The organism is Alcanivorax sp. MD8A, assembly GCF_002888555.1.
GTDB lineage: Bacteria > Pseudomonadota > Gammaproteobacteria > Pseudomonadales > Alcanivoracaceae > Alcanivorax.
Genome location: NZ_AQOQ01000012.1, coordinates 55,952 through 113,583, shown reverse-complemented (window position 1 = coordinate 113,583; position 57,632 = coordinate 55,952). Strand labels below are relative to the sequence as shown.

Annotated in this window: 48 protein-coding genes and 1 tRNA gene; 26 read left to right on the top strand and 23 right to left on the bottom strand. The window is 59.3% G+C overall.

Annotated elements, in window-relative coordinates; all coding sequences use genetic code 11:
- Window positions 1-28: 28 nt before the first annotated feature.
- Window positions 29-1,951 (bottom strand): sensor histidine kinase, encoded by a 1,923-nt coding sequence (locus A15D_RS08525; protein WP_233192174.1) that lies wholly within the window; start codon window positions 1,949-1,951, stop codon window positions 29-31.
- Between the two features lie 159 nt (window positions 1,952-2,110).
- Here A15D_RS08525 and A15D_RS08520 point away from each other — a divergent pair, with 159 nt between their 5' ends.
- The 5 genes from A15D_RS08520 (at window position 2,111) to A15D_RS08500 (ending at window position 6,859) form a co-directional block, all read left to right on the top strand.
- Entirely contained in the window at window positions 2,111-4,324 is a 2,214-nt protein-coding gene (locus tag A15D_RS08520; RefSeq protein ID WP_102791578.1) for an AsmA family protein, read from the top strand.
- Window positions 4,325-4,413: 89 nt separating this feature from the next.
- Window positions 4,414-5,502, top strand: a complete 1,089-nt coding sequence (gene mutY, locus A15D_RS08515) for an A/G-specific adenine glycosylase (RefSeq protein ID WP_102791588.1) — start codon at window positions 4,414-4,416, stop codon at window positions 5,500-5,502.
- Window positions 5,503-5,535: 33 nt separating this feature from the next.
- Window positions 5,536-5,820, top strand: coding sequence for an oxidative damage protection protein (locus A15D_RS08510; RefSeq protein ID WP_022984765.1), 285 nt, complete (start codon window positions 5,536-5,538; stop codon window positions 5,818-5,820).
- Window positions 5,821-5,873: 53 nt separating this feature from the next.
- Window positions 5,874-5,949 (top strand) — tRNA-Phe (locus A15D_RS08505).
- Window positions 5,950-6,067: 118 nt separating this feature from the next.
- A complete protein-coding gene (locus tag A15D_RS08500; protein WP_102791577.1) occupies window positions 6,068-6,859 on the top strand; it encodes a M48 family metallopeptidase in 792 nt (263 codons plus the stop codon).
- A 75-nt stretch (window positions 6,860-6,934) separates the two neighbouring features.
- Here the strand turns inward: A15D_RS08500 and A15D_RS08495 are convergent, their stop codons facing one another.
- The gene (locus A15D_RS08495) at window positions 6,935-8,464 is read right to left on the bottom strand and encodes an NAD(P)/FAD-dependent oxidoreductase (RefSeq protein ID WP_102791576.1); all 1,530 of its coding nucleotides are present in this window, start codon (window positions 8,462-8,464) and stop codon (window positions 6,935-6,937) included.
- A gap of 149 nt (window positions 8,465-8,613) precedes the next feature.
- Here A15D_RS08495 and A15D_RS08490 point away from each other — a divergent pair, with 149 nt between their 5' ends.
- Entirely contained in the window at window positions 8,614-9,621 is a 1,008-nt protein-coding gene (locus tag A15D_RS08490; protein ID WP_102791575.1) for an AraC family transcriptional regulator, read from the top strand.
- A 147-nt stretch (window positions 9,622-9,768) separates the two neighbouring features.
- On the opposite strand, the gene hldE is transcribed toward A15D_RS08490, so the two are convergent.
- Entirely contained in the window at window positions 9,769-11,202 is a 1,434-nt protein-coding gene (gene hldE / locus A15D_RS08485; RefSeq protein WP_102791574.1) for a bifunctional D-glycero-beta-D-manno-heptose-7-phosphate kinase/D-glycero-beta-D-manno-heptose 1-phosphate adenylyltransferase HldE, read from the bottom strand.
- Between the two features lie 190 nt (window positions 11,203-11,392).
- Here hldE and A15D_RS08480 point away from each other — a divergent pair, with 190 nt between their 5' ends.
- The 4 genes from A15D_RS08480 to A15D_RS08465 are packed head-to-tail and all read left to right on the top strand — an operon-like array spanning window position 11,393 to window position 15,427.
- Entirely contained in the window at window positions 11,393-12,559 is a 1,167-nt protein-coding gene (locus A15D_RS08480) for a hypothetical protein (RefSeq protein WP_102791573.1), read from the top strand.
- A gap of 15 nt (window positions 12,560-12,574) precedes the next feature.
- Window positions 12,575-13,489, top strand: coding sequence for an LpxL/LpxP family Kdo(2)-lipid IV(A) lauroyl/palmitoleoyl acyltransferase (lpxL, locus tag A15D_RS08475; RefSeq protein WP_102791572.1), 915 nt, complete (start codon window positions 12,575-12,577; stop codon window positions 13,487-13,489).
- A complete protein-coding gene (locus A15D_RS08470; RefSeq protein ID WP_102791571.1) occupies window positions 13,489-14,664 on the top strand; it encodes an O-antigen ligase in 1,176 nt (391 codons plus the stop codon). Before lpxL ends, A15D_RS08470 begins: the two co-directional genes overlap by 1 nt.
- Window positions 14,651-15,427, top strand: a complete 777-nt coding sequence (locus A15D_RS08465; protein WP_102791570.1) for a glycosyltransferase family 25 protein — start codon at window positions 14,651-14,653, stop codon at window positions 15,425-15,427. Before A15D_RS08470 ends, A15D_RS08465 begins: the two co-directional genes overlap by 14 nt.
- Here the strand turns inward: A15D_RS08465 and A15D_RS08460 are convergent.
- From A15D_RS08460 to A15D_RS08410, 11 genes are all read right to left on the bottom strand, one after another.
- Window positions 15,424-15,951 carry a DapH/DapD/GlmU-related protein gene (locus A15D_RS08460; RefSeq protein WP_102791569.1) on the bottom strand — a complete coding sequence of 176 codons (528 nt, stop codon included), beginning with the start codon at window positions 15,949-15,951 and terminating at the stop codon, window positions 15,424-15,426. The two genes, A15D_RS08465 and A15D_RS08460, sit on opposite strands and share 4 nt — an antisense overlap.
- A 2-nt stretch (window positions 15,952-15,953) precedes the next feature.
- The gene (locus A15D_RS08455; protein ID WP_158245794.1) at window positions 15,954-16,730 is read right to left on the bottom strand and encodes a sulfotransferase; all 777 of its coding nucleotides are present in this window, start codon (window positions 16,728-16,730) and stop codon (window positions 15,954-15,956) included.
- Window positions 16,727-17,680 carry a glycosyltransferase gene (locus tag A15D_RS08450; RefSeq protein ID WP_102791567.1) on the bottom strand — a complete coding sequence of 318 codons (954 nt, stop codon included), beginning with the start codon at window positions 17,678-17,680 and terminating at the stop codon, window positions 16,727-16,729. The genes A15D_RS08455 and A15D_RS08450 overlap by 4 nt, the downstream gene beginning before the upstream one ends.
- A complete protein-coding gene (locus tag A15D_RS08445) occupies window positions 17,677-19,101 on the bottom strand; it encodes a hypothetical protein (protein WP_102791566.1) in 1,425 nt (474 codons plus the stop codon). The genes A15D_RS08450 and A15D_RS08445 overlap by 4 nt, the downstream gene beginning before the upstream one ends.
- Window positions 19,101-19,946, bottom strand: coding sequence for a lipopolysaccharide core heptose(I) kinase RfaP (gene rfaP, locus A15D_RS08440; RefSeq protein ID WP_102791565.1), 846 nt, complete (start codon window positions 19,944-19,946; stop codon window positions 19,101-19,103). The genes A15D_RS08445 and rfaP overlap by 1 nt, the downstream gene beginning before the upstream one ends.
- Entirely contained in the window at window positions 19,943-21,034 is a 1,092-nt protein-coding gene (locus A15D_RS08435; RefSeq protein ID WP_102791564.1) for a glycosyltransferase family 4 protein, read from the bottom strand. Before A15D_RS08435 ends, rfaP begins: the two co-directional genes overlap by 4 nt.
- Window positions 21,031-22,056: a lipopolysaccharide heptosyltransferase I gene (gene waaC / locus A15D_RS08430; protein WP_102791563.1), complete on the bottom strand. Its 1,026-nt coding sequence runs from the start codon at window positions 22,054-22,056 to the stop codon at window positions 21,031-21,033. The genes A15D_RS08435 and waaC overlap by 4 nt, the downstream gene beginning before the upstream one ends.
- Window positions 22,057-22,067: 11 nt before the next feature.
- Window positions 22,068-23,114 (bottom strand): lipopolysaccharide heptosyltransferase II, encoded by a 1,047-nt coding sequence (waaF, locus tag A15D_RS08425; RefSeq protein ID WP_102791562.1) that lies wholly within the window; start codon window positions 23,112-23,114, stop codon window positions 22,068-22,070.
- 8 nt (window positions 23,115-23,122) lie between these two features.
- Complete coding sequence (locus A15D_RS08420) at window positions 23,123-24,049, bottom strand: branched-chain amino acid transaminase (RefSeq protein ID WP_102791561.1); 927 nt, start codon at window positions 24,047-24,049, stop codon at window positions 23,123-23,125.
- A 34-nt stretch (window positions 24,050-24,083) separates the two neighbouring features.
- Window positions 24,084-26,954 carry a bifunctional [glutamate--ammonia ligase]-adenylyl-L-tyrosine phosphorylase/[glutamate--ammonia-ligase] adenylyltransferase gene (gene glnE / locus A15D_RS08415; protein ID WP_102791560.1) on the bottom strand — a complete coding sequence of 957 codons (2,871 nt, stop codon included), beginning with the start codon at window positions 26,952-26,954 and terminating at the stop codon, window positions 24,084-24,086.
- Window positions 26,955-27,224: 270 nt separating this feature from the next.
- A complete protein-coding gene (locus tag A15D_RS08410) occupies window positions 27,225-28,961 on the bottom strand; it encodes a GspE/PulE family protein (RefSeq protein ID WP_102791587.1) in 1,737 nt (578 codons plus the stop codon).
- A gap of 298 nt (window positions 28,962-29,259) precedes the next feature.
- On the opposite strand from A15D_RS08410, the gene A15D_RS08405 reads away from it, so the two are divergent.
- From A15D_RS08405 to A15D_RS08385, 5 genes are all read left to right on the top strand, one after another.
- The gene (locus A15D_RS08405) at window positions 29,260-29,940 is read left to right on the top strand and encodes a TIGR00153 family protein (RefSeq protein ID WP_102791559.1); all 681 of its coding nucleotides are present in this window, start codon (window positions 29,260-29,262) and stop codon (window positions 29,938-29,940) included.
- 10 nt (window positions 29,941-29,950) lie between these two features.
- Window positions 29,951-31,219, top strand: a complete 1,269-nt coding sequence (locus tag A15D_RS08400) for an inorganic phosphate transporter (RefSeq protein WP_102791558.1) — start codon at window positions 29,951-29,953, stop codon at window positions 31,217-31,219.
- A 346-nt stretch (window positions 31,220-31,565) separates the two neighbouring features.
- Complete coding sequence (gene argA, locus A15D_RS08395; RefSeq protein ID WP_102791557.1) at window positions 31,566-32,885, top strand: amino-acid N-acetyltransferase; 1,320 nt, start codon at window positions 31,566-31,568, stop codon at window positions 32,883-32,885.
- Window positions 32,886-33,348: 463 nt separating this feature from the next.
- Window positions 33,349-33,597: a type II toxin-antitoxin system HicA family toxin gene (locus A15D_RS08390; RefSeq protein WP_102791556.1), complete on the top strand. Its 249-nt coding sequence runs from the start codon at window positions 33,349-33,351 to the stop codon at window positions 33,595-33,597.
- Window positions 33,597-33,971 carry a type II toxin-antitoxin system HicB family antitoxin gene (locus A15D_RS08385; protein ID WP_102791555.1) on the top strand — a complete coding sequence of 125 codons (375 nt, stop codon included), beginning with the start codon at window positions 33,597-33,599 and terminating at the stop codon, window positions 33,969-33,971. The genes A15D_RS08390 and A15D_RS08385 overlap by 1 nt, the downstream gene beginning before the upstream one ends.
- A gap of 278 nt (window positions 33,972-34,249) precedes the next feature.
- Here A15D_RS08385 and A15D_RS08380 read toward each other — a convergent pair whose 3' ends face one another.
- Together A15D_RS08380 and A15D_RS08375 are read right to left on the bottom strand one after the other, a co-directional pair.
- The gene (locus tag A15D_RS08380) at window positions 34,250-35,983 is read right to left on the bottom strand and encodes a choice-of-anchor Q domain-containing protein (protein WP_102791554.1); all 1,734 of its coding nucleotides are present in this window, start codon (window positions 35,981-35,983) and stop codon (window positions 34,250-34,252) included.
- Window positions 35,984-36,505: 522 nt separating this feature from the next.
- Window positions 36,506-37,492: an ankyrin repeat domain-containing protein gene (locus A15D_RS08375; protein ID WP_146026863.1), complete on the bottom strand. Its 987-nt coding sequence runs from the start codon at window positions 37,490-37,492 to the stop codon at window positions 36,506-36,508.
- Window positions 37,493-38,226: 734 nt separating this feature from the next.
- Between A15D_RS08375 and ilvD the strand changes: the two genes are divergently transcribed.
- The 7 genes from ilvD to A15D_RS08340 all read left to right on the top strand — a co-directional run bounded on the left by ilvD (window position 38,227) and on the right by A15D_RS08340 (window position 46,910).
- On the top strand, window positions 38,227-40,074 hold the full coding sequence (gene ilvD / locus A15D_RS08370) for a dihydroxy-acid dehydratase (protein WP_102791552.1): 1,848 nt from the start codon (window positions 38,227-38,229) through the stop codon (window positions 40,072-40,074).
- A 296-nt stretch (window positions 40,075-40,370) separates the two neighbouring features.
- Window positions 40,371-41,693, top strand: a complete 1,323-nt coding sequence (locus tag A15D_RS08365) for a 2-hydroxychromene-2-carboxylate isomerase (RefSeq protein WP_102791551.1) — start codon at window positions 40,371-40,373, stop codon at window positions 41,691-41,693.
- A 108-nt stretch (window positions 41,694-41,801) separates the two neighbouring features.
- The gene (locus A15D_RS08360) at window positions 41,802-42,188 is read left to right on the top strand and encodes an MAPEG family protein (protein WP_102791586.1); all 387 of its coding nucleotides are present in this window, start codon (window positions 41,802-41,804) and stop codon (window positions 42,186-42,188) included.
- 127 nt (window positions 42,189-42,315) lie between these two features.
- A complete protein-coding gene (locus A15D_RS08355) occupies window positions 42,316-43,311 on the top strand; it encodes a 2Fe-2S iron-sulfur cluster-binding protein (RefSeq protein ID WP_102791550.1) in 996 nt (331 codons plus the stop codon).
- Window positions 43,312-43,502: 191 nt separating this feature from the next.
- Window positions 43,503-44,789 (top strand): paraquat-inducible protein A, encoded by a 1,287-nt coding sequence (locus A15D_RS08350; RefSeq protein ID WP_102791585.1) that lies wholly within the window; start codon window positions 43,503-43,505, stop codon window positions 44,787-44,789.
- Window positions 44,773-46,383: an intermembrane transport protein PqiB gene (gene pqiB / locus A15D_RS08345; protein WP_102791549.1), complete on the top strand. Its 1,611-nt coding sequence runs from the start codon at window positions 44,773-44,775 to the stop codon at window positions 46,381-46,383. Before A15D_RS08350 ends, pqiB begins: the two co-directional genes overlap by 17 nt.
- Window positions 46,380-46,910: a membrane integrity-associated transporter subunit PqiC gene (locus A15D_RS08340; protein WP_102791548.1), complete on the top strand. Its 531-nt coding sequence runs from the start codon at window positions 46,380-46,382 to the stop codon at window positions 46,908-46,910. The genes pqiB and A15D_RS08340 overlap by 4 nt, the downstream gene beginning before the upstream one ends.
- 106 nt (window positions 46,911-47,016) lie before the next feature.
- Here the strand turns inward: A15D_RS08340 and A15D_RS08335 are convergent, their stop codons facing one another.
- The 7 genes from A15D_RS08335 to A15D_RS08305 all read right to left on the bottom strand — a co-directional run bounded on the left by A15D_RS08335 (window position 47,017) and on the right by A15D_RS08305 (window position 53,345).
- On the bottom strand, window positions 47,017-48,243 hold the full coding sequence (locus A15D_RS08335) for a heme biosynthesis HemY N-terminal domain-containing protein (protein ID WP_102791547.1): 1,227 nt from the start codon (window positions 48,241-48,243) through the stop codon (window positions 47,017-47,019).
- Entirely contained in the window at window positions 48,240-49,205 is a 966-nt protein-coding gene (locus tag A15D_RS08330) for a uroporphyrinogen-III C-methyltransferase (protein ID WP_102791546.1), read from the bottom strand. Before A15D_RS08330 ends, A15D_RS08335 begins: the two co-directional genes overlap by 4 nt.
- 99 nt (window positions 49,206-49,304) lie before the next feature.
- Window positions 49,305-50,006 carry a uroporphyrinogen-III synthase gene (locus tag A15D_RS08325; RefSeq protein WP_102791545.1) on the bottom strand — a complete coding sequence of 234 codons (702 nt, stop codon included), beginning with the start codon at window positions 50,004-50,006 and terminating at the stop codon, window positions 49,305-49,307.
- A gap of 5 nt (window positions 50,007-50,011) precedes the next feature.
- Entirely contained in the window at window positions 50,012-50,941 is a 930-nt protein-coding gene (hemC, locus tag A15D_RS08320; RefSeq protein WP_102791544.1) for a hydroxymethylbilane synthase, read from the bottom strand.
- 200 nt (window positions 50,942-51,141) lie between these two features.
- Window positions 51,142-51,453 (bottom strand): TRL-like family protein, encoded by a 312-nt coding sequence (locus tag A15D_RS08315; protein WP_102791543.1) that lies wholly within the window; start codon window positions 51,451-51,453, stop codon window positions 51,142-51,144.
- Between the two features lie 98 nt (window positions 51,454-51,551).
- Entirely contained in the window at window positions 51,552-52,292 is a 741-nt protein-coding gene (locus A15D_RS08310; RefSeq protein ID WP_022984727.1) for a LytTR family DNA-binding domain-containing protein, read from the bottom strand.
- 12 nt (window positions 52,293-52,304) lie between these two features.
- The gene (locus A15D_RS08305; RefSeq protein WP_233192172.1) at window positions 52,305-53,345 is read right to left on the bottom strand and encodes a sensor histidine kinase; all 1,041 of its coding nucleotides are present in this window, start codon (window positions 53,343-53,345) and stop codon (window positions 52,305-52,307) included.
- A gap of 141 nt (window positions 53,346-53,486) precedes the next feature.
- Here A15D_RS08305 and argH point away from each other — a divergent pair, with 141 nt between their 5' ends.
- The 4 genes from argH to A15D_RS08285 all read left to right on the top strand — a co-directional run bounded on the left by argH (window position 53,487) and on the right by A15D_RS08285 (window position 57,473).
- Complete coding sequence (gene argH, locus A15D_RS08300) at window positions 53,487-54,890, top strand: argininosuccinate lyase (protein ID WP_102791542.1); 1,404 nt, start codon at window positions 53,487-53,489, stop codon at window positions 54,888-54,890.
- Window positions 54,891-54,972: 82 nt separating this feature from the next.
- The gene (locus A15D_RS08295; protein ID WP_102791541.1) at window positions 54,973-55,131 is read left to right on the top strand and encodes a lipoprotein; all 159 of its coding nucleotides are present in this window, start codon (window positions 54,973-54,975) and stop codon (window positions 55,129-55,131) included.
- A 2-nt stretch (window positions 55,132-55,133) separates the two neighbouring features.
- Window positions 55,134-56,375, top strand: a complete 1,242-nt coding sequence (gene lysA, locus A15D_RS08290; RefSeq protein ID WP_102791540.1) for a diaminopimelate decarboxylase — start codon at window positions 55,134-55,136, stop codon at window positions 56,373-56,375.
- 114 nt (window positions 56,376-56,489) lie between these two features.
- Window positions 56,490-57,473: a Solitary outer membrane autotransporter beta-barrel domain gene (locus tag A15D_RS08285; protein ID WP_022984722.1), complete on the top strand. Its 984-nt coding sequence runs from the start codon at window positions 56,490-56,492 to the stop codon at window positions 57,471-57,473.
- Window positions 57,474-57,632 lie beyond the last annotated feature (159 nt).

Here is a 57,632-nt window from a genome sequence, read left to right as displayed (position 1 = left end):
AGCATGTAAGGCGTTATTCAGAGGCTCCCTAGGCCAGCGGCAATCGCAAGTGCAGGGTAAAGCCCCGACCTGGCCCGGCACTCTCCGCCCACAGCTGCCCGCCCACCTGCTCCACCATGACCCTGGCCATGGCCAGCGACAGCCCGAAGCCCTCTTCGTGGTGGCGCGACCCCATCACAAAGAAGGGCTCAAGAATATGCTCCAGCTGCTCGCTGGTAGCCCCCTTGCCTTCATCACGAATTCGGATATCTGCATGCCCGGCAGGCACATCTACTTCGCTGCTGATATCGATACTGCCCCCCTCTGCACTGAAGCGCAGGGCATTATCCAGGGCCATGGCGAAGACTTCTTTCAGCTCGCTTTCACAGGCACGCACGCGCAGATTGGGTGAGACGCGGTTACGCACCGCCAGCCCGGCACGCTCAATCCGTTCATCCAGATCACGAATCAACGCATCCAGCACCCACATGGGCTGACACGCCCCCATCAGCGGCGGCTGGTTACGATCAGACAGATCAAAATAGCGTAGCGAGGTACCCACAATCCCCGTCAACCGCTTTTGCCCCTTGCGCACCATGGCCCACACATCCGCCTCACTTTCTCCCTGACTGTCCTGGCCCAGGGTATCGGCCGCCCCAATCCAGTTGATCGGGGTATTCAGCTCGTGACTGATGTACTGCAAGAACATGGATTTGTCCTGGTTCATCTGTTCGATATCTGCCAGGTGACGCTCCAGCGTATGTTGCGCCTCCTGCGCCAGCTGCTTGCGCTCATTTTCAAGGAACCGGATCCGGTCTCCCAGCGCCAACGACAGCATGACCACCACCCACAACGCCCCGAAGTGCGGCAGGTAGGGCACCACCACGCTATACGGGATCAGCCCGAGATTACCCAGCGCAAACAGGAAAATGGTGAGGAGAAACACAGACCAGGCCAGCACATACAAACGGGCAACCCGGAACCCCTGGCGCCACACTGTCCAGCCCAGCCAGCTGAACAGCACCACCGTAATCAACGCCACAAAGGTAGACAGGTGATAGGAGTAAGGGGGCTCCAGCACCCACTGCAGCAAAAACGCCACCCCGATGAGAATCTGATAATGCTGCAGCAAGCGTTCATAGCGGGGAAAACGCTGGGCAAGTTGCAGGAACTGCCGGGAATACAGCGACAACGACAGGGCAATCACATAGGTGGCCAGCCAGAAATATTCATTGACCTTGGGCCACTCCGGCCACAGGTACTGCAACCCGAACCCACTGACACAGATATTGAAATAAATGACCCCGCCGAGAAACATGACAAAGTGCAAATGCACGTTGTCTCGCAGCGACAGGTACAGCAGCAGGTTATACACCAGCATGATCACCAGCGAGCCGTAAAACAGCCCCTGCAGGAGCTGCTCCAGATAGGTGAATTCCACCAACCCCTTGGCGCTGTACAGCATGGGCAGCATGTTAAGCGCGCCCTTGCCTCGCACCTTGATGTAGTACTCCGTCATCCCCCCGGCCTCGGTCTCCAGGGCAAAAACGAAGGAACGGTGATTCATCGGGCGCCGTGAGAAGGGGCGGGTATCGCCCACGGCATAGTCACGAAATCCTCCGTGCCCATCCGGCACAAACAGGGTGATGTCATCCAGAATCGGATAGCGCTCCACCAGAAACCAGCTACCCTGCGAGTGTGACGCATCCACGGCAAAGCGCAGCCAAATAGTGCTTTGGGTGAAACCGAAATTCAGTGCATTGCTGTCACTATTGCGGAACCGGCTGGCAAACTGGTTCCGCACCTGATCCAGCGTCCAGTTTCCCTCCGGGTCTTCCAGGATTTGCATCTTCATTCCCAGGGAGACGCGATCCCCGGCGTCCGCCAGCGACACTGGCGAGACCTGAACCCCCCAGGATGCCCGACACAGTAAAACCAGCAATACCAACAATAGTGTGTGGAACTTTCGCAAGCGCCCTTCCCCTAACGTCTCATCGACGGTTGTTTTTCGGCGAGCCGGTAAAATGCCTTGAACATCTCAGTGCCAAGGAGTTTTACAGAGGCGCCGTATAGTCTGTCACTCCCGACTGCTATAATCCGGGTCATCTGGCCAACGCGCAAGGAGAGCTACATGGGACGCCTGCTAAAAATTTTGCTGATCACGGTTTTTGCCATCATCCTGCTATTAGCGATTGCCATTTTTGTGATCACCCAGGTCATTGATCCCAATGAATTCAAACCCGAGATCGAAAAACAGGCCCGCGAACAGGCCAACCTGACCCTGGATATCCAGGGAGATCTCGCCTGGCAGTTCTGGCCTTCGCTCGGCGTCAGCATCGGTCGCACCGAAGCACGCATTGCTGACGAAGACGACCTGTTCGCCGCCCTCAATGACGCCAGCCTCAGCGTGGCCGTGCTCCCCCTGCTCTATGGGCAAGTAGAAATGGATGGCATCAGCATCAGCGGTGTCGAAGTGAACTTGGTCGATAGCCCGGAAGGTGCCAACTGGGAACAAATTGGCCCGCAAACCGAGGCAGAAACCGCCGCTGAAGAAAACCCAGCTGAAGACGACACCAGCAGCGGCAGCATGGATATCCCACTGACCATTCCCAGTGTGGCCGTCACCGATGGCAAGGTCCGCTATCGCAACACCGCCGATGGCACCGACATCGTGGTAGAGCATTTCAATCTGAACGCCCAGGACGTGAACCTGGACGCGCCGTTTCCGCTGCAGATGTCCCTGCGCTATCAGGACCAGAGCGATATGCGCGTGGACCTGAATCTGGACACCGTGCTGGCAGCAGATATCGACAACAGCCACTTTGTTCTTAACCCGATGAAGCTGGACGCCAACATTGCCGGCGCCACCACCATGCCGGTGGAGGTGCATCTGGAGCAGAATCTGGATGTAAACCTCAATGAAGACACCCTCAGCATCAAGGATCTGCTGCTAACCGCCGCGGGCACGCAAACCCGCGGCAATGTGGACGTCAAAGCCCTGACCGGCGATCTCCAGCTCAGCGGCAAGCTCACCACCGAGCCGTTCGATGCCAACAAGGCACTGGAAGCCATTGGCGAAGCGCCCATCGAGACCAGCGATGACAAGGCCCTGAGCAAAGTCGCTCTGGATGCCACCCTTGGCGGCGAGCCCGGCAGCATCATGGTCAGCCCGTTGCAGATCACCCTGGACGACAGCACGCTCAGCGGCAGCGCCGGTCTGGCCAGCCTGGAGAGCGGCAAGATCGTCTTCGATCTGATCCTCGACAAGATTGCGCTGGATGGCTACATGCCGCCGGCCGGCGACACCGAAGAGCCCGTCACCGCTGCCGCCGGCGGCGGCAAGACCGGCGGCACCAACAGCCTCAGCGAGGAAGAGCTGATTCCGGTGGACACCCTGCGTCCGCTGCTGCTGGACGGCAAGCTGGCCATTGGCCAACTCAGCTACGACGGCATCAATGCCAGCGACATGAAATTTGCGGTCACCGCGAAAAACGGTGTCCTCAAACTGACCCAGGCCACCGGCAGCACTCTCGGCGGCAACTTCAGTGCCAACGCCACCCTTGACGCCTCCGGCAGCACCCCGAAACTGTCCGCCAGCAACACGATCCGCACCGTGCAAATCCAGCCCATTGCCCAGATGGCCCTGGAAGACGATCTGGCCAAAGGCATTTTCTCCATGTCAGGCAACTACAGCGCCAGCGGCAACAGCGAGAAAGCACTGATGAACTCCGCCAAGGGCAATATCGACCTGAATCTGACCGATGCCACTGTGCGCGGCCTGAACCTGTACCACACTCTGGTCGGCGGCGTGAACGACATGCTTGGCCAGTTCCAGGGGCTTGCCACCGCGCTCATCCCCGGGCAGGAATCCGGTAAACTGCCCTCCGCCCTGTCAGAAGATACCAAGATCCTTGATCTCGCCTCCAAAGCGCGGCTGGACAAGAATGTCGCCTATCTGGACAGCCTCAACGCGACCCTCAGCAAAGGCGAGATTAGCGGCAACGGCTGGATGAATATCCTCAATCAGGATTTCGATCTGAAGATTGGCATGCAGTCCCCGGAACTCGGCAAATCCAAGTACCTGGAGGGCACCACCTGGCCTCTGCGCTGCGAAGGCAACCTGGCGGGCAGCCCAGCCAAGTGGTGCGGCCCCGACAAGGATGGCTTCAAGGACATCGGCAAACAGGTCGCCGCCAAGGCCACCCAGGACAAGCTGAAGGATAAACTGGGCATTGAAGGCGAAGGCGATACCGCCGAAGAAGTCATCAAGGATGCCGCCCAGAAGAAAGCCAAGGAAGAGGTCAACAAACAACTCCAGGATGGCCTGAAAAAGCTGTTTAAATAAAAGAGGCGGCACACTGCACGCCAAAAACCAAAATCACGTGTAGGGCGGAAATGGGCGAAAGCCCATCCGCCGTTACCATCCAGAACCTGATGCCCATCGAATCTCTTAGCCCAAAACGTTTCAGTCAGGCACTGCTGGCCTGGTACGACCAGCACGGTCGCCAGGACCTGCCCTGGCAGCATCCGCGCACGCCCTACCAGGTGTGGATCTCTGAAATCATGCTGCAGCAGACCCAGGTCGCCACGGTGATCCCGTACTTCGAGCGCTTCATGAAACGCTTCCCGGATGTACAAACCCTGGCCCTGGCCGAGCAGGATGAAGTGCTGCACCTGTGGACCGGGCTGGGCTACTACGCGCGCGCGCGCAATCTGCACAAGTGCGCCAGGCAGCTGCTGGAAAATTATCAGGGAGAGTTCCCCAACACCGTGGACGAAGTGGCCACCCTGCCCGGCATTGGCCGCTCCACCGCCGGTGCCATCCTTGCCCAGAGCCGCGGGGTGCGCGCCGCCATCCTCGATGGCAATGTGAAACGGGTGCTGGCCCGCTATCATGCGGTACCCGGCTGGCCCGGCAAGAAACCGGTAGAAACCCGCCTATGGGAGCTGTCCGAGTATTACACTCCCGATACCCGACTGGCGGATTACACCCAGGCAATCATGGATCTGGGCGCCACCCTGTGCCGTCGAGGCACCCCGGACTGCGGCGCCTGCCCCCTCCAGCGCGGATGCCAGGCCCACGCCAACGGTAATCCGCAGGATTACCCCGGCAAGAAACCGAAAAAAGCCCTGCCCGTCCGCGCCACCATCATGCTCATTCTGCGAGACCCGACAGGACGGGTCTGGCTGGAGCAACGCCCGCAGCAAGGCATCTGGGGCGGGCTCTGGTGTTTCCCCCAGACCGAGACGGAACACCCACTGGCCGAGGCCCTCAACGCCCGCGCCTTTTCCGCGGTAGACGCGCCGCAGCCGCTCGCGTCGTTTCGTCACACCTTCAGCCACTACCACCTGGATATTTCACCACTGGAAGTGACCGTGCAGGCGGCAGGCACCCGCGACACGACGAGCCTCGAAGACGGTCGCTGGGTGAATCCCCAGGCCCCCGGCAAGCTCGGACTGGCCGCACCGGTGAAAAAGCTGCTGGCCACGCTGGACGCACCGCGCCAGCCACGCATGTTATAGTCCCCAACACACTCACACAGCCACGGAGTTGCCATGAGCCGCACGGTACTGTGCCGCAAATACCAGAGCGAACTGGAAGGACTCGATCGCCCCCCCTTCCCCGGCCCGAAGGGGCAGGACATTTTCGATAACGTGTCGAAGAAAGCCTGGCAGGAATGGCTCCACGAGCAGACCATGCTGATCAACGAGAAACACCTGAACGTGATGGACCCACAGGCCAAGACCTTTCTCGACGAACAACGTGATCGTTTTCTGAACAACGAGAGCTACGAAAAAGCCGAGGGTTACACCCCCGTTGCTCACGATGCGAACAAATAAACCCGCATGGCTTGACGCACCCGTCTCCAGCGGCTTTAATACGCGCCCTGATTGCCCGGATAGCTCAGTCGGTAGAGCAGGGGATTGAAAATCCCCGTGTCGGTGGTTCGATTCCGCCTCCGGGCACCATCTTCGAAAAGGCCTCGCTTCGCGAGGCCTTTTTCGTTTCCGCTCCCCGCCCACCGGCTACCCAAGCCCGCCGCGCTACGTTACCGTGAATGTTCGACCCGCAACCTGGCAATGCGCCGTGCAACGACCCTGGCTTCTACTACTCTCGCTTCTGGTTTTATCCGGCTGCGACAACACACCTACCGGCCGTGAACAACTGGCTCTGGTGCCGGACACCCTGATGGCCGACTTTGGCCGGCAAGCCTTCGTGCAAATGCAGCAGCAACTGCCTGCCAGCCAGAATGACAACGCCAACAGCCAGGTTCAGTGTGTCGCTGAGTATCTGATAAGCCGCATCCCGGCACGTTTTCCGGATTCGCCGTTGCCAGACAGCTGGGAGATTGTGGTCTTTGCCGATGCCACCCCTAACGCCTTCGCATTGCCTGGCGGCAAAATCGGCGTCAATGAAGGGCTGCTTCAGGTCGCCAATAACGATGCGCAATTGGCCGCCGTGATCGGCCATGAGATTGCCCATGTTCTGGCACGCCACGGCAACGAGCGCCTGACCCAGGAACTGGGTATCAAGGCTGTCTTGTTTCTGATCGGGCTGTTCAGTGAAGGGGACGCGGATACCGAGAATATCCTGCAGGCATTGGGCGTCGGCGCCTGGCTGGGCATTGCCCTGCCGTTCAGCCGCGCTCACGAAGAAGAAGCCGATGTGATGGGACTGGAGTTAATGGCAAGCGCCGGTTTTGATCCCCGACAAAGCACCCAGCTATGGCGCAACATGGCCGCCGCCAGCGGCGCACAACCGCTGGAGTTTCTGTCTACTCACCCCAATCACGAATCGCGCATTGAAATGCTGGGAGAAAAGATGGACGCCGCGCTTCGGCTTTATCAACAAAGCTCGCCAGTGTCCTGCAACCAGTAAATCCGGGCCTTGCAAGCCAGGCTCCAGCAGTACGAAAACCACCGTTGGAGCCTGGTTCACAAGGCGAACCGGCCACTATACTCTGGCGGCACCCACCGCAGCAGGGTTTTTAACCGCCGGCTGCCAACGGTAATCTTTCATGTTCACATTCCAGGTGCGAGCCATGAACTGGAACGTTGCATGGGGCCACAGGGCCGTATTGCGGCCATCCGCCTGCTGGTACCAGCTGGTGCAACCGCCGTTCTGCCACACGGTGCCTTTCAGCTCGTCCTGCAGCTTGTCGTTGTAGCGATCCTGCACTTCCTGCTTCACATCCAGCCAGGCATCACCTCGGGCATCCAGCTTGCCGATGGCATCCATGATGTACCGCACCTGGCTTTCGATCATGAAGATAATGGAGTTGTGGCCCAGGCCGGTATTCGGCCCCACCAGCTGGAACATGTTCGGGTAACCGCTCACGGTCGTGCCGAGATAGGCTTGGGCCGCGTCTTTCCAGTCGTCCTGCAAACGGCGCCCGGGCAGCCCGGTAATCTCGAAATCCTTCATGTAGATCCGCGGGTCCACCACAAAGCCGGTGCCCAGCACCAGACAATCCGCCTGCTGCTCGGAACCATCGCTGAACACCACGCTGTTCTCACGGATTTCCTTCACCCCTTCAGTCACCAACGCCACGTTATCGCGGTTAAAGGTCGGGTAATAGGCATTGGAGATCAGAATGCGCTTACACCCCAGGGTGTAATTGGGCACCAGCTTGCGAGCGGTTTCCTTGTCTTTCACCTGATAGTGGATAAAGGCCTTCAGAGCGGGCTCGGCCAGCCGCGCAATGCGCGGGTTGAAGATCGGCAGTACCCGGGCTTCATTACTCAGATACAGGCGCAAACGATGCAGCTGGCGCAGGGCAGGCACCCGGCGGAACAACCACTTGCTCATGCCAGAGTAGGCACGCTCGTCGCGGGGGATGATCCACGGCGGGGTCCGTTGCACCACCGTCAGATGACCGGCCTCTTGCGCCACATGGGGTACATACTGGATCGCACTGGCACCGGTACCGATGGACACGACCTTCTTGCCGCTCATGTCGTAATCGTGATCCCACTGGGCGGAGTGAATGATCTTGCCCTTGAAGTTCTCCATGCCCTTGAAGTTGGGGAAGGACGGCACATGCAGCGGCCCGCTGGCCAGCACCCAATGCTGACAGATCAGCTGGCTGCCGTCGGCCAGATTCAGGGTCCACAGGGCGGCCTGGTCATCAAAATGGGCACCGGTCACCTCGGCATTGAAGCGGGTGAACTGACGAATGTTGTGCTTGTCGGTCACTCCCTGAATGTAATCGTGAATCTCCTGCTGCCCGCTGTAGCGATGGCTCCAGTCCGGGTTCGCTTCAAACGAGAAGGAATACATGTGCGACTGCACATCACAGGCCGCGCCCGGGTAGCTGTTGTGGTACCAGGTCCCCCCCAGGCCATCGCCTTTTTCCAGAATCACAAAATCATCGATGCCGGCCTCACGCAGCTTGATCGCCATGCACAGGCCGCCGAAGCCGCCGCCAACAATGGCGACTTTGACGCGACGGGTTTTAACGTTGATACGGGCCTGACTTGTCATTGGTATTCTCCTCGGGACGCTCACGGGCTCCTCGGGAACCTCTGAATAACGCCTTGCATGCTCAGCGGTTCCCTTGATGGCAGCACTCTAGCCTTGCCAGCCCCCTGTGAATACGTGTTAACCTGACCAAAAATTGATAATTTCGGCCAATGTCAGCACGCTCCATTCTTGCCCTCATCTATACCATCGAACTGCTCGAGACCGAGAAGGGGATCGACTGTGGCCCGGTGCTGGCCCGTCATGGGCTGGATAAGGACAAATTGGACCCAAGCAGTGAGATCGGCCGTGACCGGGAACTGCTGATCCTCACCGAGCTACTACCCCAGGTCGACGACCCCATGCTGGGGTTCGAAATGGGCAGCCGCTTCGGGTTTGCCGGTTACGGACAACTGGCCATGCTGCTGATGACCAGCGAAACCGCCTTTCAAGGGTTTCAGTTCGGGGTGCAATATCAGGCCCTGACCTACCTCTACGGCGAAATCGCCCTGATCCCCGGCGAACACACCACCGCCCTGGAGCTTTACCCGATCCCGCTGCCGCCGGAAGTGTCGCGCACCCTGATCGACCGGGACATGGTCGGCACCTTCAAGCTGGTCAACGACATCCAGACCCAACTCAACCTGAACCTGAAACCCGTCGAAGTGTGGATGCCCTACCCGCGCCCGCGCTGTGCCGACCGCTTCGAGGCCTATTTTGGCTGCCCGATCCGCTATGACCAGCCCCACTGCAAGGCAGTGATCCGCAACGAGGACATGGCCATTCGCCTGCCAGGTTATAACCGCATGGCACAGGACATGTACCGCGAACAGTGCGACGCTATGCTCGCCCGCCGCGAAGCCCCCACTGATGACCTGGCGGCCCGGGTTGGTGCCTATCTGAACCTGTTCGCCCGCAGCTTCCCCACTGCCGAACAGGTCGCCCAGGCCTTCAGCATCCCGGAACGCAGCTTTCGCCGACAACTCAGCAAGGAAGGCCACCCGTACCAAGGCATCATGGACAAGGTCCGTGAAGACAAGGCAAAACGTTATCTGGCCGACTCCGACCGAAGCATCGCCGACATCGCAGAACTACTGGGCTACAGTGAATCCGCAGCATTCGTGCGAGCGTTTGAACGGTGGACGGGGGTGACACCGGCAAAACACAGGAAAGGCAGTTAACAGTTAATAGTGAACAGTTAACAGCGACGCGTGCTCGCGCTCTGCATGTTGAAACGTAAGAGGCCGCGCCCAAGGAGTAGGCGCGGCCTCTTGCGTTTGAAAAATCAAAAAAGGCTGCTCGCGCAGCTGTTAACTGTTCACTATTAACTATTCACTGTCTTTCTTGATTCGTTCCACGATTTTCGTCGTCGAGATGTCATCAATAAAGTCGAGCACCTTCACCTCTCCGCCGTAGCCCTTCACAAACTCGTGGCCGACCACTTCTTCCACACTGTAGTCGCCGCCTTTCACCAGCACGTCCGGCTTTATGGCTTCCAGCAGTGGCTCAGGGGTATCGGTATCGAAGGCGACCACCCAGTCCACCGCTTCCAGCGCAGCGAGGACGGCCATGCGGCGATCCAGAGGGTTGATGGGGCGGCCAGGGCCTTTCAGGCGGCGGATGGAGTCATCTCCGTTCACCGCCAGCACCAGACGGTCGCCCTGGCGGCGGGCGGAATCCAGATAGCCCACGTGGCCGGCATGGATGATGTCGAAGCAGCCATTGGTGAACACGATCTTCTCCCCCTGGGCACGCGCATCCTCAATGGCAATCAACAGTTGCTCTTCACTCATGACCCCACGACCAAAGCCACCCTCCTGGTGCACCGCACGGCGCAACTCAGGCGCAGAGACCACCGCCGTGCCCAGCTTGCCGACCACAATACCGGCAGCAATATTGGCCAGCGCCACAGCATCTTCCATGGGTGCCCCCGCCGCCAGCGAGGCCGCCAGTACGGAAATCACCGTGTCACCGGCGCCGGTGACATCGAACACCTCTCGGGCCCGGGCCGGCAAATGCAGTTCCGGCTTGCCGTCGCGCAGCAGGGTCATTCCCTTCTCGCTGCGGGTCACCAGCAGCGCCTGCAGATCGAACTCCCGGATCAGTTGTTGCCCCTTGTTGATCAGGTCCTGCTCGTCTTTCACCGGCCCGGCAACTGCTTCAAACTCGCTCAAATTAGGGGTTAGCAGGGTGGCCCCGCGGTAGCGACTGAAATCCGTCCCCTTCGGGTCTACCAGCACCGGCACGCCGGCCTCGCGGGCAAGTGCAATCAGCCCCTGACAATCACGCAGGGCACCCTTGGCATAGTCCGATAACACCAGTGCGCCGCAATGGGCCAGCTGGGCTTTGACCTTCTCGGCAAAGGGCGCGGGGTCCTGGTCGTGAAACGCTTCTTCGAAATCCAGCCGCAACAATTGCTGCTGGCGACTGATCACCCGCAGCTTGGTAATGGTTGGCAGCCCGGCCACCTTCTGGAAATGGCATCCCACATCGGCGGCGTTCAGTCGTTCTTCCAGTATGGTTGCGGCTTCATCCTCCCCGGTGACCCCCACCAGCTCGGCACGCGCGCCCAGCGCGGCCATGTTCAAGGCCACGTTCGCCGCCCCGCCCGGGCGATCTTCCAGCTCGGTAACCCGCACCACCGGCACGGGCGCTTCCGGCGAAATCCGTCCCGTGGGACCATGCCAATAGCGATCAAGCATGACGTCACCGGCCACCAGAACACGGGCCTTGGCAAGAGCAGGAATGTGCGGATTGTGCATAGGGTCTCCAAAACACAACAGAGCCGGATTTCGGCGCAGTGTAGCATAGCGGGCACAACATCAGGCGCCCAACCGGCACAGAGCTGGATGCCCGCAAGCCGAGCCATTAAACTTGCGCACCGCAACATGCCAACACCCTGGTTCACGGGGTATCATGCGGCTAACCACTACCATGGAGCGACAGGCCCCTATGCCACCTTTACCCCCCAACATCATGCAAGGACGCTGGTTACGTTGGTGGTTGACCCTGTCCTTCGCCGTCATGTTCAGCGGCACCTTTCTGTTCAATTCCCGCATTGGTCTGCTCAATGTGCTGGACGTACTGTTCTTCCTGCCGTCCCTCACCCTGCTGACCCGGGCCATTGTCAGCGGGGATTACCGGCTGATGGCGTCCCCCTTACTGGTCCCCCTGTATCTTCTGCTGGGCTGGGCACTGTTGAGCATGGCCTGGGCCGACGAGCCCAACACCTCACGGACCGTCCGGGGCGTGGTACAGATCGTGGTTATGGTGGGTATTTTCCGCTGGTTGCACATGTATTTCCGCAACACCTTCCGTCAGGCCATGGCCAACGGGGCCCTGTGTGCCATGGTGGTCGGCTTTATGGTGATCATCAGTTATTACACGACACAGCCGCTCAGCAGCCCACTGTTCAGCGAACCCGCCAACCTGATTTTCCGTCTGCCCTCACTGGATCCCTCCATGGCGCTGATGGCCATGGTCGCCCCGACCTTTATTCTGGTGGCACAAGGGCTGGATGAAGGCGCAAACGGCAAGGGTGCCCGCCGATTGGTCGGCGCCGCCGTCGGGATTGTCTTTATCGGGCTCGTCTCCCTGCCCCTGGGACTGATGAGCCTGTTGCTGATTGTGGCCTGGATCGTGGCACGCAGCCCCCGTCACTGGCTGGCAATCATCCCGGTACTCGCAGCGCTCTACCTGATGGTTCAAGGCAGCAGCGATGTCGCACTGAGCAAATATTTCCTGAACCCTCTGGTTGGCACTGGCCTCAACCAGGAAAACCTTAATGGCGTGGTGGCTCACCATGCTGACAAACTGGAAGTGCTTGCCCATCCTCGCAACATCTTCCTTCTGCTGGTACACAACCTCGGGCTAATCGGCCTTATCCTGTTCATCGCCAGCTGGGCCAGCCCGATCGCCGGACTGATCCAACGCCAGGAATTCTGGAAGGGCGGCAACGCCTACACCATTGCCGCTCTCCCCGGGCTGTGCATGGCCTTTGCTGCAGGTTCATACCTGATTGCCCCCTTCCATGCCAGCTGGTTGAGCCTGTGGCTTCCTCTTGCGCTTCTCTGTGCTCGCCTGTGCGAGCGGCCTTCCGCCCAGCCAGCCCTGCGCTAACCAGCCGAGACCTCCATGGGAAAACGAAAACAACGCCCCACACGCCTGTCAGATCCGCGGCTCATCCCCAGCTGGATAGGAATCGTTTTGTTCTGGCTGGTCGGGCAACTGCCCTGGAATATGCTGCTCGCCACCGGGCGCGGCGTTGGCCACCTGGGCTGGCACCTTGTCAAAAAACGGCGCCATATTGCCCTCACCAATATCCGCCTGTGCTTTCCGGAACTGTCTCGCGAAGAGCAGGAAGCGTTGGCAAAACGCAGCGTCATCAGTACCGGCGAAGCCATTCTGGAAATGGCTGGCAGCTTCAGCAACCACCGCATCAATCTGGATAAACGCCTCACCATTACAGGCATGGAGCACATCGAGAAGGCGCAAGCCGAAGGGCGCGGAGTTTTACTGCTGGGCATGCATTTCAACAGCCTGGATGTGGGGAGCCGGTTACTCGGCTACGGAGTGGATTTCCATGGTGTCTATCGTCCCAATGACAACCCGGTCATTGACCGCCTGATCAATAAGGGGCGCAGCAATTACATGGCAAGCTCGGTAAAGCGCTCTGACATTCGCCAGATGGTGCGACTCCTCAAGAATGGCCAGATCCTCTGGTATGCCCCTGACCAGGACTACGGCATTGCCCACGCCGTGTTTGTTCCTTTCTTCGGCATCCCCGCCGCCACCATTACCGCTACCTCCCGCATTGCCAGAATGGGCAACGCTGCGGTTGTTCCCTGTGCCCACTACCGGTTACCCGGCGGGCAGTACGAAATCGAGTTTGGTCCGGCACTGGAGGGGTTCCCCTGCGGCGACGACGAACAGGATACCGCCCGCATCAACCGCACAATCGAACACTATGTGCGCAAGCAGCCTGAGCAGTATTTATGGGTACATAAACGTTTCAAGCATCAACCCGCAGGGCAGCCCAAACGCTACTAATGACTCTCTCCAATTCACGAATCGAGCACTTTTTCTCTTTGTGGCTACTCTTTGGGTTGCTGCTTTATGTCTGCGGATTCTTCCTGGCCCCCTCCAGCAAGTCGCAATACCTGACGCTGTATATCGGGCTGATACTACCCACACTGTATTTCAGCTTTTTTCACTTCCGATCCTATTACCTGTCTAACAACCGTCGACTGCTTTGGCTTCTGCTGGTACTGGTATTGCTGTACTTACCCTCTGCCTGGGTAGCCACTGATGTAGTAGATACGTTGCGAAAAAATCTGAAGGGCGTGCTGTTAGTGCTCAGTCTCGCGCTAGCGGTCTATCATCTGTCGTGTCGCTGGCCCAACATTTATCAGGCGTTACCCACCCTCCTGTTAGCAAGCAGCATCACCGCGCTGGCGCTTTACTTTGTGGCGCTCAGCCAGAGCGGCCAACTGCCCCACGGCACCCCGGGGCTTGGCAATCTCGCCGACAACCCGAACGAAGCCGGACTCGCTTTGTCAGTTGGATTACTCCTGTTGACGGTTCATCTGATAAAGAAACCTTCTGCAATCGGGGCCCTGGTTGTTATCCCCTTCCTGTTTGCCATCTACTTTGCCTATAGCCGCTCAGCCATGCTGGCTCTGGCCGTCGCCCTTCCCTTTGCCGTGTTGTTTGAGCTAGGCAAATCACGCCTGGCTTGCTTATGGATGCTCACTGTTGCCTTCACCGGCATCATCATTCTTTTACTGATGGCGGGCGGCATGCTGAATGCGGACAGGCTACTGACACACCGCCCCTCCTTGTGGATGGAATTTTTGGACAAGAACCCCGGTTTCCACTGGCTGTGGGGCGCGGGCCTGTCCGGTAGCATTACCATCTTCTCTGAAACCCTGAATCAGAAACTGGAACCTCACAGCTTGTATTTCGCCCTGGTCCTCAGGGGCGGGCTAATCAGTCTGGGGCTGTTTATCTGCCTGGTCATTGCATCTGTCAGACAGCATGGCAAAAAACCATCCACCGGAAGCATTTGGCTTTATATACTGTTATTTGGGCTCACAGCCCAATGCTTTGAGGGGGTGTACCCGGTTCGTCCACCAAATAGTTTCTGGCTGTATACGTGGCTTCCGTTACTCATGTTGTTTTTGACCTGTAAACCCAAGAGCGGGAGACCTGATGCCGCCCAGTAAACAGCCTTTTAACATCCTGGCAATCGCACAACCCACCGAGATTGAGCGGCGCAAGCATCTCGACGAGATGCTGTCTGGCTTGGGTTTACACTACAAGCTGGTCCGGACCTCCCCGCCCGTCCCACAAAATCGCTGGCATGAAGCCGGCTTTAACCACCAAAAGTCCAAATCAATCCTGGGTAGAGACTTGTCTCCTGGGGAAATTGGCTGTTTCCTGAGTCATCGGAATGCATGGAAAGAAGCAGCACGATCCAATCAACCCTCACTAATTCTTGAGGGCGACGCCAAGCTTGATCAAGATTCCGCAAAAGTATGCGAGCTATTATCTGTGCCAACCAGGCGATGGGAACTCGCCATGCTCTATTACTCGAAGTGCGTCCCGTCTGTGTGGCAACAGCAGAGACTGGATGAGACCTTTCGGTTAGCCAAATTTGCCAATCGCAGGGCTTACTGTCTTGCCGCTTATATGCTGACCCCTGAAGGCGCGAAGAAGCTGCTGGAACTCAGCGAAACGTTTCATCTGCCAGCCGACGACTTTGTTTCCGGTGGATGGATAAAGAAAGATCTGGATATGTTTGCTGTCGTACCCAAGGCGGCGGGGCTTTGCTCGGTTCAGTCCAGTCAGTCCAACCTCGAAACAGGGCGACAGAAGAACAAAAACCGGAAACACAAACAAAAAGATAACAGCCGAACACTGCGTAAGATCGAGTTGTATCTGAGGGAACTTGGCCAGCGATACCGATGGCCGCGAAAAAGCCTTTAGTGATCAGCGGGACGCTGACTAAGATCTTTTAACTCTTTGGCGGGCACACCGCCCACCAGAGTAAAGGGCAGCACCGACCGGGTTACTACTGCCCCCGCCGCAACAACCGCCCCATCGCCGATCTCAACTCCCGCCGTCACAATCGCGCCGGCACCAATCCAGACATCCCTGCCAACGGTGATCGGCGCCCCGGTCGTACCGCGACGTTCGTCGTCATTCAAATACAAGCTGTGCTGGGCGCCTTCAAAGCACACCCGAGGGCCAATACGGCAGCACTCGCCCAATGTGATCGGGGCCTTGGGGCAGGCAAATCGAACCTCCGTGTTAATGAAGCAGCCTTTGCCAATCGTCACTCTGGTCGCCCCCCCAATTGGCCGCAGAACCACAGGACCATACACCGTCGAACGACCAGCCATACGAAACCCTGCGGCCTTGAGTAGCAACCAGCGAATCTTGTCACTGAACTTCAGCCTCGGGAGATGATTCGCCAACCCGAGAAACAGGCTCTCACGCCACTGTTGCATGACTACAATCCTCTCGCCTTGAAGTAACGCCTACGCTTCCCGGCAAAACGGAGCTTTTGTTCCAGATGCTTCCAGAACTCCGATGAATCGGAATAACGACAAGGGAAGTTTTCCGGCTGGACATCCTTCAAGAGGTCCAGCCATTGATCATCCTTTTCATAGCCATGGCGCACCAGATCCGTTACCAACTCTGGATAACGCTCCACCTGCTGCTTAAGCCGCGGAAGGTGCGACGTCCAGCCCGCGATCCGGGATTGATCCACTTCCCTCACGCCTCCCAGCGCATTCTGGGCATCTTCACCGGACTGAGCCACCTCGTGAAAACGACTGAAGTCGTGGCCTCTCTCCAGAAAGGGGAATCGCTGCTCGATCTGCGCCTGTACTGCCATGGGATCACGAACCAGATCTTCATAGCGTATTAGCAACACCCTGGGGTGATCGGCAATGCCCGCAGCCCCTTTCTCTGCCCGCTTCCATACCGGGTAGTTGCAGAAATACATACCAGGCCAGGCCTTGTGCATACTGCAAATCACCGAACGCGGATCCCGCAGCATCGCAATGACGTGGAGCGATGGATCCCGCTTTAGAACCGGGGCCATCCACAGGATGTCATTGGGCTTTTTTGACAGCCTTATGCCTTCCGCATGGGGCGCCACTTTAAACAGGGTTTCTTCATGTTCGGAATGCGCCTCATGGGGGTAACAGGCCACCAGCATTTCCGCCATCAGCGTCGTCCCGCTGCGCGGACAACCGACAACATGCAGGTTGCGTGCACTCATTTTCCTGCCCCCATAATCTTCCATTTATCTATCCAGTTCACGGCAGGGGCCTGCCGGATCGCCGGCGCCAGCAAGGCGGGAAAGCATCTGGCCCGTTCGGTCCAGGTGTGCTGCTGCGAAACCAGCCGCTGACCGGCCCGGGCGATGGCATCAGCCTTGTCCGGGTTGGCGTGCAGCCAGGTCAGTTTGTCATGCAGCTCAGCCTCGCTGCTGTATAACAGTACATTCTCGCCCTCTACAAAACCCAGCGCCTGCTGCTCCTGTGGTGGTTGTCGCCAGGCCACCAGCACACACCCCGCAGCCATCGCTTCGAAATTCTTGATCATGTACTCGCCGAAACCAATATCCGCGCTCACAAAAAAACGGATCTGGTTGAGGAGCCGATTATAGGCTTCGCCTGGCTCGGCGCGCAGTAACGCCACCTTGCCGAGCTTCTCCTGCCGGAGCAGAAAACGTTTACGCGCCTTGTAGACCTTGTTTTTCACACGACCGACAAACGCACAGTCTTCGGTACGAGGAGTATCAACGGGCTGGATCACGGTATCGTCGTACCCTTTAGGAAGGTAACAGGCATCAATTCCTTCTTCCTGTAACTGTTCCGCCAGCGCCGACCCAGACACGATAATCCGGACCTCACCCAGGTCCCTCAGCACCGCCGGGTAACGACGATACCACTCACTGGTTCTGACATTGTTCTGGCAAACGTCATGATCAAACACCACGAGCCCTGGCGCACGTTTCAGACACTGGTAGCGCCGCCCCAGTCTGCGCAGATTGGTATCCGCAATCACACGGTCATAACCTGAAAAGTCCGCCTCATTAAAATACGCTTCCAGACCATGCTCACGGGTTACTTCCACGTGATCGAAATCGAAAAACTGCCGTGCCGCTGCCCATAGCGGGCGAGTTACCATCAGTTTTCCATCCGTGGACACGACCAGGGTCTTCATAACCAACTCTCTATTGTCTTCAGGCGAGCCTGATAAAAATCATCAAATTCTTTCATTGCTGCTGGGGCCAGAGATTCCCTGGGACGCCAACTTTCGAACAAGCGCCGTCGTTGGCTCGCCAGGTCTTTCTCCAGATTCTGGCCGGCGAATCGCACCATGCCATCCAGGTCGATCACCTGCAGCTCACCCTCTACAAACAGGAAATTGGTGTACTTGCTATCCCCATGACTAAAGCGCATCAACAACATGGTGGCAAAGAAATCCGCCATCTGTTTCAGGGCCTGCTCGCGCTCCACCCCACCCTGCTCACACAGCTCGGGCAGCATCTTTCCATTTACGTTGGCGCAGACAAGATATTCCCTGCCAACAAACGGCCCCTGTTTTTCGGACAACCAACACAGCGCGCGCGGTGTACTGACATGCACCAAATTCAGAAAAGCCGCATTCATCCACGAATTTCTGGCACGGCTACGGAACTGCCGAGCCAACCGTTTGGTGAGACTTTTCAGATTGTATCGCTTGATAACGACTGTCTCAGCACCCGGCGCGGCTCGCCAGACCGTAGCACTGTTACCGTCCTTGAGACATTCCCCCTGCAGCAACGACGCATCCACCCCCTCAGCCAGCAATGCTTCCACAGCCGTGAGGTCTTCGCGTCGGCACATGCCCGCCAGCACACCACGCTCAACACGCTGAAACTCGGTGCAATCACGCAGGGATTTCTTTACCAGACTTCGTAGCCGCTTGCGTCTTACCCTGGCCAGGTTCTGGGAGATTTCACGAGATGAAAACCGGTCGCCGTATGCCTTGGCTACGTCACTGGCTACTGGCAGGCTCAGCGGAGGAAACTGGGCCAGTAACAGACTGAGATTTTCCAGTGCTTTCGAACCGGTTATCGATGATTCCTGACACTCAATGGCACCGGCATCAATGACATGCCAGTCGTCCCGGTAGCGCATGAAATTATTCAGATGGATATCTTTCTGGATCAGACCACGGTCATGCATCTCTGCCGTCAAGGCGACTAACTGGAGAGCAATACCGACATTTTTCTCTTTTCCCTGCGACAGGCAGTCCTTTGCCGACTGCTCACCCAGGTGAGAGAGCAACAGGACCGCCCCACCCGGGAATGAGGCTTCTGCAATAACGCGGGTGGCTGCCACCTTGCGGGCCTGCAATATTGCCAGTCGTTTTTTTTCGGCATCAAACTCCTGACGGGAGCGTGTCGCGTCAGAAAACACCTTGATAATGACCGCCGTGCCATCCGCTCGCTCGCCCGAAAATATGGCCCGCCGTTCCGGCATAAACCGGAGAAGGGAGCGCAACACCACGTCGCCAGACGGAAGTTGCAGCACTGCGGGAAGGGCTGGAGCGCGATCCGCCAGCAGCGTATCTACGGAAACGGGCGGAAGAACGGCCATCATATATCCTTGCCCGGGTGTTCGTTGAACTGTAGCGGCAATTGCGGCTCAACTTCGAAATAACGGCGATAGATTTTTTCTGCCTCGCGACGGGCAGACTGCCAAAGGCCCGCATCAGACAGAGCCTCACGCAATGGCTTGCCGCTATAGGCTCGGATGAACCTCAGCAGATCACGGCGTGTCATGCCAAAGCGAGCCGTCGAGAAATACAACCCTCCCAGGTCTTTCACCTGCCAGCGACGAGGCACCGACCGGCGCACCTGGGAACGGTGCAAATCAATCAGGAACAGGGGTGCATCGCTGTTTTCCCGTCGCACATCCTGTTCCGGCATCAAAAAATGCGCCAGATAGAAATCCCTGTGATTGATCCCGGCGCGATGCATATCGCGAGCGATCTGTGCGACCCGCAAAATCAAGGCGCGCTTGAACAGCACAGGAGTGTGCCCACTGGACACCCATTCTTCGCCCACGTCTTCCAGGCTCAGGGTACCGCTCAGATCATCGGTAACGATAAAGGATTCGACCCCGGCCGGATTAACGCCCCGGCTGCCGAAGGCCGCCACCGTCATGGTGTCCAGCCCGGCATTTCTGACCGCTTCGATCGCCCTGACTTCATCCATGGCCCCAAGCACCGGCAGCTTTCCCTGGGTCAGATTCTTGAAAATTTCTTTCCAGCCGATACCCGCGTGATACTTGAGGAAGTAACTGCGCCCGTTTCCCACGAATCGCAGCGTGCGCCGACCTTCGCGGGCACGGAAAATCTCGCCTTGCTGGGCAGCCGCCTGTTCAAAGGGGTCCTCATCGCCCCACAGGGCAGACATGTCATCGCGCAGAAACAGTTTCATCGCCCGACCTCCACCGCATCCACCACATTCTGTGCAAGCTGATACAACTGCGGAGACTCGGCATAACGCAACGCATTTGCCTGCCATTCACCCGGCACACGCTCGACCATGGTCTGCAGCATCGCATTCAATGCAGCCTGCTCGAACGGCGAGGCAATCACCTCTCCAGACCCTGCCTCCTGCACATAGCGGGCATAGCCACAGGTATCCGTGGTCAACACCGGTAACCCGGCCACCGTTGCCTCCAGCAACACCATCCCCGCCGACTCCCGATAGGCCGGATGCAACAACAGATCCGCCCCTTGCATCAGGGCGGGCACGTCATCACGGGGACCCAGTACATGAATTCGCTCACGGGTGGCCGCCTGCAGATCACGCAGGTAAGGTGCGGCCTCGTCATTGCCCACAATCATCAAATGCGCCTGCGACGGCAATGTGGCGAAAGCCGCCAGCGCGCGATCGAGCCCCTTCACCTTGAAACCGGAGCCCAGAAATAACAGCAAGGGCGCTCCCGAAGCGACACCCAGTGCCGTGCGAATCTGTTCGCGCAACGCCGCATGATTAGCCGGGCGACGACGATCCGCTTCCACGCCCGGCGGCAACACCTGGTAGCGACTTTCCGGCAAGGCATAATGCGCCCGGTACTGATCTCGCTGGTGTTCGTTCAGAAACAACAGCCGCGGCCCCGACTCTGCGACCACCTGCTGCTCCAGTTTCAGGTAGGTGGCATAACGGGGCAACCAGCGAACCACGCCAGGCTTGCCTGCCACGTGTTCTGCAAAACAGCTGTCCGCAGCGAAATAAACATCCAGACCCGGCAAACGATTGAAGCCCAGCACCCGATCATGAGGGGCCTCAGCGAGATACTGCTGCACGCCTGCGGCAAAACTAGCCATCCTTCCATGGTTGCTTCGCCCCCGTACGGGCACCGTTGTGATGGTGACGCCGTGCAGGGGCTCGCCCTGCCATTCGCTCACCAGCGCCTGGACCTGATGTCCACGGGCAACGGCCTCGCGGGCGATGCGGGCAAAATCCCGTTGCAGCCCGCCCCAGGGGAAATAGTGGTAAAGCACCATCACGCACTTCACAGGCTCTGCCTCCGCAACGCCCGCCAGACAGTTTCTGGCTTGAGGGTACTGAAGCAGGGCGGGTCCACCCCTTTACCCAACTCTCCGCGATAGGTGCAACTCTCCTGCACACAGGGGGCACAGGGGAAGTCGGCCGCCAGTGACGACGCCCGGACCCCCTGCACACCGGTCAACACCGGGTCGGTGGGACCATACAGCGCCACCCCGGGCAAGCCGGCGGCAGCCGCAAGGTGGGCAAGGCCCGTGTCGACAGCAATAAAGGCATCCCACCCGAGCAGTTTATCGGTCAGGGAATCCAGCCCCATTTTCGGCAGCACCGCGACCCTCTCCAGCCCCGCAGCGAGGCGCTCGGCCCGGGCTTTCTCCTCGTCATTCCCCCAGGGCAAGTGCACCCGGTGCCCCTCTGCCGTGGCCAGCTCCAGCAATTGCCGCCAGAACCCCTCGGGGTAATGCTTGGTCGGCCAGGTGGTGCCATGACAGAACACCAGTTCCGCCGGCTGACTGAGCGGGGCAGGGACATGGTCGCGAGGCAATCCATAGTCCGGTGCGGCGTCAGGCAGGGGGTAATTCAGCGCCTGCGAAAACAGCTGGCGCACACGTTGAATGGCGTGCTGCCCCCGCACCACCGACAGGGGATGATCCAACACTCTTGCAGACAGCCCCTCACGGGCGGAATGCTTGTCCAGACCAAACTTCGGGCCGCGAGCCAGGCGAGTGACAAAAGCACTTTTGATCAGCCCTTGAGCATCGATCACCGCATCATACTTAACGGCTTGTAGCGCTGCCTTGAAGGCGGCCCATTCGCCGGACCGACGTGCCTTGAGGGGATGCTTGCGCCACCGCCGCAGCGCACAGGGAAAGACATTGACCACCGCCGGATGGCGTTGCGCCAACTCGGCAAAGGCCTCTTCCACCACCCAGTCAACCTGCAGGGTCGGGACGGCCGCCAGCGCATCGGTCAGGGCCGGCAGGGTATGAATCACATCCCCCATGGAAGAGGTCTTGATCAGGAGCACGCGCATGGCTTCACCGGTCAGGCATCGGCAGTTTCAAGCTGCTGAAGTGCATCAATTACCTGCGAGGGTGGCAACTGGCGCAGGCAATCCAGATGCCCCAACGGGCACTCGCGCTTGAAACAGGGACTGCATTCCAGCCCCAATCGTACCACGGCCACCCGGTCACCCAGCGGCGGCGTAAAGCCCGGCGACGTGGAACCGTACACCGACACCAGCGGCCGTTTGAGCGCCGCGGCAATGTGCATCAAACCGGAGTCATTGCTAACCACCGCCGTGGTGGCCGAAAGCAGGTCTACCGCCTCTTCCAGGGAGGTATTACCCGCCAGCACCACGGCCTGGTCACGGCTCTCGTCGGTCAGGGAATCGACGATGGTATCCGCCACCGGCTTATCCTTGGCAGAACCGAAGATCCATACCTGACCACCATTATCGATCCAGTGCTGCGCCACCGCCGCATAGTGATGTTCCGGCCAGCGCTTGGCAGGGCCAAACTCCGCACCGGGGCACAGCCCCAACACCGGTTTGTCAGTATTCAGCCCATGGCTGTCCATGGCCGCACGGCGGGCATCTTCACTCACGTCCAGGTGCGGCGCCTTGATGCTTTCCAAACCCGGAACCGGCGCATCGGCAGGCAACGCCAGCGCCACAAAACGCTGCACCATCAACGGGTAGGCGTCCTTGTCCAGCTTGCGCACATCGTTAAGCAAGCCGTAACGCATTTCGCCGCGCCAACCGGTACGCACCGGGATCCGCGCCGACCAGGGCACCAGCGCCGACTTGAGGGAATTGGGGAGCACATAGGCTTGCTGATACTGGCCACGCAAACGCTTACCCAGCGCATGGCGCTCGCCCAGTTTCAGGTCACCATGATCGAACGGCAACGACAGAGCGTCTCGCACTTCCGGCATGCGCGACAGCAATGGCCGGCACCAGGCGGGCGCCAGCACATCAATGGCACACTCAGGGTATTGGCGACGCAGTTCAGAGAACAGGGTTTGTGCCATGACCATGTCGCCGACCCAGGACGGGCCGACGACAAGGATGGCAGACGGCGTCTGAGACATCCGCGGATTTAGCCCACGTAAGTGAGCCAGTCTCCGTACTGGTCGTCCAGTTTGCCGCGTACCAGATCGAAGTACACCGCCTGCAACTGCTCAGTGATCGGGCCACGCTTGCCTTCGCCGATGATACGACCATCCAGTTCGCGGATCGGGGTCACTTCGGCAGCCGTGCCAGTGAAGAAGGCTTCGTCCGCCACGTAGATTTCGTCACGGGTAATACGCTTTTCACGCACGGTGTAACCGCGTTCTTCTGCCAGCTGGATGATGGTCTTGCGGGTAATGCCATCCAGGCAGGACGTCAGCTCCGGGGTATACAGCACCTTGTCCTTGATGACGAAAATGTTCTCGCCAGAGCCTTCTGCCACATAGCCTTCATTGTCCAGCAGCAGCGCTTCATCAGCGCCGCCGGACAGTGCTTCGTTCAGGGCCAGCATGGAGTTGATGTAGTTGCCGTTGGCCTTCGCCTTGCACATGGTGATGTTCACGTGATGGCGGGTGTAGCTGGAGGTGCGCACCTTGATGCCCAGCTCCAGGGCTTCCGGCGACATGTAGGCCGGCCATTCCCAGGCCGCCACCATCAGGTGGACCTGCAGGTTGTGGGCGCGCAGCCCCATGCCTTCACTTCCGTAAAACACCATCGGGCGCAGGTAGGCGTGGGGCAGGTTGTTGGATTTCACCGCCGCCAGCTGTGCCGCATTGACCTCGTCCTTGGTGAACGGGATCTTCATGTTCATGATGTGAGCACTGTTGAACAGGCGATCAGTGTGTTCTTTCAGGCGGAAAATCGCCGGACCCGTGGCGGTTTCATAGGCTCGCACCCCTTCGAACACGCCCATGCCATAGTGCAGGGTGTGCGTCAGCACATGCACTTTGGCCTCCTGCCAGGGAACCAGTTCGCCATCCAACCAGATAAAACCGTCTCTTACAGCCATCGACATGGCAGTGATACTCCCAGAGCTGAGGACCTGCGGGTCAATCCGTCAGGTCAAACCATTGCTTCCAGATCGCACGCACACCGTCGCGTAAATCGCGAAACTGGGTGTCGTCGACGATGGATTTTTCTTTGCGCAACGAAGCGCGATGAGCCGCGGATCGGTAAGCGAGGTACGCTTCCCGCAGCAGGCCGGCGTCCTGCGCCGACATAATGTCCAGTGCAGCCAGTGTTTCGAGCAGCCGCACATTATCGGTGAATCGGGTCAGTTCACCGTGGGAGGAGGCCCATCTCAGAACGCCATATTGCACCATAAATTCGATATCAACGATACCTCCGGGGTCCTGCTTGAGGTGGAATTGCGCCTCGCTCTTGTCGCTGAGGTGATCCACCATCTTGCTGCGCATGGCGAGCACATCGTCGCGCAGCCCCTGCAGCGCTCTCTCCCGGCAAAGGACCTTGTGCCGAATGTCATCAAATCGCTGACGGGAACGACTACACCCGGCCACCACCCTGGCCCGCACCAGAGCCTGATGCTCCCAGGTCCAGGCATCGTTGAGCTGGTATTTTTCGAACGCATCCATGGAGCTCACCAGCAACCCGGCACTGCCAGAGGGACGCAGGCGGGTATCCACCTCATACAGCTGGCCGCTCATGGTACGGGTGGAAAGAATGTGCACGATACGCTGGCCAAGACGGGCATAGAATTGCTCGTTGGAGACCGACTTCTCCCCATCGGTCATGCCGCCACTGGCAGCATCGTGCAGGAAGACCAGGTCCAGATCCGAGTTATGGCCCAGCTCAATGCCGCCCAGCTTGCCGTAGCCCACCACCACAAAATCAGGACTGCAGGGCTGGCCGTCGAGCCGCGACGGGCGACCGTGGCGCTCCACCAGCGGTTCCCAGGCCAGCATCACTACCTGATTAAGGATGCTCTCGGCCAACCAGGTGAGGTAGTCACTCACCTTCATCAGCGGCAGCACTTCGGTCACTTCCGACGCCGCCACTCGCAGCAGGTGGGCTTGCTTGAAGTTACGCAGCACTTCCATCTGCTGCTCAAGGTCATCTTCCGCCACCCGCAATAATTGCTGGCGCAGCTCATCATCCAGCTCGGCACGCTCCGGAGGGGAATACAGGGTGCGCACATCCAGCAGCTCGTCCAGCAATACCGGATGCAACGCCAACCGCTCCGCGATCCATGGGCTGGCCCCCGACAGCTTCACCAACTGGGTGAGGGCACCGGGGTTTTCCACCAGCAGCGCGATATAGGCGCTACGGCGCAGCACCGCCTCCACAAAATTGAACAGGCGCATGGCCGTGGTATCGCCATGCCCCTGATAGCCCAATGCTTCCAGCATCAGCGGCATCAAGCGATCCAGCCGTTCACGACTGATCGTCTGCATGTTTTCCACCGCTCGGCTGTCACGGAAGGCATTCAGACGTGCATAGACCTGCTCCGCTTCCAGCACACCAATGGCTCCCAGTTGGGCCACGGCAGCCTCGTCATCCAGTTCGCCCAGCCACAGATCCAGCAGTTCCTGGTCTGCCCCCTGGGCCGCTTCGGTTTCCTGTTCCGGGTCGGCAATGACCTGCCCGAAATGGAGGCGGACATTTTCCCGGAAGCGTCGCAACTTGCGCTCAAACGCCGTCCGCTCGGAAAACCCCATGGCAAAGGTCAGTCGCTGCCAGCCCAGCTGGTCGTCCGGCAGCCGCTGGGTCTGTTTGTCACCGACCGCCTGCAGACGATGCTCCACATCACGCAGAAACAGATAGGCATCGGTCAGCTCATCGGCCACATCTTCCGGCAACAGCTCCAGCTCGACCAGCTGGGGCAAGACCTTGACCAGATTGGGCTCGCGCAGGGCCGGTAACTGCCCCCCACGGATCAGCTGAAACGCCTGAACGATAAACTCCACCTCACGGATGCCGCCCGCACCCAGCTTCACATCGGCCTGCATGCCCTTGCGGTTCACTTCGCGCTCGATCAGCGCCTTCATTTCCCGCAACGACTGGAACGCGCCGTAATCAATATAGCGGCGATACACAAAAGGGTTAAGGCGCTTGATCAGCCGCGCACCGGCTTTCAGATCCCCCGCCACAGGCCGCATCTTGATCAGGGCATAGCGTTCCCACTCACGCCCCTGAGTCTCGTAGTACCCTTCCATGGCATCGAAGCCGATGGCCAGCACCCCACTCTTGCCCCAGGGACGCAGACGCATATCCACCCGGAAGACGAAACCGTCGGCGGTGGTCTGGTCGAGCACCTTGATCAACTGTTGCCCCAGACGAACAAAGAACTGGTGGTAACTGAGCGCGCGACGCTCGCCTTCCAGCTCCCCTTCATGCTCGTAGGCAAAGATCAGGTCGATGTCCGAGGACAGATTCAGTTCACGGGCCCCCAACTTGCCCATGGCCAGCACCACCAGCTGCACCGGCTTGCCATCCGGCCCCGTCGGGGTACCACTGCGGGCACAGGCCCAGCGATACAGCAAATCCAGCGATTCGTGAATCAGGGTGTCCGCCAGCAACGACAGGTCTGCCACCGTACTGTGGTAATCCCCGATACCCGCCAGATCTCGCCAGATGATACGCACCATATGGCGGTGCCGCAGACGACGGATTCGCCGCTTCAGCTCATCTTCACTGTCGCAATCAGCCAGCCGCTCACGCACCTGCTGGCAAAGCCCATCCGCCGTCAGCGGCTGAGCCAGGTCGCTGTCGGCCAACCATTGCCCCAACTCCGGGTCACGCTGAAACTGGGTGGCCACATAGTCGGAGCCGGCCCAGACACGAGGCAGATCGTCATGGAGGACGGGCGGCATGACATGGCCGGACTCAACGAACGATTGCCAGTGCTGGCTGACCAGCACCGACAGTTCATCGGGGAGGGACTGATATTGGGGTTCATTCATGGGGCGCTATTGTCGTATGCGACGGGGCAAGCTACAAGCGGGAATCAATAGCTGCGAGCTGTGAGCTATGAGCTGCGAGGCGCGGGAAAAGCTTGTGGTTACGACAATGCACTGCCCGCGCACCAAGAGCCCGGGGCCAGGTTCTGGGATACACCTTAACCGTTGATCTCGGACTCCATACTCTCAACACCTGACACGCCTGACCGCGTCTCGCAGCTCATAGCTCACAGCTCACAGCTCACAGCTCACAGCTCACAGCTCATGGCTGCTTCACCCCAGCAAAATATCCTGGGACGGAGTCACCCGCATCACCTCCTCAATGGTGGTCAACCCCTTGGCGACTTTCATGGCGCCACTGATTCGCAGCGGTTTCATACCGTTCTTCAACGCTTGCCGGGTCAGCGCCTCCAGATCTCCACCACGAGTGATTTGCCCCTTCAAGGCACTATTAAGGGGCATCGTTTCGTAGACACCCATGCGCCCCAGGTAGCCCGTTCCACGGCACTCCAGGCACCCTACCGGACGGTTGATACTCTCCGGCATTTTCATCTTGAAGGGGCGCACCAGTTCCTCCCAGGCCTGGGCATTCGGCGCCACCGGAGCCTTGCAGTGCGGACACAGGGTTCGCACCAAACGCTGTGCCATGACCCCCAGTACCGTGGCCGAAATCATGTATGGCGCCACCCCCAGGTCCACCAGACGGGTAATCGACGAGGGTGCATCGTTGGTATGCAGGGTGGACAACACCAGGTGGCCTGTCAGTGCCGCCTGAATCGCCATGTCTGCCGTGGCCAGATCGCGAATCTCACCAATCATGATGATGTCCGGATCCTGACGCAGCATGGCCTTCACCCCCTGGGCGAAGTTCACATCGATATTCGCCTGAACCTGCATCTGGTTAAAGCTCGGCTCCACCATCTCGATGGGGTCTTCAATAGTGCAGACATTGACCTCACTGGTGGCCAGCTGCTTGAGGGTGGAGTACAGGGTTGTGGTCTTGCCCGACCCGGTGGGACCGGTGACGAAGATAATGCCATGGGGATGCTGGGTCATGCTGTGCCAGGTGTCATGATCCTCACGGGTAAACCCCATTTGCTCGAAACTGCGCACCAGTACATCCGGGTCAAACACCCGCATGACCATCTTCTCCCCGAATGCCGTGGGCAATGTGGAAAGGCGAAGCTCCACCTCGTCCCCGTCCGGGCTTTTGGTTTTCAAACGACCATCCTGGGGTTTGCGTTTTTCCGCCACATTCAAGCGGCTGAGAATCTTCAGACGGCTGGTCACCGCCGCCATGATGGCCGCCGGCAGTTCGTAAACATCGTGCAGCACCCCATCAATGCGGAAACGCATCTTGCCGGTTTCCCGTCGCGGCTCCAGATGGATGTCGCTGGCGCGCTGGGAAAAAGCGTACTGCAGGATCCAGTCCACAATATTGACGATGTGCTGATCGTCCGCATCGTGGTGCCCCTTCCCCACTTCCAGCAGCTGCTCGAAGTTGGTAATCCCGGACATCTCCTGACCAGTATTGCCCGTGGCTCCGGCGATAGAGCGGCTGAGATTGTAGAACTCGATGCGGTAACGGCGAAGCTGCTCCGGGTTGGCCAGCACCACCTCCAGCTCACGGTCACGCAGCACCTGCTGCAGATGCCCCTTCCAGTCCTGCAGGAAAGGCTGATCACAGGCCACCACTACCTTGTCACGCTGCACCTCCACCGCGACAATGCCGTGCCGCTCGGCAAAGGCATAGCTCATCACGTTGGTCACCTGGTCCACATGCACCTTCAAGGGGTCAATGTGGTACACCTTCATGCTGGCGCGCTCGCCCAGCCAGTCGGTGAGAAAATCCACATCCAGCAACTGGTGGGTATCGCTGCGATCGGTCAGCCGGTACTTGGCCAGCACCTGGATCGGGTGCCAGTTCAGCTCCTTCTTCTCCCGCGGCGTGGTGGAGATAACATTGAAGTCCTCCTGGCTCACACGCCCTTCATCCAGCAGCTCGCGCATCAGCCAACGCACATCAATCAGCAATCCATCCGGTACCGCAGGTTTGGCAGTGGCGTTCACAAATACTCTCCGAGTCTCTACAGGGCAGGATTGACCAAACCTCACCCTTTATCATTATTAGGGAAGCTCTGGGTACTGTAACTGTAACATTGACCCCCTGACAGCCCCGCCCGCTTTCTCTATACTCGCGACCAAATTCATGACAGCTGTGTGACTCACTGCCTGTCAGCCGTAGCCTTAGCTGATTGGCCTGCGGCATGGGATACTTTGACGACCCTAACCTGGACCCGAGGCGCCTATGTCCTTTGGAAGCTCCATCGCCGGCCTGTTTGGCCGCTCGCCCATCAAGCCCCTTCAGCAACACTACGATACCGTTCACCAATGCGCCTGCACGCTTGCGGACTTCTTCACCGCAGTGACCCAAAGTGATTGGGATCAGGCTCGCATCCTGCGAAAGCGCATTGCCGAGCTGGAGAACGAAGCCGACGAGCTGAAGAAAGAGTTTCGCCTCAACCTGCCCAAAAGCCTGTTCCTGCCTGTGCCCCGTACCGATCTGCTCGAGCTGATCAGCGTACAGGACAAGGTCGCCAACAAGGCCAAGGACATTTCCGGGCTGATGCTGGGCCGGGAAATGTCCATCCCCGCCACGCTGGCCGACGCCATGCTCAGCTATGTGCAAGGTGCAATCGACACCTCTGCCCAGGCCCAAAAGGCCATCAACGAGCTGGACGAGCTGGTGGAAACCGGTTTCAGCGGACGGGAAATCAAACTGGTGGAAGACCTGATCGAAGAGCTGGACCGCCTGGAGCGAGCCAACGACGAGCAGCAGATCACCATCCGCGCCACCCTGTTCAAGCTGGAAAGCGAACTGCCCCCGGTGGACGTCATCTTCCTCTACAAGATCATCGAATGGGTAGGCGATCTGGCCGATCGCGCCCAGAAAGTGGGCGGCCGCCTGCAGATGTTGGTCGCACGCTAGGAGAGTTCTTATGGAGTGGATGCTCGAGCATACCTACCTGATGTTATTGCTGGCCGGCGGATTCGGCTTCCTGATGGCCTGGGGCGTCGGCGCCAACGACGTGGCCAACGCCATGGGCACCTCGGTGGGGGCCAAGGCCCTTACCATCAAACAGGCGGTGATCATCGCCATCATCTTTGAATTTGCGGGGGCCTACCTGGCCGGGGGCGAAGTAACCGCCACCATCCGCAAAGGCATCATTGATGCCGAAACCTTCTCCCACGCACCGCAATACCTGGTCTACGGCATGATGTCTGCCCTGCTGGCAGCCGGCATCTGGCTAATGGTAGCGTCCTGGTTCGGCTGGCCCGTCTCTACCACCCACTCCATCGTTGGCGCCATCGTCGGCTTTGCTGCCGTGGGCCTGGGCATGGACGCCGTACACTGGAACAAAGTCGGCTCCATTGTCGCCAGCTGGGTCACCTCGCCATTGTTGGCCGGGATCATCTCCTTTGCCCTAATACGCAGCGTGCAACGGCTGGTGCTCAACCACGATGACCCGTTCGAGCGCGCCAAGAAAGTCGTGCCCTTCTACATGTTCCTGGTGGGCTTTGTGATTTCCATGGTCACCATGGTCAAAGGGCTCAAGCACGTCGGCCTGGAACTGAGCTTCCTGCACAGCTTCCTGTGGGCCCTGCTGGGCGGCGCCATCGTCATGGCGGTGGGCTCGGTGTTCCTCAAACGCATCAAACCCGACCCGGAAGCCGACAAGGACTTCCGCTTCAGCTCGGTGGAACGCGTATTTGCGGTACTGATGATCTTCACCGCCTGTGCCATGGCCTTTGCCCACGGCTCCAACGACGTCGCCAACGCCGTCGGCCCGCTGGCCGCCATCAACAGTGTGATTGCGTCTGGTGGCCAAGTCGGCGCCAAAGCCGCCATGCCCAGCTGGATCCTGCTGGTGGGCGCCATGGGCATCGTGTTCGGCCTTGCCATCTTCGGTGCCCGGGTAATGGCCACCGTCGGGAAGAAGATCACCGAGCTGACCCCGTCCCGCGGTTTCGCCGCCGAGCTGGGTGCCGCCACCACCGTGGTACTGGCTTCCGGCACCGGCCTGCCGATCTCCACCACCCACACTTTGGTAGGCGCTATCCTCGGCGTGGGCATGGCACGCGGCATTGGCTCCCTGAACCTGCGCGTGATCGGCACCATCTTCACCTCCTGGGTGGTCACCCTGCCCGCCGGCGCCCTGCTGTCCATCCTGTTCTTCTATTTCTTCAAGGGCCTGTTTGGGGCGTAATCGAACGCCTGACGCCTGATGCAAGACGCTAACGCCGCCCTCGGGGCGGCGTTTTTGTTTGCCACTCCCCCTGCGCCGTAGGAGCCTGCCTGCAGGCGACTCAGCCTACTGAGAATGCAGAAAGTTTCGAGTCTCGAGCAACGAGTTTCGAAAGGCAAAACCCCCGCTCTGCCTTTCAGGTTTTCGCAACTCGAAACTCGCACCTCGCAACTGACCTTTTTCGCCTGCAAGCAGGCTCCCACAGCGACACCGTAGCCGACCGCTAGCGCCCGCACGCCCCCACTGGCTATACTGGCCAATCAATCACTTACTGCCCCCATTTCGGGAAAACAGCAGGGAAAATACCGTGTCCAGCACCACACCCGACAATCAGGTTCATTGGTTCCGTCACTCCTCGCCGTACATCAACGCGCACCGGGGCCGAACCTTTGTGGTCATGCTGGCCGGAGAGCTGCTGGACGGGCCACGCCTGGCCACCCTGATTCACGACCTGGCGCTACTCAACAGCCTGGGCATCAAGTTGGTGCTGGTCCATGGCGCACGCCCGCAGATCAGCGCACGGCTCAAGGACGCAGGAATCGAATCCACCTTCGAACAACATATGCGCATCACCGATGCCCCGGCACTGGATGGCGTCATGGCAGCCGTGGGCGCCCTGCGCCTGAAACTGGAAGGCCTGTTTTCCATGGGGCTGGCCAACTCCCCCATGCACAACGCCAGCATCCGGCTGGTCAGTGGCAACTTTGTCGTGGCCAAACCTGTCGGTGTCCGCAACGGCTTTGATTATCAGCATACCGGCGAAGTACGGCGCATCGACGTGGACGCCATTCGCCAGCAGCATAATGCCGGCAACGTGGTATTGCTCTCACCGGTAGGCTGCTCGCCCACCGGCGAACTGTTCAACGTCAACGCAGAGGAAGTGGCCTCCACCGCGGCCATTGCCCTGGGGGCCGACAAACTGATTCTGATGGGCAACGAGCTGCGTCTCACCGATGGCAGCGACAACCAGCTGCGTGAGTTGTCCCCCCAGGAAGCCGGCAAGCTACTGGCAGCAGACCTGTTCCAGGACAGCAACATCGACCGCCAGCTCACCGCTGCCTGTCACGCCGCCAGCAATGGCGTGGGCCGCGCCCACCTGCTTGATGCGAATCTGGACGGCGCCCTGATCAAGGAACTATTCACCCGCGACGGCTGCGGCACCCTGGTCACCCGGGAAACCTATGAAACCGTACGCGGTGCACGCATCGAAGACGTGGGCGGCATTCTGGAACTGATCGAGCCACTGGAGGCCGACGGCACCCTGGTGCGCCGTTCGCGAGAACTGCTGGAAACCGAAATCCAGCGCTTCGCCATCACCGAACGGGATGGCATGGTCATCGCCTGCGCCGCCCTCTACCCCTTCCCGGACGACAAGACCGGCGAACTGGCCTGTGTGGCCGTGCACCCCAGCTACCGCAAAGGGGAACGCGGCGCACAACTGCTTGGCTACGTGGAACGGCGGGCAAGAGAACAAGGCCTGAACAGCCTGTTCGTGCTCACCACGCTCACCGCCCACTGGTTTCAGCAGCAAGGGTTTGAAGCGGCCGGCGTGGATGCACTGCCGGGAGCCCGGCAGTCGCTGTATAACTGGCAGCGGAATTCGAAGGTGTTTGTTAAGCCGTTGTAGGCGGGCAGCCCCTCGCTCTTATGCTCTTGTGTAGGAGCGCCTCTTGAGGCGCGAACCCCGGTGGCGACGGCGTCATACCCGGATGACTTGCTGCCAAACTGTGATGTCATCGCACCGATAACCGTGCTTGTCCTCGCCGGACGGGCCCAAAGGGGTGCTGCGCGACACCCCTCTGGACTCCCCCGCGCCCCGACTCCGTTCGACCCGCTCCGCGGGCACACTCCGGTACTCAGGATCTGGCGGACGCAAAAAAGACTCGCTCCGCTCAGACAGGTTTTTTGCTCTACGCCGCCAGATCCTTCCGTTCCTCGACTCACTCTAACGGGGAAAGCCATCCTGCCAAGTTCAGTGCTACATCCAACCTCATTACAGCTTTGCCGCCTAAAGCAACCATAAATTGCAACCATATTTGGTTGCAAAAGAGCCAGTGATTACCTAGCCTACTCCTCAGGGAGGACAAGGAATGTCAAAACCTGAAAAGCTGATTGCCAAGCTGCGGAACCTGAACGGCAGCTTTACCTGGCAAGAGCTGGAGAAACTTTTGCACCGTTTGGGTTACGAGAAACAGGAAGGCCGTGGATCAAGGGTAAAATTCAGCAATGGCAACCCCGCAGACATGATCAACCTTCACAAACCACACCCGGGCAATGATTTGAAGAAATACGCACGCAGGCAAATTATCGAAAAGCTCGAAAACGGAGGGCTGATCTGATGGCAAATGAAATGAAATACCGGGGCTATATCGGCTCCATTGAGGCCAGCCCGGAAGACAACATCCTGTACGGAAAACTGCTCTACCTGCAGGCTCTGGTGAACTACGAAGGCGAGACCGTAGCAGAACTACAGGCCGCGTTTCATGACGCCATCGATGACTACCTGAACGAGTGCGAAGCCCAGGGCATCAAACCGGAAAAACCCTGCAAAGGCACCTTCAATGTCAGAGTGGGCCACGCCATGCACCTGGCCGCCGCCGAAGCCGCCAGCCGAGAACACAAGAGCCTCAACGATCTGGTCAGAACAGCTCTGGAAAGCTATTTGGCAAAACTTGGCGAGGAAGCACGAAGCAAGCACCAATCCTCTGCATAACCCCATCGACTTAGCATTTCTGCCTCCTCTGGTTGGGTGAAGGAGTCCACTAAAGCGGGGAGGAGCTACAACGTCACCTTCAACGTGTTATTAGGCCTCAAGCATCGGGGACACGCATGCATTGAAGAAACAGGCGGCGATTTCAGAAAGATACGGGCTCTAGAAATTGGAAGCTCTATATTGAGTCATCATTTCATTTCCAAATCGAGGTAAGCATCTGACCTGACCTTGTCATGCGCACTACTACGCAAGACAAGGCCTACACCCTCGATAGAAAATCACGGTTTTCGAGACGGTCTTCTCCTTCGAAGCAAGCTGGCCAGAACCGGCAAAAGCCATGCCGACCAAGCACCGCCCCCGCCGCCACTTCCGCTTCCGCCGCCACTTCCTCCCGATCCTGTTGCAATTGGCGCTGGCAAGCCTTCACGATACTCGACCGCACCAATGTCGCAGACCACGCCACCATCATCATCACCATCCACGCGACCCCAGCCTGTCTGATCGATGGTTTGACAGGTGCCGCCACTGGGATCGCCCGCATCCACCAACGGGCTGCCCACCTCGGGCGCATGGCTCAACACAATCACTTCCTGACCATCGATGGTGATATTGCCGCCATTGGCAGCCAGTCCGACCAGCATCGGGTCAAGTGCTGCATCGCCGCCAGCCACATCACCAACCTGATCCGTGGGGTCGGCAGTGAAATTACAGCCTGAGTTATTGCCAATCAGGTTATAGCCGTCGGAACTAATGCCGCCATAGCAATCAGGATTGTCATTCGAGGAGGTATTCTCTGCTACCACGGCATTGCTGATAACCACCGACGCACTGCCTCGAATTCCGCCTCCATAGGTGGTCCCGGCCGCACTGGTTTGCACGCGATTCTTCGTCACTGTGACATTATTCAACGAACCGCTATCGCCCAGGGAAAGCCCACCTCCCCAGGAGGCATCCACTGACTCAACCCGGTTACCGGAAACGGTACTGCTATTGATTTCCACAGGATCGAAGGCCTGGATTGCACCACCACTGGCAACACTGCTACCGCTATCACTGGTCCGCCGGGCAAGGTTACTGATGATGTCGCTTCTTAGAATGGACAGTGTGCCAGACTGATGATTGATCGCTCCACCTGACGCGCCACCATCGCCACTGGAAATGACCTGATTCCCGGAAAAAATCGTACTGCTTATCCCCGTATTAACGGCGACGTTATTGGGATTGTTGAACAGACCACCACCGGAAGCGGATCCGTTTTCCGTCTCAATCGTGTTACCCAGAATTCGGCTTGTCACCAGATTCACCGAACCACCGGTGCCCACACTGATACCCGCCCCCTGCCCCGCAAGCGCACCCAGTGCTTCGATGCGATTACTCTCGATACCAACCCGGGTCAAACTGAGGGGACCGAGCGCACTGATTCCCGCTCCTGAAACTGAGCCAGAGGACGGCCCTGCGCTGATAAGATTGCCGTAGACTCTTGCGTCCTGCATTGTCAGCTGGCCACTGAAAACATAAATTCCGGCCCCAACGGTTACCGAGCCACCATTGGTGATTCCCAGTGAGTACATCTGAATTGCGGCACCATTACGAACCTCGAAAACGCGATCAGAGCCATTGCCATCAATTTCGGTAGCGCCAAATGCGCCATTACCATTGATAATCACCGACTCGGTAAGATCCAGATCTCCTGTATCCGCCGCATTCTCATTGCTACCGGTTCGTGAGAGCACAATGGGAACGTTGTTAGTAGCACCGCTGAACGTGATCACGTCCGTGGGCGAAGCCTGACCTGCCGCGCAATCTGTTGAGCCAGACTGGTTGTTGTTATTGGCATTAATGATGGCTTCTCTGAGCGTGCAGAACGCATCTTCCGCGATGGTATCTGCCGAACTATTGACCGAAATGGTGGCCGCAGATGCCAACTCCGTTGAAGCCAGTCCAATAGCGAAAACAAGCAGGTTCAGCTTGCTTTTCTGTGATACTCCTTTGATATGGCCAGCTCTTTCCATGAGTTATCTCCGAATTTCGTATTTCTGCGCAACGAAGCATCCTCTGAAGATGATTTGCAGATATTGCGCTGATTAAAAAGCAAACCGGGGTGGCGCATTCAGGCCCATTACCCGTGATCGGTACGACGTTGCCGACAAGGCCAACCCATAAATCACCAAAACCGCATGACAATGCCATGACGCAGCGGATTATAACCTTTCGATATATTCCCGATTTTCCCTCCATACAGGGTCACACCTATTGGCGCTATCATCAGTGAACCATCCCCCATTCAGGAAAAACGACACTCCCGCGCATCCAGGCTTGCCTCCTTCAGCTCCCCACCGCCAACCGGCGCATAGCGCCTACAAGATCCCCGCCCCTCTGTGGGTTACAATGTCTCCCCTTATGCACAGTTATCGACCATTACGTTGCGGCGAGGACACGCACATCTCATAGCGCGAAGACATATCAGCGAGAACCACACCATCCAGGAAGAAGCCACGTCCATCATCCAGACGCAGCCCTGTCTGCAACCTGAGTTAATCCTTCCAGGATTCAGGTGGTGTCGCCCCATTCTGAAACAGGAACCTGACCATTCCCTCATTCTGGGAATACAACAGAGGGCGACGGCCTTCATTATCCTTGCTGTCTAGCAGACCGGGATTCTTTTCAATCATCCACTTGACCAGCTTGCTGTTATTGAAACGGACAGCCACATGCAACGGGCCGGCGCCCACAGCTTTGACATCATCCGGCCAGTCCAGACCCTTTCGCTGGAAATATTGATAACAGACCGGTCCGCTGGATTCGGCAACGACGATCAACAGATTCAGCTTCACCCCGCCTTCCTCGAAAAGATCTTCGGACAGGGAACAGCCCTTTTCATCCACCGCCAGTAGCAATGTCTTGGCCAGGCCTGCCTTCATCTTGTTGAGCGAAACCAGCGCCTGACGGTCCGCTTCAGAAAGCGACTCACTTTTCCGGTTATAGCCTTCCAGTTCTCGCAAGAACTGGTCCGCCAGCGCTGCGTATCCCGGCTTCCAGCCATAGATGTTTCCCTGGGCAAGCAGGTCACCCAGTTCCACCAGTGAAATGGCGTTCTCCTGACTCAGCATGGTGGCCATGGCAGCAGACTCTACATAACTCGTCAGCGTCGCCCTTGCCTTCCATCGCTCCATTTTTCTGGCATCAGCAAAAACCACGTCAGGATCAAAGGGGTCGCCTGTGGCAAGCTCCGGTTCATCGAATCGACGGTAGTCATAGTGGGTCTTCGCTCCCGCCCTGATCAATGCCCGGGCCGATTCCACATAATCCCGGCTTACCGCCCGATACAGCGGCGGAACCCCAAAGGAATCCTTGGTGGCATATTTCAGATTCACATCGGCAAAGTATTCGATATCCGCATCGTATTTCAGCAGCACACGGATAACATCCACGGGGTCACCTTCCGCCCAAGCCAGGGCGGCATGGACCGGCGTGTAGCGTTTATCATGCTGTATCGCGTTCTTGCCTTCGCTGAAATACACGTAGGAGGGGTTCCCACCTTTGCGTATCCAGCGCTCCACCTCAAAGCTGTCACCTTTCTGCGCATAATGAAAAACGTTTGTGGTTGCCGTCCCAACTGCCCACGCAGACTGACTTAACAGACACATAACAAGCAGGATAAATCGCCCCATATTTCTTCCCCCATTACTCATCGCTTCACTGTTATCCCGGAAAAGGCATCATCTTGCACACATGATTGCCACCACAACCTGCATGGCACCGCCACCCGCGTTCTGCTTGCAGCGCCACATTCCACCCACCCGGAATCAGCCCACCCATTCTGAGCACTGGACAAATAACGTCAACTCTTCACCTCGGCGAGTACCGGAGTGTGCCTGCGGAGCAGGCCGAACGGAGTCGGGGCAAGGGGGGCGGCAGCGGAGGTTTGCAAAACATGTTTTGCCCGCTGGAGCGCCATTCCCATACCGGGGAATGGCCGGAATGCCAGAGGGGTGTCGCGTTACACCCCTTTGGGCCTTTATGCTCGTCAGGGTACGTTGCGGCGAGGACAAGCACGGTTATCGGTGCGACGGCGTCACAGGTTGGCAGCAAGCTATCCAGCCATGCACCACCCTCACCTCAGCATTCGTCCTGCAAGCTGGATCTCCCACAAAACTGCTTGCTCCCAATAGGCGCCCGGTGCCTGTGAGAATCCCCCCTCTGTGGGTTACAATGACTCCCCTTATGCACAGTTATCGACCATAACGAGGTTCTCATGCCGCAGTATCGCTCTCGCACATCCACCCACGGCCGCAATATGGCCGGCGCTCGTGCCCTGTGGCGCGCCACGGGCATGAAAGATGGCGACTTCGGCAAGCCGATCATTGCCATCGCCAACTCCTTTACCCAGTTCGTGCCCGGTCATGTGCACCTGAAGGACATGGGCCAGCTGGTGGCCGGTGAGGTCGAAAAAGCCGGCGGTATCGCCAAGGAATTCAACACCATCGCGGTGGACGACGGCATCGCCATGGGCCACGACGGGATGCTCTACTCCCTGCCCAGCCGCGACATCATTGCCGATTCCGTGGAATACATGGTCAACGCCCACTGCGCGGACGCGCTGGTGTGCATTTCCAACTGCGACAAGATCACCCCCGGCATGCTGATGGCCTCCATGCGCCTGAACATCCCGGTGATATTCGTGTCTGGCGGCCCTATGGAGGCCGGCAAGACCAAGCTGTCCGAGCACAAGCTGGATCTGGTAGACGCCATGGTCATGGCCGCCGATGACAGCGTGGACGACGAGACCGTCAACGAGGTAGAGCGCTCTGCCTGTCCCACCTGTGGCTCCTGCTCCGGTATGTTCACGGCCAACTCCATGAACTGCCTGACCGAGGCGCTGGGGCTGTCGTTGCCGGGCAATGGTTCGCTGCTGGCGACCCATGCCGACCGTCGCGAACTGTTCCTGGAAGCCGGCCGTCGCGTGGTCGATATCGCCCGCCTGTACTACGAGCAGGATGTGGAAGCCGTGCTGCCGCGCAACATTGCCAACTTCAAGGCATTCGAAAATGCCATGAGCCTGGATATCGCCATGGGCGGCTCCACCAATACCGTGCTGCACCTGCTGGCGGCGGCCCAGGAAGGCGAGGTGGATTTCACCATGGAAGACATCGACCGGCTGAGCCGCAAGGTGCCGTGTCTGTCCAAGGTGGCCCCTGCCACCCAGAAGTACCACATGGAAGATGTACATCGCGCCGGCGGCGTGATGGGTATCCTCGGCGAGCTGGACCGGGCCGGGCTGCTGCACCGGGATATCCCCATGGTGCATTCGGCGTCCGTGGCGGAAGCACTGGAACACTACGACATCATCCGCACCCAGGATGAAGGCGTGAAAAAGATGTTCACCGCTGGCCCTGCGGGCATCCCCACACAGACGGCCTTCAGCCAGGAAACCCGTTGGGAGTCGCTGGATGACGACCGCGAAAACGGCTGCATCCGTAACTACGAGCACGCTTACAGCAAGGACGGCGGGCTGGCCGTGCTGTACGGCAACATTGCCGAACGGGGCTGTATCGTGAAGACCGCCGGGGTGGACGATTCCATTCTCACCTTCACCGGCCGCGCCCGGGTCTTTGAGTCCCAGGATTCCGCTGTTCGCGCCATCCTCGGCGACCAAATTGTCGCCGGCGATGTGGTCGTCATTCGCTACGAAGGCCCGAAAGGGGGCCCGGGCATGCAGGAAATGCTGTACCCCACCAGCTACCTGAAGTCCAAGGGACTGGGCAAGCAGTGCGCCCTGCTCACCGATGGCCGTTTCTCTGGCGGCACCTCTGGCCTGTCTATCGGTCACGCCTCTCCGGAAGCGGCGGAAGGCGGCGCCATCGCGCTGGTGCAGGAAGGCGACACCATTGCCATCGATATCCCCAACCGCACCATCCGCCTGGAGGTCAGCGATGAGGAACTGGCTCATCGTCGCATCAAGATGGAAGAGCGCGGCAAGCTGGCTTACAAGCCCAAGGAAATCCGGCAGCGCCGGGTCTCCACGGCCCTCAAAGCCTATGCCGCACTTACCACCAGTGCTGACCGTGGGGCGATTCGTGATCTGAGCCAGATCGGCGACTAACCCGCAGCCCCAGGAAAGGCGGCCCCATGCAAATGGCGCCGCCTTTTTTGTGCCTCGCAATCGCAGCCCGATGACTCAAAACTCGCGTCTCGCAACTCGAACAACGGAGATCGCGCCGCCACCGAACGCAGCGAAGGAACGCCCGCAGGGTGAGCGTAGCGAATAACCGACACGCCTACGCCATTGCCGTTACGCAAGGCCCCTTCGTTTTACCCCTTTTCACCCAAAGACAGGGATGGCGTAGGCTATAGTGACCAGCCTGGCCTTTAACGCGCCTCAAAGGAGTCCCCCAGCGCATGAGCCTTAAACACAAACTGATGCCCTATGTGGCGCGCCTGATTACCAGTGAAAGCCTGCAGCAGCTGCGGCGCCGTTTGCGGGAATGGCGACGGGCCCTTCGACGCCAGCCTCATCAGGCCACCTTCTACTTCCGCATCGATGACCCTTATTCCGTGCTGATGGCACAGGTGCTGCCCCGTTTTGCCCGGCACTTCGGCATTACCATCACACCTCGGGTCATGCTTTACCTGGATCAGCAGATGTATCCGGCTGCCGACATGCTTGAGGAGCTGGCTCCCCGCGATGCCCTGCAGCTGGCCGAACTGCATGAACTGACCTTCCCCAAGGACTGGCAACTGCCCCCTCGCGAGGTCAGCCTCGCCGCGACCCGCTGCCTGCTCAAACACGAAGGCGACGAGCGCTTCTGGAGCCTGGCCGCCGCGCTGGCGGATGCGCTGTGGCGCCACGATCACGACAAGCTTGAGGCCCTGCTCTGCGAACATGGCCAAATGGCCGCCGACCGCGCCCAACTGGCACTGGAGGCCCGCCGCGACCAGTTTCTTGCCGATGGCCATTACCTTACCGGCACGCTGCACTATCAAGGAGAGTGGTACTGGAGCGTGGAACGGCTTGACCACTTGGCCCACCGCCTGAATGACCTGGGACTGGGTACCCAGGACTGGCCCCTGCCCTACGGTCGAGCCAAGCGGGCCCGCCTGAAGGACGCCATTCCTGCCCTCAAGGATTCACCCTTGGTGCTGTATTTTTCCTTTCGCAGCCCCTACTCCTATGTGGCGCTGTCTCGCACCTATGCCCTGGCAGACCACTATGGACTCACACTGAAGATTCGCCCGGTGTTACCCATGGTCATGCGCGGCTTGAGTGTCCCCCGCGCCAAACGCTTTTATATTCTCAAGGATGCCGCCCGCGAAGCCCGACTTCATCAAGTGCCCTTCGGCAAGGTGTGCGACCCGGTAGGCGCGGGGGTAGAACGCTGCATGGCCATCTGGCCCTTTGCAGAGAAAGAGGGCCGCCTGCGGGAATGGTTGCGTGCCGCAGCGACCGGTATATGGAGCCAGGGCATCAATGCCGCCAGCGACAATGGCTTGAAGTTCCTGGTCGAAAACGCCGGCCTGGACTGGAAACGCGCTCGCCGCTGGCTGGATGACGACAGCTGGCGTGACCGCGCCGAAGACAATCGCAACGCCATGATGGCCGCGGGCAGCTGGGGCGTGCCCAGCTTTATGACTCAAGATGACATGGTATGGGGGCAGGACCGTTTTGCGATAATCGAGCGCAGCCTGCTAGCCTCGACATCACGACACAAAACCAACCCCTGAGGCGGAACCCTTACCCTGCAGAAGCCATGCTTGCATGGCGATTGTCGCAAGGACGGCATCACCCTGCCGCCTGGCTCCTGCAGTTTTGAACAGACCAAGGAGAACTTGATGACCATTGCTTACTGGTGCGTGCTTGCCGCCATCTTCCTGCCTTACCTTGCCACCTCTCTGGCCAAATTCCAGGGCGGCTTCGGCCCCAAACAGAACCACAACCCGCGCGAATTCCTGGAAACCCTGGAAGGCGGCCGCAAGCGGGCCCACTGGGCGCAGCAGAACGGTTTTGAAGTGACGCCGGCGTTCGCTGCCGCGGTTATCATCGCCCACCTGGCCGCCACCGCACCGCAAGGCACCATCGACGGCATCGCCCTGGCGTTTGTTCTCAGCCGTGTCATGTTTACCGTCTGCTATATCGCGGACTGGGCCAGCGCCCGCACCATGGTCTGGGCCTTTGGCATGGGCTGTATTGTTGCCTTGTTTGTCGGCGTTGGCGGCTAAAGAGCAGGCAATTGATAATTGAGAATGGATAGTTGATAACTGAAAACCCTATGGAGCCACATGCAGTGCCAACGGGAAGTGGCTTTCGTTATCAATTCTCAATTTTCCATTATCAATTCATCCAACCGTGCCCCGGATCTACACCATATCCGTCAATGGCAAGGGGCGCTTCCCCTGCCGGGCGGATCAAACCATTGTCGACGCCGGCCACCAGGCCGGTTTCGGCTTTCCCGTCGCTTGCCGCAATGGCGTCTGCGAACGCTGCGCCGGCACACTGACCTACGGACACGTTCAGCAACGAAACCACACGTTGCACGCGGGCGATACCGAAGGCACAGAGGTGCTATACTGCGTCGCCCTGCCACTCAGCGATTGCGAGATTACTGTGCCCGAGGTGACTGCCCCCGGCGAACTGCCGGTCCACAACGTGAATTGCCAGATCCTGGAGATCGAGGCGCTCAACCACGATGTGAGTCGCGCCTGGCTGCAACTGCCTGCCGGCAAACGCATCCAGTGGCACGCTGGCCAGTATCTGATGCTCAATCTGCACGGTGAATGCTACCCCTTCTCCATCGCCAACCACTGCGATGGCCGCAAGCTGGAACTGCACATTCGCCATGGCGACGACAACAGCGCAGCCCAAGACATCATGGCCAGCCTCAAGGCCGACAGCACCGTCAGCGTGACGCTGCCTGCTGGCGTTCGCTATATCGATACCGCACCGGAACGGCCCGTATGGTTTATCTGTGGATCCACCGGTTTTGCACCCGTCAAGGCCATGGTCGAGCGTCTTATCGCCGTGGACTTCGCACACCCCGTGCGTTTGTTCTGGGGCGCACGCACCCCGGAAGATCTTTATCTGCCCAACCTGCCTGTACAATGGACCGGCGTCCTGAAGGACTTCGAAGCCACCACATCACTCTCTGACATTCGCCACCCCGACCATGCGCAAGGGCTGGTACACGAAGCCGCCCTCGCCGCCCTCAGCGAGCCAACCCTGCCGCTGTTTTTTCTTGGCGGTTCCCCGCCCATGGCCTGGGCGGTATTCGATGCACTGGTGGCCGAAGGGGTCCCCGCACAGAACATTCACTGCGACGTCTTCGATTACGCCCCACGGGACTGAAAACCGTGTGGGAGCGGTCGTTCGACCACTATTGCTGTTTTATTCACGGTGGAGCCACCGCCCCCAGTAACTCCCCCCCTGTTAGAGCTTGCTGGCACGCTCCAACATTGGATTTCTGCCGTTGCTGTCGGAGCTTGTGACACCGCCCCTGCAACTGCTCTAATGGGCCATCACGGATCGGAATGGCTGCCATGGCGCAGGACGCGAACAACACGAGCCAGACGTTTTTACTACCCTGTCACGAATGTGATCTGGTGTCGGCCGTCAGCCCCGGCAAGGATGGCCAGTGGCTGCTCTGCCCTCGTTGTCAGCATCCGCTGATGCGTCCGGCCCGCAACGATCAACTCACTCCCGCACTGGCCTTCACCGCACTGGTATTGCTGGCGCTGTCCTTGTTGTTTCCCTACATCGGTTTCGAAAAGAACGGCATTGAGCGAGCCATGACGATCAGTGACGCCGCCATGGAACTGGCGGTGTATCACCACCCGCTGATGGCCGTGGTCGTCATCGCCACCATCATTGTGATTCCGGCGGCCTATCTGATCTCGGTGTGCTGGATCCACTTAAGCCTGGCCAGAGCCAAGCCGCTCCCGGGCCGACTACTGCTGGCCCGCGTATTACCGCGCATCCAGCCCTGGATGATGGCCGACGTCTTCGCCATCGCGGCGCTGGTAAGCCTGATCAAGATCGTGGCCATGGCGCATATCCATCTGATGTCGGCGTTCTGGACGTTTTCCGGCTATGCCCTGCTGCTGCTGATTACTGTGACCCGAATGAACACAGTAAGCCTGTGGAGCCAACTGCTGGGCCATCTTGAACAACCCGCCCAGGCCCGGGCCAACCTGACCGCAAGGGAACAAGACCTGATGGGCTGCCAGTGGTGCGGCCAGCTACAAGCGATTGGCAGGCACCGCTGCCAGCGTTGCCATGGGGTGCTTCACGATCGTCATCCACTTGGCCTGCAGCGCGTGTGGGCGCTGGTGGTCACCGCCATCCTGTGCAGCGTACCAGCCCACCTGTTTCCCATCATGGTGACAACCAGTCTGGGCAAAACCGAGCCCTCCACCATTATCGCCGGGGTGCTGTTGTTTATCCGTCACGGCGACTGGCCCATCGCCCTGATCATCTTCACCGCCAGTGTACTCGTCCCGTTTGGCAAGATTCTCGCCCTCGGCTGGCTGTGCATCGCCTCCCGCCGGCACACCCCATTGGACATGACCAGCCAGATGCAGCTCTACCGCATTACCGAATGGATTGGTCGCTGGTCCATGATCGATGTCTTTGTGGTCGCCATCATTGTTGCCCTGTTCCAGATGGGCAGTATTCTTACCGTGACACCCGGCGTGGGTGGGCTGGCGTTTTGCGGGGTGGTCATCTTCACCATGCTGGCCGCCCATCAATTCGACCCACGCCTGATCTGGGACCGTCAGCGCCAGCTGATACCACCAACGGAGCCAACCCTTGAACCCGAACGATAACCCCCGGACACGCAGGATCTCCGCGGTATGGCTGATTCCCCTGATCGCCGTGCTGATCGGTCTGTGGCTGGTGTTCAGTTATCTGTCTTCCCAGGGGCCGGTGATCACCCTGAAACTGGCCGATGCGGAAGGCATCACCGCCGGCAAAACAGCGGTCAAAACCCGCAATGTGCAGGTGGGGGTTGTCGAGAATGTCACCCTGTCCGATGACTTGAGTCATACCCTGCTGACCGTACAGATGCAGGCCGAAACGGAACGCATGCTCAACGAAGAAACCCGCTTCTGGGTGGTCAAACCCCGGGTCGGACGCGAAGGCATTAGCGGCCTGAGCACAGTACTGTCAGGGGCCTATATCGAGCTGCTGCCCGGCAAGAATGACAAGAAAGCCAAAACCTTTGCGGTGCTGGAATCACCGCCCACCGAGAAAACCGGTAACGGCCTTTTCCTGAGACTGGTCAGCAAACCCGGTAGCAATATCTCCAATGGCGACCCGGTCAGCTTCCGCAATCTGAAAGTGGGCCGGGTGGTAGAAACCGAATTCGATGCCAGCGCGAAAATCTTTCGCCACCGAATCTTTATCGAAAAGCCTTACGATGTTCTGGTGTCTGAAAGCTCCCGTTTCTGGAAAGTCTCCGGCATTGGTTTTCAGCTGGATGCTGGTGGCTTTCAGGCCCAGCTGAATTCTCTCGAAGCCTTGCTCGGAGGCGGCATCTCCTTTGCCGTACCCGACCCCAACATGCGCACCGGTGGCGCCGTGAACGATGACTATCAGTTCATCCTCCACGACGACGAAGAGGCCGCCCGGCGCGCGCTTTACACCCAGACGCTGGACTATGTCCTGCTTATTGAGCGCAGTGTACGGGGCTTGCAGTCCGGCGCCCCGGTAGAATATCGCGGCATCCGGGTCGGCAGTGTGGAGCAGGTACCCTGGACCTTCGGCTATCGCAGCACCGAGGGCCTGGGCCGCCAGCCCATCCCTGTGCTAATCCGTCTGGAGCCACAACGCATCACTCATCAGGCGCTGATCGATTTACCCCGCTGGAGAGAAGAACTGGGCGAACTGATCAAAGGCGGACTGCGCGCCAGTCTCAAATCCGGCAACCTGATTACCGGCTCCCTGTTTGTGGACCTGGAGTTTTATCAGGGCGTCCCGACAGCAGAGCTCACCGCCACCCACCATGGTGTGTCCGTCTTCCCCTCAATCAGCGCTGGCAGCCTGGCCAAGATCGAGGACCAGATCCATCAGTTGCTCAAAACCCTCAATGGGCTGCCCATGCAGGACATGGCCAACAACATGAACCGCAACCTGGCCAACCTGGCGACGATTACCCAACGGGTTGAAAACTTGCTGAACGACCCGGCGCTCAATCAACTTCCGCAGCAACTTTCCGACAACATGGAGAGCCTGCAAGGCACACTCAGCAGCTGGCAGAGTGGTGGCGACGGCTACCACAAACTGCAGGGGACACTGGAAAAGTTGAACCGTTTGCTGGACGAAGCCGAGCCCCTGCTGGACACCCTTAACGAGCAGCCCAATGCCCTGATCTTCCAGCGCCATCCCGCACAAGACACCCAGCCCCGAGGTGCCCAATGATTCGTTTGTTGTTCACTACCCTGGTGGCCTTTGCACTTTTGGGTTGCAGCCACACGCCGCCGCCCTCGCCTCCGGGTTACCTGCTGCCATCGGCCAGCCAGGCGGGCCACAGCACCGTGACGGTACGGGTTCGTCTCGCCAGCTATCTGGACCGGGGCGGCATTGTCATGCAACTTAGCGACAGCGAAATCCAGGTGGCACGGCATCACCGTTGGGCTGAGCCCCTTGGCAGCCAGTTACAACGCGCACTCGAAGCCTCACTGAACGCCAATGACGGGGATGAAAACACAACCCTGACCGTGGAACTCAGTCGCTTCCAGGGCATGCAAGGTGGAGAAGAAAACGGCGACAGCGCCGTCATCACCGGTCGATGGAAGCTAGAAGGAGCGGTGCACAAGGAAGGGTTGATTCAGTGGCAAACGCCACTGGAAGAAGGCGGGTACGCCAATCTGGTCAGGGCACTGGATGCGGGCTGGCAACACACCGCCACCGAGATCGCCAATGCCCTTAACACTGCCCCACGGTAAACCCGGCAGGCGACAAAGTGGGAGCGGTCGTTCATTCGCGGTGGAACCACCGCTCCCACAGAAAACCCCAAACACCCTTTTACCAGGGCGAGCTGAACGGGAAGACTTACAGCGCCTTGTCCGGCATGGGCAGGGCGGGTAGCTGGCCTTCCAGCTGTGCCAGACGACGTTCGAAAGTCTTCATGGCCTTGGACGAATCGCCCAGCGCCTGATACAGGCGCGACAGCTCCGCCAGCGCAGTCGCACTCTGGCTGGAATTGGCCGCCGCTTCAAAGAAGCCCTGGGCCTTGCCCCATAGCCGCGCCTTCAGTGCCACCCGGCCGGAGGTAATCAGCACCGCCGCGTTACCCGGGCGCTCCGCCAACCAGCGCTCCAGCACCTGCAGCAAATCGTCCGGAGACACATCATCAATGGCTTCCAATACCGGCGGCAGACGGTCATCCCATTCCTGATCCAACTTTTCACGGACCAGATTCAGCGCGCCCTTGCCGCCCCCCAGCTGGGCCAGAAAACCTGCATAACGGGCAATCATGGCAGGATCGTTCTTAAGCTGCACCGGGACGTTCTTCCACAGCTTGCGCAATTCCTCCCGGCGACTGTCTGCGTCGTTGAATCCGGGCTTGCGGGCGGTTTCCTGCAACAGGGCCAGCCACGCCCGGCGCTCACGCCGGGACTCCCCCTCACCAAACGCCCGCTTGAGACGCGGCATCAGATCACACAACGCTGGCCAGTCTCGCTGGCTTTCCAGCACCTGGGCATAGGTTCGCAGAATCCGCTTGTTTCGGGGGGCCATGTCCGCCAGCACCTTCAACTCTTCGCGGGCCTGATCGGGATAACCGTCATCCAGAGCAAAGCGGGCTTTCATCAAACCGGCCACCAAGCGCCCGCGGTGATCACTGCCGGCGTTTTCCAGATACCGCTGGCTGGCCTCCACATTATCCTGCTCCTGAGCGGTTTCCGCTGCCAGCAGCCAGGCAAGCAATGGCCAGTCGCCGTCTTCGCCCGCAGCCACCAACAACCGCTCCGCCTTTTCCAGCTCACCATCCACCAGTTGCAGGAAACCGCTACGCAGGCGGCGGGCGGCGACCTGTTTTTTCCAGCGGCGGGTCGCCCGCATGGGCTCCAGCGCGTTCCAGGCGGCATTGCCCAGCAAGGTCAGTACCACCAACGCCACCGAAGCCAGCAACGCCATCAAAATGACAAAACCCAGGGTGGTATCCAGCGAGAAGTCATCACGGATCACCAGCACATACCCGGAATCCACCGCCATCCAGCGGCCCAGCATCAGGGCAAATACCAGCGCAACGATGACCAGCAGGGCGACTTTTTTCATGCCCCACCCTCCTTACGCTTCAGCGCCTCGATGGCCTGCAAACCGGCACCGATTTCCGGCAAGGCATACGCGACCTGCTTGCCCCCCATATCGTTCAGCACCTCTGCCATATGGGCCGCACGGGGATCATCCTTTCGGAACCATTCCTTCAAGGTCGCCTGGGCATTGTCCAGTGCCTGACGATAGGCCTCACCACGGCCCTGCATCAGGGCCAGTTGCGCCTGTTGCAAGCTGCCATCCAGGGTCAGGCGCACCAGCGACGCCTGCTCAGCGGTGAGAGGCAGCGGCACCCGCCCTTCATGGTGACGCACATTCACCGGCATGCGATCCAGCACATCCTGCCACCAGGGCTGGTTGACCTCAGGGCGATTTTTCTCCGGCGGCGCCTCTTCCACTGGTACCGCCAGTTCCACCACCGTCTGACGCAAGGCGCCCAACTGCAGCACCATGCCCTGCACATCGACCTTGCTGGCACGGCTCAGCTTGTCCATGTCTACCGCCAGCGCCTGACGCGCGGACAGTACGGAGGGGTCATCGATGCGGGCAAGAATGTTATCGGCCGCTTCCAACAAACGACGGGCCGCAATGGCATCCTGGGTTAGCAGCAGGCGTTGGCTGGCCAGGCTGGCCAGCGCACGGGATTCATTGATCAGCCAAAGGCGCTGTCCACCCGTCTTGATATCGGTGAGCGCAGTCCGGTCCTTGATCTGCTGGGAAGCCAGTTCCGCCTGCTTTTTTTCAAACGCGGCCAAGGCACCCTGCACATCACTGCGCTGGCTGGCCATCTGTGAAGTCAGTGTCTGGAGCTGTTCGGCAAAACCCGCTTTGTCACTTTGCAGACGCTGATACTCCTGCCAGCCCCACCAGCCACCGGCACCAATCACCGCGGCCAGGATCAGGATAATCAGGACAAGCCAGATAGTGACCCCGCGTTGCCGGGAAAGAAGACGGTCCTGCGTCATGACTGCTCCAGTACTTTTTGAGTTGTTGGTCAAAAACCTTAAAGGGGGGCGCTCTGCCTGTCCATTAAACAATGTAATGCAGCGGGTACGGCAACCCGATTATTGCAGGGCAGGCAATGCAGCCAGCATATCGTCATCGTGGGCACTGGCGGCAGTGATCACGGTTCCGTCAAAGCTGGCACGAATCTGTGCGGCGACACGCTCGCCAGCGGCAATCACGCCACAACCGGCAGGCAAACCCGACGCTGCACTGTGCCAACTTTCCACACTGGTGATCATGGCCCAGTCACAACCGGGCGGGCAATGAAAACCGGGGTTGGGCTGACGACGATAAAACGCCAGCGAGGAAACCTCGGCTCCACGGGCCTGCAGGGTCTGCGCCAGCAATTCCCGGCCGGTTTCGCCCCGACACAACAGCACCTTTTTTTCCTGAATATCCTGCAGGCAGGGCAACGCCAACACCGCCTCGGAGTTAAATCCGCTGGCGGGCACTTCGGCCGTCAGCTGCCATTGCCCCAGTTCCGCGGCAGTGGCGCGGCCTACCGCCAGCCAGTGCACGCCGACCGGCCATTGAGGCCAGAGATCCGCCATGGCGGACAGCGCTAGTCGTGCGGCATTGGGGCTGGCGAAAAACACCCCGTGATACAAATCCAGATCCATCAGGGTGCGCCGCATGGCCGCCGTCACCGGCAAGGGCTCGATCAGCAGGGCCGGGCTATGGCAGGGCTGATACCCCGCTTGCCCAAGCGCGGCCATTAAGCCCTGTTCCTGTCCCTGTGGGCGGGTCACCAGTACCTGCATGAGCACTACCGGTTGTAGAGCGCCTTGAGAATATCGTCGGCCCCCTGGGCCAGCAGCTCTTCAGCCAGCTGGATGCCCAACTCTGCCCCCGCGTTGCGATGGGCACGCCCTTCAGCCCGCAACACCCGACTGCCGTCTTCTTCGGCCACCAATGCGCGCATCCACAGGTCGTCCCCTTCCAACAGGGCAAAGCCGGCGATGGGAACCTGACAACCGCCTTCAAGTCGACGATTCATGGCACGCTCGGCCACCACTCGATCCCAGGTGTCGGTATCACTCAGCGGGCTGAGCAGCTCGATGGTACGGGCATCCCCGTCGCGACACTCGATGCCCACCGCGCCCTGGCCGACCGCAGGCAGGGATTCCTCTGGTGGCATCTCATAGCGAATACGATCAAACATCTGCAGCCGTTTAAGGCCGGCAGCGGCCAGAATAATGGCATCAAATTCTCCGGCATCCAGCTTGCCGAGACGGGTTTGCACATTGCCGCGCAGGCTCTTGACCACCAGATCCGGGCGGTTCGCCTTCACCTGTGCCTGACGGCGCAAGCTGGACGTGCCCACACAGGCCCCCTGCGGCAACGATGCCAGACTGTCGTACTGATTGGACACAAACGCATCGCGGGGATCTTCCCGCTCACAGATTACCGGCAGCACAAACCCCGGCGGCAGCTCCATGGGTACATCCTTCATGGAGTGCACGGCAATGTCCGCGCGGCCATCCATCATGGCCTCTTCCAGCTCTTTGACGAACAGCCCCTTGCCACCGATCTTCGCCAACGGGGTATCCAGAATCTTGTCACCCTGTGTCTTGATGCGCACCAGCTCCACCCTCAAGCCCTCATGCAGGCTTTCCAGTCGCTGCTGGACATATTCCGCCTGCCAGATGGCCAGCGGACTGGAACGGGTTGCAATACGCAAGATTTCGCGGGACATGGGGGATCCTGTGTTCAGTTGAAAAGTGGGCCCAGTCTACAGCAAAGGCGCACAGGGGCCGAGACGAGGAGTTGAAAGTTAAAAGTTCAAAAGCGCGGGCAGAGTAGCCGGATTCAGAAACGTCGAAGCCGCGCCCATAGCCTGGGCGCGGCTTCGAGAGCAGGACCAAACTGGCGCTGGCCCGCGTTTCAACTTTGAACTTAATTGCCGTAGACCACCACGGTAAACTCGGCGAGTACACCGAAGAAATTCTGGGATTCATAATCCACATGGTGGATCTCGGTAATACCACCATTTCGGGCCGCAGTCTGGATAGAGGCATCCCCGGACGCGATCAACCCCAGGATCGAGCGAGTAGAGGCACGACCCACACGGGTCGGCTTTTCCGTGGAGGCCGTCGCCGTCAGCGGCGCCTTCACATTGGCAAACAGAAGACCGGAAACCGGCATGGTAGCGGTGGCGCAGCCACTCAGTACGACAACGCTGACCAGCAGCAGAAGCAGCTTTTTCATGACTTGGATCCTGTTGTTGTTATTCGGCGGGCCAATCCCCAGCACGCCACAAGGCTAGCATGCCGGGAGTTGGCTGTTAATTCCCCAAATGACCGCAGTTAAAGGTTCTGCAGTACCCGGCGCAAGCCTGCCACATGGCGGCGGCTGACCGTCAATCGGGACTCGATACCCCGCAGCCGGACCTGATGGTGGCCGGCGGTGGCCATTTCCATACCTTCAATGAACTTGAGTGCCACCAGCGCATTGCGATGGATGCGCACGAACATCTCCCCGAATTCGGTTTCCAGCTCTTTCAGGGTTTCGTCAATCAGAACCTCACCTTCGCCGTAACACACGGTGACGTATTTCTGGTCAGCGAGGAAATACCGCACGTCATCCACCGGCACCAGTTCCAGCCCACGGTGAGTACGGGCACTGATATGGCCACGGCGGCGAGGCTTCTCTTCGCTAACTTCCTTGCCGATCTCCGCCAACTGCACCCGGTTGAGGGTTCGGGCCTTGGACAAGGCCGCGACCAGGTCATCTGCGCTCACCGGTTTGAGCAGGTAATCCACCGCATGGACCTTGAAGGCCTGCAGAGCGTGCTCGTCGTAGGCAGTGCAGAAAATCAGTGCCGGCGGGTTATCGATCTTGCTGAGGTGCTCAGCGGCCTCCATACCGTCCATTTCCGGCATGCGGATATCCATCAGCACCACATCGGGCCGATGTTCCTGAGCCTGCTCGATGGCCTCGCGACCGTTGGCGGCTTCGGCAACAACCTCCACCCCGTCGGTTTTATCTACCAGACGTTTCAGGCGGTCCCGGGCCAGTTGCTCATCATCACATACTAGTACCCGCATAATTCTCGTCCCTTATTGCTGTAGCGGATAACGGATTTCTATCTCGTATTCTTTTTCTTGCGGGCGGGATTCCACCGCCACCTGATCACCGTACAGAGCCTGCAACCGGTGCAGGATATTTTCCAGCGCCATGCGGTTACCCTTGTGATGACCATCACCCGGCGGCTTGGGGTTGCTCACCGACAAACGCAGGAATCCACCCTCATCCGCGGCACTGATCACCACCATGCCACCGGCGGCCAATGGCTGTACACCATGATAAATGGCATTTTCGAGCAAGGGTTGCAAGGTCAACAGGGGAATCCGCACATTTTCCGCCTGTACCTGAATGTCCCAAGTGACCTGCAAACGGTCCCCCATGCGCAGCTGTTCAATATGAATATAGCGACGACAAAGCTCCAGTTCATCGGCCAGCGAGGCTTCATTACCGGTGCTTTTCAGGCTCGCCCGGAATAGCACGGACAAATCTTCTACCACCTGCTCGGCGGCATCCGGATCCACCGCGATCAGGCTGGAGATAATGTTCATGGAATTGAACAGAAAATGCGGGCGAATGCGCGACTGCAGCGCCTGTATTCGTGCTTGCAGCTCCGCCTGGCCCTTCTGGCGCAGCTGCTCCTGAACATAGAAATAGCGCATCACCAACCCGGCAATGATCGCCGCTATCAGGCTGTTGACGAGAATTTCCGGGCTCCACATCGGGCTGATGTGCAGGGTGCCGGCCACCCAGGCCATCACCGCGCGCGCGACCAGGCTGAACAACAGGGTGTCCAGCACCACCAGCAACACCACCGACACCGACGCCCAGGCCGGCGCCAACTGGTTCAAGCGCGGGCGCAACTGGCAGACCATTGCCGCCGACGTCAGGCCAACCCACTGGACAAACAGGGACGTTACCGCCAGGCGGCCAACGCTGAATGCATCGTAGTAGGTGGCCACCAGGGTCACCACCAGCGCCATCAACTCAGCAACGACAACGACCACCAGCACCGCCCGGGTACTGCAGAGGTCGGGTAGAAACCCGCTGCCTGGCGGCTCATCCATGGCTGCCATTGCGGCTCCTTATCGGTAGAAATTATGAGCTTCTCCGCTTTTATACCTTAACTGACAGCCAGCCCCAAGGGATTGTTCAGGGGTTCACCGGTCCCTGCTATACTGCGCGCCCGCAATTCCGGCTTTAGATGAGCGAGTACGATGACTGACAAGCAGCAGAACAAACTCTGGGGCGGCCGCTTCAGCGAATCCACCGACCAGTTCGTGCAGGAATTCACCGCCAGCGTGAATTTCGACCAGCGCATGTACCGTCAGGACATCTACGGCTCTCAGGCCCACGCCACCATGCTGGCCGAGGTCGGCGTGCTGACCGATGACGAGCGCGACGCCATCATCAATGGCCTGGCCGAGATCCAGAAGGAAATCGAAGCCGGGGAATTCCAGTGGTCCGTGGCCCTGGAAGATGTGCACATGAACATCGAGGCCCGCCTCACCGACAAGATCGGCATCACCGGCAAGAAGCTGCACACTGGCCGTAGCCGAAACGACCAGGTGGCCACCGACATCCGCCTGTGGCTGCGTGATGAAATGCTGATCATGGAAGAACAGTACCTGCACCTGATGACCGGCCTGCTGGATCTGGCCGAGCGCGAGGCGGCCACCATCATGCCCGGTTTCACACACCTGCAGACCGCCCAGCCGGTCACCTTCGGCCACCATCTGCTGGCCTGGTTCGAAATGCTCAAGCGCGACCGCGAGCGTCTGCTGGACGCCAAAAAGCGAGTCAACCGCATGCCGCTGGGCGCCGCCGCGCTGGCCGGCACCACCTACCCCATCAACCGTGAGCGCACCTGCGAACTGCTCGGTTTCGATGGCGTCTGTGAGAACTCCCTGGATGCGGTGAGCGATCGCGATTTCGCCATCGAGTTCTGTGCCCTGGCCGCCCTGTCCATGACTCACCTGTCGCGCATCAGTGAAGAGCTGGTGCTGTGGACCAGCGCCCAGTTCAACTTCATCAACCTGCCCGACCGTTTCTGCACCGGCAGCTCCATCATGCCGCAGAAAAAGAACCCCGACGTGCCTGAGCTGGTGCGCGGCAAGACCGGCCGCGTCAACGGCCATCTGATCAGCCTGCTGACCCTGATGAAAAGCCAGCCGCTGGCTTACAACAAGGACAACCAGGAAGACAAAGAGCCCCTGTACGATGCCGTGGACACTCTTAAAGGCAGCCTGCGCGCCTTCGGCGACATGATCCCGGCCCTCGAGCCAAACCGCGAAGTCATGCGCGAAGCCGCTCGTCGCGGTTTTGCCACCGCCACCGATCTGGCCGATTACCTGGTGCGCAAAGGCATCGCCTTCCGCGACTCCCACGAGATTGTCGGCAAGGCCGTGGCCTACGGCGTGGAGAAAAAGAAAGACCTGGGCGACATGTCCCTGTCCGAGCTCAAGCAGTTCAGCGACCAGATCGACGACGACGTATTCGACGTGCTGACCCTGGAAGGCTCCGTGAGCGCCCGTAACCACATCGGCGGCACGGCCCCCGATCAGGTCCGCGCTGCCGTTGCCCGAGCCCGTGAGGCACTGGACAATACCGGTAACGCCTGACCCAGGCGCCTGCCCGCAGGCAGGCATTGATTCGCCCGGCGGAAAGGGTGCCCTTTCCGCTCTTTGCGCCCGGAGCTGGAAAATGCGCTTATCTGCCTTGTTACTGCTTGCCCTTCTCACTGGCTGTGGCCAGAAAGGGCCTCTGTACTTTGCGCCGGACGAACCCAGGCAGCCCGCTCCGGGCCAGCCAGCCCAAGACACCGCTGACGACGCTCAGCACGATGACGATCAGAAGGACTGACCATGGACCCCTTCCAGTACCGTGACGGCGAACTGTTTGCCGAAGAACTGCCGGTAGCACAACTGGCCGAACGTTTCGGCACCCCCCTGTATCTTTACTCCCGGTCCGCCTTCGAACGCCATTACCAGGCCTTCGACGACGCCTTCGGCGATCACCCTCACCAGGTCTGCTATGCGGTCAAAGCCAACTCCAACCTGGCAGTCCTGAATGTGCTGGCCCGCTGCGGGGCCGGCTTTGATATCGTCTCCGGCGGGGAGCTGGAGCGGGTACTGCGCGCCGGCGGCGACCCGGACAAGATCGTGTTTTCCGGTGTCGGCAAGACCGCCGCCGAAATGGCCGCTGCACTTAAAGCCGGCATCCACTGTTTCAATGTGGAGTCCGCCGCCGAACTGGAACTGCTTAACCTGGTGGCCGGCGAACTGGACATGGAAGCCCCAATCTCCATCCGGGTAAACCCGGACGTGGACGCCCAGACCCACCCCTATATTTCCACCGGTCTGAAAGACAACAAATTCGGCGTGGACATCAACAAGGCTCCGACCCTGTACCAGCGCGCCCACGAGATGCCGCATATCCGCATCCTCGGCATCGACTGCCACATCGGCAGCCAGCTCACCAATCTGGCGCCGTTCGAAGATGCGCTGGAGCGCGTGCTGAAACTGCTCGACCAGCTACAACAACAAGGCATCGAGATCCATCATCTGGACCTGGGTGGCGGGCTGGGCGTGACCTACAACGACGAAACGCCGCCGGAGCGCAGCGCCTATGTCGAGGCCCTGCTCAAGCACATACCCGGCGACCTGCCGGTTCATATCGAGCCAGGCCGTTCCATTGCCGCCAACGCCGGGATCTTTATCACCCAGGTACTGTTCCTCAAGCCCACCGAGCACAAGAACTTTGCCATCGTGGATGGCGCCATGAACGACTTGATCCGCCCCAGCCTCTATTCGGCCTGGCAAGACATCGTGCCGGTAAAACCCCACGATGCGGACTGTCGTACCTGGGACATCGTTGGCCCGGTATGTGAAACCGGGGATTTCCTCGGCAAGGATCGCGCCCTGTCCCTGGAAACCGGCGACCTGTTGGCGGTGCGCAGTGCCGGCGCCTACGGCTTCGCCATGGCCAGTAACTACAATAGCCGCAACCGCCCTGCCGAAATCATGGTAGATGGTGACCAGGCCTTTGTGGTGCGTCAGCGTGAAACGTTTGATGAGCAGTTAAAGCCAGAATCACTGCTTCCCTGAGGCGCAACTTTTGAGGGGGCAGCGGCCCGCTGCCCCCTCAGGGAACGACGCCCCTCTGTCTTTCCCTCCTGCTTTTGTGCTTCACTTCCTACACGCTCTCCACTGCCTATCGTCATGCCGCGATTTCTGATTCTGCTGACTTTACTGCTACCGGCCCCGGCCTTCGCTGCCACCCCGGTGCAAAAAGCCATTCGTCTCAGCCTTGCCGAAAGCTATGTAACGGCCACCTTGCTGACTGGCGGCAACGCCGTGCGACTGGGGTTCTGGGACTTCGACCCCAATAATTTTATTGGGTTTGAAGACGAGAACCTGGGATCACTGGAAGCCCAGGAGCTACGTCAACGGCTCACCACCGTGTCACTCCCTTACTCCTGGAGCACCCCGATCGGTGAACACAGCAACACCCTGGTTCTGAATGCCAAGGCGGCGTATCTGGGGCAAAAGCAGGAAACCCAGCTGGCCTCGTCCACCAGAAGCACCCGCGACACCATCGACAGCTCGGTCACTACCCTCACGTCAGGGGCAGAGTTCCGGCACCGCCTGAACGACAATATCGGGCTCGCCGCGGGCCTGAACCTAAACTGGCAGCGTTATCTCAATGATACGGATTTCAATACACCGGAATCCCAGGCACTGGCCCCGGCGCTTGACGGTCTGGTCACTAACTACAGCGCCAACGCCTGGCAGGCAGAACCCTACCTCAGGACAACCTGGTTTATCGGTGGACGCCGCGCCGAGGTCAAGTTGATCAGCGAATGGCACTACATGAAAGGGCGCACTTTTGCGACCAGTGAACCCGCCCATGACGTCCAGCCAGAAGCTTGGTACTGGTCCAATGGCGTCCGCTGGCGCCACCCCTTCGTCACTCGCATCCTTCCCGGCCAGAATGTCTGGATGCAAGCCTCACGCTATGATCTGGGAGCTGATCTGGATGGCCCGCTGGGCAACCACTATTACTATGAAGCCGGGGTGGGCTGGCTGCTGGATGTGCAAAAGCTCAACATCCCGTTCGTGGATAATATCGGGGTAGGCATCAACCTGAATTACGGCAGCGTATTACGCGGCGGCACGCTGGTGCTGCTGTTCAATGAGGAGTAACCCGCAGCAAAAGGTACAGCGGCACGGCGCCGATCTGGAATTACGACTTCAACTCGGACAACTACCGTGTTCCGGTGGGCGCACGACTCGGCAAGGAGGTTTTCAACTTCCTTGTCGAACCGCAGGTCTCGGTGGCTGACCGGGCCCCGGCCAGCCACA

Bases quoted from the DNA above. Each gene is read 5' to 3' on its own strand.
- A15D_RS08295 (WP_102791541.1), top strand. From the start codon at position 54,973: ATGCGCTTATCTGCCTTGTTACTGCTTGCCCTTCTCACTGGCTGTGGC.
- waaF (WP_102791562.1), bottom strand. From the start codon at position 23,114: ATGTCTCAGACGCCGTCTGCCATCCTTGTCGTCGGCCCGTCCTGGGTC.
- hldE (WP_102791574.1), bottom strand. From the start codon at position 11,202: ATGCACAATCCGCACATTCCTGCTCTTGCCAAGGCCCGTGTTCTGGTG.
- A15D_RS08315 (WP_102791543.1), bottom strand. From the start codon at position 51,453: ATGAAAAAGCTGCTTCTGCTGCTGGTCAGCGTTGTCGTACTGAGTGGC.
- A15D_RS08400 (WP_102791558.1), top strand. From the start codon at position 29,951: ATGGAGTGGATGCTCGAGCATACCTACCTGATGTTATTGCTGGCCGGC.
- argH (WP_102791542.1), top strand. From the start codon at position 53,487: ATGACTGACAAGCAGCAGAACAAACTCTGGGGCGGCCGCTTCAGCGAA.
- mutY (WP_102791588.1), top strand. From the start codon at position 4,414: ATGCCCATCGAATCTCTTAGCCCAAAACGTTTCAGTCAGGCACTGCTG.
- rfaP (WP_102791565.1), bottom strand. From the start codon at position 19,946: ATGAAACTGTTTCTGCGCGATGACATGTCTGCCCTGTGGGGCGATGAG.
- A15D_RS08480 (WP_102791573.1), top strand. From the start codon at position 11,393: ATGCCACCTTTACCCCCCAACATCATGCAAGGACGCTGGTTACGTTGG.
- A15D_RS08445 (WP_102791566.1), bottom strand. From the start codon at position 19,101: ATGGCCGTTCTTCCGCCCGTTTCCGTAGATACGCTGCTGGCGGATCGC.
- A15D_RS08520 (WP_102791578.1), top strand. From the start codon at position 2,111: ATGGGACGCCTGCTAAAAATTTTGCTGATCACGGTTTTTGCCATCATC.
- waaC (WP_102791563.1), bottom strand. From the start codon at position 22,056: ATGCGCGTGCTCCTGATCAAGACCTCTTCCATGGGGGATGTGATTCAT.
- A15D_RS08510 (WP_022984765.1), top strand. From the start codon at position 5,536: ATGAGCCGCACGGTACTGTGCCGCAAATACCAGAGCGAACTGGAAGGA.
- glnE (WP_102791560.1), bottom strand. From the start codon at position 26,954: ATGAATGAACCCCAATATCAGTCCCTCCCCGATGAACTGTCGGTGCTG.
- A15D_RS08465 (WP_102791570.1), top strand. From the start codon at position 14,651: ATGCCGCCCAGTAAACAGCCTTTTAACATCCTGGCAATCGCACAACCC.
- A15D_RS08310 (WP_022984727.1), bottom strand. From the start codon at position 52,292: ATGCGGGTACTAGTATGTGATGATGAGCAACTGGCCCGGGACCGCCTG.
- A15D_RS08335 (WP_102791547.1), bottom strand. From the start codon at position 48,243: ATGAAAAAAGTCGCCCTGCTGGTCATCGTTGCGCTGGTATTTGCCCTG.
- A15D_RS08380 (WP_102791554.1), bottom strand. From the start codon at position 35,983: ATGGAAAGAGCTGGCCATATCAAAGGAGTATCACAGAAAAGCAAGCTG.
- lysA (WP_102791540.1), top strand. From the start codon at position 55,134: ATGGACCCCTTCCAGTACCGTGACGGCGAACTGTTTGCCGAAGAACTG.
- A15D_RS08490 (WP_102791575.1), top strand. From the start codon at position 8,614: ATGTCAGCACGCTCCATTCTTGCCCTCATCTATACCATCGAACTGCTC.
- A15D_RS08365 (WP_102791551.1), top strand. From the start codon at position 40,371: ATGAGCCTTAAACACAAACTGATGCCCTATGTGGCGCGCCTGATTACC.
- A15D_RS08405 (WP_102791559.1), top strand. From the start codon at position 29,260: ATGTCCTTTGGAAGCTCCATCGCCGGCCTGTTTGGCCGCTCGCCCATC.
- A15D_RS08460 (WP_102791569.1), bottom strand. From the start codon at position 15,951: ATGCAACAGTGGCGTGAGAGCCTGTTTCTCGGGTTGGCGAATCATCTC.
- hemC (WP_102791544.1), bottom strand. From the start codon at position 50,941: ATGTCCCGCGAAATCTTGCGTATTGCAACCCGTTCCAGTCCGCTGGCC.
- A15D_RS08330 (WP_102791546.1), bottom strand. From the start codon at position 49,205: ATGACGCAGGACCGTCTTCTTTCCCGGCAACGCGGGGTCACTATCTGG.
- A15D_RS08350 (WP_102791585.1), top strand. From the start codon at position 43,503: ATGGCGCAGGACGCGAACAACACGAGCCAGACGTTTTTACTACCCTGT.
- lpxL (WP_102791572.1), top strand. From the start codon at position 12,575: ATGGGAAAACGAAAACAACGCCCCACACGCCTGTCAGATCCGCGGCTC.
- ilvD (WP_102791552.1), top strand. From the start codon at position 38,227: ATGCCGCAGTATCGCTCTCGCACATCCACCCACGGCCGCAATATGGCC.
- A15D_RS08360 (WP_102791586.1), top strand. From the start codon at position 41,802: ATGACCATTGCTTACTGGTGCGTGCTTGCCGCCATCTTCCTGCCTTAC.
- A15D_RS08455 (WP_158245794.1), bottom strand. From the start codon at position 16,730: ATGAGTGCACGCAACCTGCATGTTGTCGGTTGTCCGCGCAGCGGGACG.
- A15D_RS08385 (WP_102791555.1), top strand. From the start codon at position 33,597: ATGGCAAATGAAATGAAATACCGGGGCTATATCGGCTCCATTGAGGCC.
- A15D_RS08420 (WP_102791561.1), bottom strand. From the start codon at position 24,049: ATGTCGATGGCTGTAAGAGACGGTTTTATCTGGTTGGATGGCGAACTG.
- A15D_RS08305 (WP_233192172.1), bottom strand. From the start codon at position 53,345: ATGGCAGCCATGGATGAGCCGCCAGGCAGCGGGTTTCTACCCGACCTC.
- A15D_RS08470 (WP_102791571.1), top strand. From the start codon at position 13,489: ATGACTCTCTCCAATTCACGAATCGAGCACTTTTTCTCTTTGTGGCTA.
- A15D_RS08495 (WP_102791576.1), bottom strand. From the start codon at position 8,464: ATGACAAGTCAGGCCCGTATCAACGTTAAAACCCGTCGCGTCAAAGTC.
- A15D_RS08450 (WP_102791567.1), bottom strand. From the start codon at position 17,680: ATGAAGACCCTGGTCGTGTCCACGGATGGAAAACTGATGGTAACTCGC.
- A15D_RS08325 (WP_102791545.1), bottom strand. From the start codon at position 50,006: ATGCAGGTACTGGTGACCCGCCCACAGGGACAGGAACAGGGCTTAATG.
- A15D_RS08285 (WP_022984722.1), top strand. From the start codon at position 56,490: ATGCCGCGATTTCTGATTCTGCTGACTTTACTGCTACCGGCCCCGGCC.
- A15D_RS08390 (WP_102791556.1), top strand. From the start codon at position 33,349: ATGTCAAAACCTGAAAAGCTGATTGCCAAGCTGCGGAACCTGAACGGC.
- A15D_RS08410 (WP_102791587.1), bottom strand. From the start codon at position 28,961: ATGCGCGAGCTGCTGGATGAAGGGCGTGTGAGCCAGGAGGACTTCAAT.
- A15D_RS08340 (WP_102791548.1), top strand. From the start codon at position 46,380: ATGATTCGTTTGTTGTTCACTACCCTGGTGGCCTTTGCACTTTTGGGT.